At 70.4% G+C, this 57,671-nt stretch carries 39 protein-coding genes and 1 pseudogene (2 of these 40 cut by a window edge); 26 read left to right on the forward strand and 14 right to left on the reverse strand.

The genetic code is table 11. The features are described from left to right. From ACGFH8_RS13780 to ACGFH8_RS13795, 4 genes are all read left to right on the forward strand, one after another. Positions 1–670, forward strand: the 3' portion of a protein-coding gene (locus tag ACGFH8_RS13780) for an NAD(P)-binding domain-containing protein (RefSeq protein WP_393366912.1). Its footprint begins 404 nt before the window's first position; 670 of the gene's 1,074 nt are visible here — the last part of the coding sequence; its start codon lies off the left edge, out of view; it ends in the stop codon at positions 668–670. Between the two features lie 193 nt (positions 671–863). Beyond that, positions 864–1,145 carry an adhesin gene (locus tag ACGFH8_RS13785; protein WP_355032899.1) on the forward strand — a complete coding sequence of 94 codons (282 nt, stop codon included), beginning with the start codon at positions 864–866 and terminating at the stop codon, positions 1,143–1,145. A gap of 277 nt (positions 1,146–1,422) precedes the next feature. Next, positions 1,423–1,815, forward strand: a complete 393-nt coding sequence (locus ACGFH8_RS13790) for a cupin domain-containing protein (RefSeq protein WP_393366914.1) — start codon at positions 1,423–1,425, stop codon at positions 1,813–1,815. Positions 1,816–1,853: 38 nt separating this feature from the next. After that, positions 1,854–3,653 carry a glycoside hydrolase family 15 protein gene (locus tag ACGFH8_RS13795; RefSeq protein ID WP_393366915.1) on the forward strand — a complete coding sequence of 600 codons (1,800 nt, stop codon included), beginning with the start codon at positions 1,854–1,856 and terminating at the stop codon, positions 3,651–3,653. 13 nt (positions 3,654–3,666) lie between these two features. Here ACGFH8_RS13795 and ACGFH8_RS13800 read toward each other — a convergent pair whose 3' ends face one another. Then, positions 3,667–4,857, reverse strand: a complete 1,191-nt coding sequence (locus ACGFH8_RS13800; RefSeq protein WP_393366917.1) for a threonine synthase — start codon at positions 4,855–4,857, stop codon at positions 3,667–3,669. A 16-nt stretch (positions 4,858–4,873) separates the two neighbouring features. Further along, the gene (locus tag ACGFH8_RS13805) at positions 4,874–5,923 is read right to left on the reverse strand and encodes a DNA polymerase ligase N-terminal domain-containing protein (protein ID WP_393366919.1); all 1,050 of its coding nucleotides are present in this window, start codon (positions 5,921–5,923) and stop codon (positions 4,874–4,876) included. A 94-nt stretch (positions 5,924–6,017) separates the two neighbouring features. On the opposite strand from ACGFH8_RS13805, the gene ACGFH8_RS13810 reads away from it, so the two are divergent. The 10 genes and pseudogenes from ACGFH8_RS13810 to ACGFH8_RS13855 all read left to right on the forward strand — a co-directional run bounded on the left by ACGFH8_RS13810 (position 6,018) and on the right by ACGFH8_RS13855 (position 28,445). Continuing rightward, on the forward strand, positions 6,018–6,806 hold the full coding sequence (locus tag ACGFH8_RS13810; protein WP_393366920.1) for an aldo/keto reductase: 789 nt from the start codon (positions 6,018–6,020) through the stop codon (positions 6,804–6,806). 126 nt (positions 6,807–6,932) lie between these two features. After that, a complete protein-coding gene (locus ACGFH8_RS13815; protein ID WP_393366922.1) occupies positions 6,933–7,085 on the forward strand; it encodes a hypothetical protein in 153 nt (50 codons plus the stop codon). Then, the gene (locus ACGFH8_RS13820; RefSeq protein ID WP_393366924.1) at positions 7,085–8,047 is read left to right on the forward strand and encodes an N-acetylmuramoyl-L-alanine amidase; all 963 of its coding nucleotides are present in this window, start codon (positions 7,085–7,087) and stop codon (positions 8,045–8,047) included. Before ACGFH8_RS13815 ends, ACGFH8_RS13820 begins: the two co-directional genes overlap by 1 nt. A 332-nt stretch (positions 8,048–8,379) precedes the next feature. Beyond that, positions 8,380–12,798, forward strand: a complete 4,419-nt coding sequence (locus tag ACGFH8_RS13825) for a DUF6531 domain-containing protein (protein WP_393367108.1) — start codon at positions 8,380–8,382, stop codon at positions 12,796–12,798. A gap of 22 nt (positions 12,799–12,820) precedes the next feature. Continuing rightward, on the forward strand, positions 12,821–13,342 hold the full coding sequence (locus ACGFH8_RS13830; protein ID WP_393366926.1) for a hypothetical protein: 522 nt from the start codon (positions 12,821–12,823) through the stop codon (positions 13,340–13,342). Between the two features lie 26 nt (positions 13,343–13,368). Further along, positions 13,369–13,749 (forward strand): annotated as a pseudogene (locus ACGFH8_RS13835) (N-acetylmuramoyl-L-alanine amidase); the annotation flags it as partial. A 734-nt stretch (positions 13,750–14,483) separates the two neighbouring features. Next, positions 14,484–17,717, forward strand: a complete 3,234-nt coding sequence (locus ACGFH8_RS13840) for a hypothetical protein (protein WP_393366927.1) — start codon at positions 14,484–14,486, stop codon at positions 17,715–17,717. Continuing rightward, the gene (locus ACGFH8_RS13845; protein ID WP_393366929.1) at positions 17,717–21,268 is read left to right on the forward strand and encodes a LamG-like jellyroll fold domain-containing protein; all 3,552 of its coding nucleotides are present in this window, start codon (positions 17,717–17,719) and stop codon (positions 21,266–21,268) included. Before ACGFH8_RS13840 ends, ACGFH8_RS13845 begins: the two co-directional genes overlap by 1 nt. 80 nt (positions 21,269–21,348) lie before the next feature. Then, positions 21,349–28,161, forward strand: coding sequence for a polymorphic toxin-type HINT domain-containing protein (locus ACGFH8_RS13850; protein ID WP_393366930.1), 6,813 nt, complete (start codon positions 21,349–21,351; stop codon positions 28,159–28,161). Beyond that, positions 28,158–28,445, forward strand: coding sequence for a hypothetical protein (locus ACGFH8_RS13855; RefSeq protein WP_393366932.1), 288 nt, complete (start codon positions 28,158–28,160; stop codon positions 28,443–28,445). Before ACGFH8_RS13850 ends, ACGFH8_RS13855 begins: the two co-directional genes overlap by 4 nt. Before the next feature lie 1,086 nt (positions 28,446–29,531). Here ACGFH8_RS13855 and ACGFH8_RS13860 read toward each other — a convergent pair. Then, positions 29,532–30,653, reverse strand: a complete 1,122-nt coding sequence (locus ACGFH8_RS13860; protein ID WP_393366934.1) for a cellulose binding domain-containing protein — start codon at positions 30,651–30,653, stop codon at positions 29,532–29,534. Positions 30,654–30,953: 300 nt separating this feature from the next. On the opposite strand from ACGFH8_RS13860, the gene ACGFH8_RS13865 reads away from it, so the two are divergent. Together ACGFH8_RS13865 and ctaD are read left to right on the forward strand one after the other, a co-directional pair. Beyond that, positions 30,954–32,060: an FAD-dependent monooxygenase gene (locus tag ACGFH8_RS13865; protein WP_393366936.1), complete on the forward strand. Its 1,107-nt coding sequence runs from the start codon at positions 30,954–30,956 to the stop codon at positions 32,058–32,060. A gap of 130 nt (positions 32,061–32,190) precedes the next feature. Continuing rightward, positions 32,191–33,948 (forward strand): cytochrome c oxidase subunit I, encoded by a 1,758-nt coding sequence (ctaD, locus tag ACGFH8_RS13870; protein ID WP_393366938.1) that lies wholly within the window; start codon positions 32,191–32,193, stop codon positions 33,946–33,948. A 511-nt stretch (positions 33,949–34,459) separates the two neighbouring features. On the opposite strand, the gene ACGFH8_RS13875 is transcribed toward ctaD, so the two are convergent. Genes ACGFH8_RS13875 through ACGFH8_RS13890 form a run of 4 tightly spaced genes read right to left on the reverse strand, consistent with a single transcriptional unit; the run spans position 34,460 to position 40,366 of the window. Beyond that, a complete protein-coding gene (locus ACGFH8_RS13875; protein ID WP_393366940.1) occupies positions 34,460–35,713 on the reverse strand; it encodes an MFS transporter in 1,254 nt (417 codons plus the stop codon). A 40-nt stretch (positions 35,714–35,753) separates the two neighbouring features. Further along, complete coding sequence (locus ACGFH8_RS13880; RefSeq protein WP_393366941.1) at positions 35,754–36,335, reverse strand: isochorismatase family protein; 582 nt, start codon at positions 36,333–36,335, stop codon at positions 35,754–35,756. A 49-nt stretch (positions 36,336–36,384) separates the two neighbouring features. Further along, a complete protein-coding gene (locus ACGFH8_RS13885; protein ID WP_393366943.1) occupies positions 36,385–37,671 on the reverse strand; it encodes a nicotinate phosphoribosyltransferase in 1,287 nt (428 codons plus the stop codon). Between the two features lie 16 nt (positions 37,672–37,687). Then, positions 37,688–40,366 (reverse strand): LuxR C-terminal-related transcriptional regulator, encoded by a 2,679-nt coding sequence (locus ACGFH8_RS13890; RefSeq protein ID WP_393366944.1) that lies wholly within the window; start codon positions 40,364–40,366, stop codon positions 37,688–37,690. A 197-nt stretch (positions 40,367–40,563) separates the two neighbouring features. On the opposite strand from ACGFH8_RS13890, the gene ACGFH8_RS13895 reads away from it, so the two are divergent. The 9 genes from ACGFH8_RS13895 (at position 40,564) to rdgB (ending at position 47,503) form a co-directional block, all read left to right on the forward strand. Beyond that, complete coding sequence (locus tag ACGFH8_RS13895; protein ID WP_393366946.1) at positions 40,564–42,120, forward strand: hypothetical protein; 1,557 nt, start codon at positions 40,564–40,566, stop codon at positions 42,118–42,120. Positions 42,121–42,268: 148 nt separating this feature from the next. After that, positions 42,269–42,559: an ATP-dependent Clp protease adapter ClpS gene (gene clpS, locus ACGFH8_RS13900; protein ID WP_393366948.1), complete on the forward strand. Its 291-nt coding sequence runs from the start codon at positions 42,269–42,271 to the stop codon at positions 42,557–42,559. 2 nt (positions 42,560–42,561) lie between these two features. Further along, positions 42,562–43,056 carry a DUF2017 domain-containing protein gene (locus ACGFH8_RS13905; protein WP_393367110.1) on the forward strand — a complete coding sequence of 165 codons (495 nt, stop codon included), beginning with the start codon at positions 42,562–42,564 and terminating at the stop codon, positions 43,054–43,056. Between the two features lie 52 nt (positions 43,057–43,108). Next, entirely contained in the window at positions 43,109–43,597 is a 489-nt protein-coding gene (locus ACGFH8_RS13910) for a Mov34/MPN/PAD-1 family protein (protein WP_124820630.1), read from the forward strand. A 66-nt stretch (positions 43,598–43,663) separates the two neighbouring features. Further along, the gene (locus ACGFH8_RS13915) at positions 43,664–44,077 is read left to right on the forward strand and encodes a MoaD/ThiS family protein (RefSeq protein WP_393366950.1); all 414 of its coding nucleotides are present in this window, start codon (positions 43,664–43,666) and stop codon (positions 44,075–44,077) included. An 11-nt stretch (positions 44,078–44,088) separates the two neighbouring features. Then, positions 44,089–45,054 carry a pyridoxal-phosphate dependent enzyme gene (locus tag ACGFH8_RS13920; protein WP_357255992.1) on the forward strand — a complete coding sequence of 322 codons (966 nt, stop codon included), beginning with the start codon at positions 44,089–44,091 and terminating at the stop codon, positions 45,052–45,054. A gap of 223 nt (positions 45,055–45,277) precedes the next feature. Then, positions 45,278–46,021, forward strand: a complete 744-nt coding sequence (locus ACGFH8_RS13925; protein ID WP_393366952.1) for an MBL fold metallo-hydrolase — start codon at positions 45,278–45,280, stop codon at positions 46,019–46,021. A gap of 86 nt (positions 46,022–46,107) precedes the next feature. Beyond that, positions 46,108–46,833, forward strand: a complete 726-nt coding sequence (rph, locus tag ACGFH8_RS13930) for a ribonuclease PH (protein ID WP_393366954.1) — start codon at positions 46,108–46,110, stop codon at positions 46,831–46,833. A 52-nt stretch (positions 46,834–46,885) separates the two neighbouring features. Next, positions 46,886–47,503 carry an RdgB/HAM1 family non-canonical purine NTP pyrophosphatase gene (gene rdgB / locus ACGFH8_RS13935; RefSeq protein ID WP_393366956.1) on the forward strand — a complete coding sequence of 206 codons (618 nt, stop codon included), beginning with the start codon at positions 46,886–46,888 and terminating at the stop codon, positions 47,501–47,503. Between the two features lie 31 nt (positions 47,504–47,534). On the opposite strand, the gene ACGFH8_RS13940 is transcribed toward rdgB, so the two are convergent. From ACGFH8_RS13940 to ACGFH8_RS13970, 7 genes are all read right to left on the reverse strand, one after another. After that, positions 47,535–48,758: a DUF6891 domain-containing protein gene (locus tag ACGFH8_RS13940; protein WP_393366958.1), complete on the reverse strand. Its 1,224-nt coding sequence runs from the start codon at positions 48,756–48,758 to the stop codon at positions 47,535–47,537. Between the two features lie 104 nt (positions 48,759–48,862). Then, positions 48,863–50,401, reverse strand: a complete 1,539-nt coding sequence (hutH, locus tag ACGFH8_RS13945; protein ID WP_393366960.1) for a histidine ammonia-lyase — start codon at positions 50,399–50,401, stop codon at positions 48,863–48,865. Further along, on the reverse strand, positions 50,398–51,597 hold the full coding sequence (hutI, locus tag ACGFH8_RS13950) for an imidazolonepropionase (protein WP_393366962.1): 1,200 nt from the start codon (positions 51,595–51,597) through the stop codon (positions 50,398–50,400). Before hutI ends, hutH begins: the two co-directional genes overlap by 4 nt. Then, positions 51,594–52,961, reverse strand: a complete 1,368-nt coding sequence (locus ACGFH8_RS13955; protein WP_393366963.1) for a formimidoylglutamate deiminase — start codon at positions 52,959–52,961, stop codon at positions 51,594–51,596. Before ACGFH8_RS13955 ends, hutI begins: the two co-directional genes overlap by 4 nt. Further along, complete coding sequence (locus ACGFH8_RS13960) at positions 52,952–54,154, reverse strand: allantoate amidohydrolase (RefSeq protein ID WP_393366964.1); 1,203 nt, start codon at positions 54,152–54,154, stop codon at positions 52,952–52,954. Before ACGFH8_RS13960 ends, ACGFH8_RS13955 begins: the two co-directional genes overlap by 10 nt. Beyond that, entirely contained in the window at positions 54,151–55,836 is a 1,686-nt protein-coding gene (gene hutU / locus ACGFH8_RS13965) for a urocanate hydratase (RefSeq protein WP_393366965.1), read from the reverse strand. The genes ACGFH8_RS13960 and hutU overlap by 4 nt, the downstream gene beginning before the upstream one ends. Positions 55,837–55,852: 16 nt before the next feature. Further along, complete coding sequence (locus ACGFH8_RS13970) at positions 55,853–56,704, reverse strand: MurR/RpiR family transcriptional regulator (RefSeq protein WP_393366967.1); 852 nt, start codon at positions 56,702–56,704, stop codon at positions 55,853–55,855. 161 nt (positions 56,705–56,865) lie between these two features. On the opposite strand from ACGFH8_RS13970, the gene ACGFH8_RS13975 reads away from it, so the two are divergent. Next, on the forward strand, positions 56,866–57,671 hold the 5' portion of the coding sequence (locus ACGFH8_RS13975; protein WP_393366969.1) for a hypothetical protein. It continues 385 nt past the right edge of the window; the window shows 806 of its 1,191 coding nt (coding positions 1–806); it begins with the start codon at positions 56,866–56,868; the stop codon falls past the right edge of the window.

Consider the following 57,671-nt stretch of genomic DNA (forward strand, 5'->3'; position numbering starts at 1 on the left):
CACGTGGACCCGGCCGTTCTGGCCGCACTACCCGGGCCGGTCGTCGTTTCGGGGCCGGCAGTTGCACACCGCCGACTACCGGGGCCCGGCCGAGTTCGCCGGCCTGCGGGTCGTGGTCGTCGGTGGCGGGACATCCGCCGTGCAACTGCTCGGCGAGGTGTCCACCGTCGCGGCGGCCACCACCTGGGTCACCCGCCGGCCGCCGAAGTTCCGGGACGAGACGTTCGACGCGGAGCTGGGCCGTGCCGCGGTCGCCCGCGTGGACGAGGCGGTCCGGGCCGGCCGCCCGCCGGGCAGCGTGGTGGGCGTGACCGGGCTGCCGGTCACCCCGGAGGTACGCCGGCTGCGCGAGCGGGGCGTCCTGGACCGGCTACCCGTGTTCGACCGGATCACACCCGACGGGGTGGCCTGGGCGGACGGGCGATTCGTGCCGGCGGACGTGATCCTCTGGTGCACCGGATTCCGCGCCGCCATCGACCATCTCGCCCCGCTGGGCCTGCGCGCGCCGGGCGGCGGTATCACGATGGACGGCACCCGGGTGGTCGCCGACGACCGGATCCACCTGGTCGGGTACGGCCCCTCGGCCAGCACGATCGGCGCCAACCGGGCCGGCCGTGCCGCCGTCAACGAGATTCGCGCCTGGCTGGCCCCGGCCCCCGCTCTCGACTGACCTGGCTCTATTTGACGGATGACCGGCCAGCGGGCACGGTGGGAGTGACGGGGCCGTCAGCTGCCCCGATTCGATGCGACGGCGACGACCGTCCGCCCTTCTGTCGCCTCCCACGTGTGCTCGTACGCGAGCCGACCGTCCGGTCTGTGCGTCATTGCGACCGCGAGCCGAGAATCCACGAGGAGTTCCGCCCATGCTCACCATGACCGACAACGCCGTGCTCGTCATCCGTGACCTCGCCAACCAGCAGGACGTCGCCCAGGACGGCGGCGTACGCATCGCCGCCGACACCGAGGCCGGCTCGCTGACCGTCGAGTTGGTGCCCGAGCCGGTGCAGGGCGACCGTGTGGTCGACAACCAGGGTGCCCGGATCTTCCTGGACGAGGACGCCGCCGAGCTGCTCGGTGACGCCTCGGTCGACGCCACCGTCGACGACGAGGGCGTCATCCAGTTCGGCTTCACCGAGCGGCAGTAGGCGCGGCCCGGCGGGGTGCTGGGGACAGGAGCGCGCGGCGCCGCTTCGACAGTTGTCGGAACGTCGCCGCGCTCTGGCCGTCTCCCACCATCGCAGCCGTTCGGCGGTACGCCGGCAGGGACCTGGCTCGACCGACTCTTGGTGCCGGTCCGCGTACTCGATCCCCGGCCGGCGCGGATCCAAACCCGCCGACCGTGGGGAATTCCGCCATTCGCGAGTCCCGGCAACCCGTTCAGTCCCTGCGTGACGCGCCGACGAACGGGGTATGAGCGTGGTCATGGAACATTTCACGATCGCGACAGTCGCCGAGAAGAGTCCGGATTTCCGGCGGGTGCTGTGGACCGGCGAGCACAGCCAGTTGGTCATCATGACCATCCCCGAGGGCGGGGAGATCGGCGAAGAGGTGCACGAGGACGTCGACCAGATCCTGACCTTCGTCAGTGGCGTCGGCGAGGCCCGGGTTGCCGGCTCGAAGCGGAAGGTCGTCTCCGGTGACCTGGTGGTCGTGCCGGCCGGGACCAAGCACAACTTCGTCAACACCGGCCCCAACCCGCTGGTGCTGTACACGGTCTACGGGCCGGCGGAGCACGCCGACAAGGCAGTCCACCGGACCAAGGAGGAGGCCGACGCGGCCGAGGCGAAGGGCAAGGACGAGCCCCCCACCGAGTAGGGCGGTCTGATCCGGGCCGATGCGGGTACCCGCGGCGGGTGGAGCAGCAGCCGGCGATCTCCGACTACGGATTCCTCTCGGACTCCCGCTCGGGTGCCCTGGTCGGCAAGGACGGCTCGATCGACTGGTGGTGCCCGCACCGGTTCGACGGAGCCTCCGTGTTCGGGCGGCTGCTCGACCCGACCGCCGGGCACTTCCGGCTCGCTCCGGTTGGTGCCGGTGGGCCGGGGTATCGGGTGCAACGCGCGTACCGGCCGGGCACCCTCGTGCTGCGCACGGTGCACCACACACCGCACGGCAGCGTGGCGGTCACCGACGCGCTCGCCGCCGAGATCGGCGCCCGCGCCCACGAGCTGGGGATGAACTCGCCCGCCGTGCTGCTCCGGGTGGTCGAGGGGCTGTCCGGCCGCGTCCGGATGGAACTGGACTTCGCACCCCGACCGGAGTACGGCCTGCTCACGCCGTACTTGCACGAGCAGCCGGATGGCGGGGTGCTGGCCGGCGCCGGCCCGGTGGTGCTGGTGCTGCGCGCGCCCGGCCTGCGCCTGCGCGCGGGCCTCGACCGGGTAACGCACGAGTTCGAGGTGTCCGCCGGTCAGGTGGTCGGGGTGGACGTGGCGTACGGCGCCGCCTACGGCGACCCACCGGCCCGGCTGGACCCGGTGGCCGCGCTCGCCGAGACGACACAGGCCTGGGACGCGTACCGGGACGTGCACGAGTACTCCGGCCGGTACCCCGACCTTGTCCGGCACAGCGCGACGGTCCTGACCGGCCTCACGTACGCCCGCAGCGGCGCGGTCGCCGCGGCGCTGACCACGTCGCTGCCGGAGCGGATCGGCGGCGACCGTAACTACGACTACCGCTACTCCTGGCTGCGGGACTTCTCGTTGACCATCCGCGCGCTCTGGGTGGCCGCCTGTCCCGACGAGGCGTCCCGGCTGTTCGCCTGGGCGTCGCGCTCGATCGGCCGGATCGGCGACCAACCGGTGCCGGTGCTCTTCGGGCTGGAAGGCGAGCGTGACCTCTCCGAGCACCACTGCCACCACCTGCGCGGATACCGCGACAGCAGGCCCGTCCGGATCGGCAACGACGCCTGGCAACAGCGGCAGCTCGACGTGCCGGGCGAGGTGATGTCGGCCGTATGGCGGCTGCGCGACTACCTCGGCACGCCGTTCGAGGGCGAGTTGCGGGAGATGGTGCTCGGGTTGACCGAGCAGGTGGCGGCGACCTGGCACCTGCCGGACCGGGGCATGTGGGAGACCCGGGACGAGGAGCGGCACTACCTGTCGTCAAAGGTGATCTGCTGGCTGACGCTGGACCGGGCGGTGGGCCTCGCCGACCGGCTCGGCGAGAGGGCCGACCCACGCCGCTGGGCCACGGTGCGCGACGAGATCCGCGAGACCGTGCTGCGCGAGGGGTGGAACGACCGGATCGGGGCGTTCACCGGCGCCTTCGGTTCGGCGGAGCTGGACGCCTCGGCGCTGACCCTGCCGGTGGCGCACTTCCTGCCCGCGACCGATCCGCGGATGCGCTCGACGATAGCGATGGTGGAGCGGGAACTGGGCACCGACGACGGGCTGGTCCGACGGTGGTCAACCGACCCCGGCGGGTTTCTGCTCTGTTCGTTCTGGTTGGTGGAGTGCCTGGTCATGGCGGGCGAGATGCCGCGGGCCGAGGCGCTGTTCGAGCGGGTGGTGGGGTACGCCAACGACGTGGGGTTGTTCAGCGAGCAGATCGACCTGAACAGCGGGGAGCAGATCGGCAACACCCCGCAGGCGCTCTCCCACGTCGGGCTGATCAACGCGGCCTGGCGGCTGACCGCGCCGGACAGCTACTGAGCCGGCCGCCGGGTCATCCCAGCACGGGTACGCCGGACACGTCGACAGTGTCCGGATACTTCAGCCCCGCCCCGGTGTTGAGCACCACCACCCGCTCGCCGGCCCGGATCCACCCGCCGGCGCGCAGTTGCCGCGCCGCCGTCAGGCAGGCCGCCCCCTCCGGGCAGAGCAGCAACCCCTCCCGACCGGCGAAGTCCCGAAGGTCGGCCAGGAGGTCCGCGTCGTCCACGGCGACGGCCGTGCCGGAGGACTCCCGCAGCGCCGCCAGGATCAGCTCGTCGCCGAGCGGCGCCGGCACGGTGATGCCGAACGCCACCGTGTGCGCGTCCGCCCAGGGTCGCGCCCGGTCCTCACCGGCGGCGAACGCCCGCACGATCGGTGCGCAGCCGGTCGACTGCACCGCCACCAGCCGGGGCAGCTTGTCGCCGACCCAGCCCAGCTCGCGCAGCTCGTGCAGTGCCTTGTGGATGCCGATCAGCCCCACACCGCCGCCGGTCGGGTAGATGATCACGTCGGGCGTCTGCCAACCGAGCTGCTCGACGATCTCGTACCCCATCGTCTTCTTGCCCTCCAGCCGGTAGGGCTCGCGCAGCGTGCCGGCGTCGAAGATCGCCCCGTTCGACTCCGCGATCAGCTCGGCGACCCGCCGGCCGGCGTCGCTGATCAACCCGTCGATCAGGCGCAGGTCGGCGCCCGCGGCGACGCACTCGCGCCGGCAGATGCTCGGCGCCTCCAGCGGCATGACGATGGTCGCGCCCATGCCGGCCCGCGCGGCGTACGTCGCCCAGGCCGATCCGGCGTTGCCGTTCGTGGGCATCGCGATCCGCTCGACTCCCAGCTCACGGGCCCGGCTCACGCCGACCGCCGCGCCGCGCGCCTTGAACGAGCCGGTCGGGATCAACCCCTCGTCCTTGACCATCAGGTCCGCGATGCCGATCTCGGCACCGTACGCCGGGGCGCGCAGCAGCGGCGTCCAGCCCTCGCCGAGCGTCGTGACGTGCCGTGGGTCGCCGACCGGCAGCAACTCCCGGTAGCGCCACAGGTCGGCCGGGCGCAGTCCGAACCGTTCCGGGGTGACCGCCTTCGCCACCGCCGGCAGGTCGTAACGGGCCAGCAGTGGGGAGCCGCACGCGCAGAGGTTGCGTAGCTCGTCGGCGGAGTGCTCCTTGCCGCAGCGCGGGCAGTCCAGGTGGGTCAGGTACACATCGCTCCTCGCCGTTTCAGACCGCGTCGATGCTCAACCAGCGCCGGCTGCGCCGCCCCGGCTCGTACACCGAGTCGAGCCGCTTGGCGACCACACCCGGCAGGCCCTGCTCCCGCCCGGTGCGCAGGGCCTCGTCGCCCGCGCCCGGGAACCATGGCGGAGTCTGCCAGTGCACACCGGCCAAGGCCAGCCCATCGAGCAGCTCCCGGCGTTGCGCGTACGGCACGTCGACGCTGCTCACACCCTCCAGCCAGAGCAGGTCGACGATCAGGTACTGGGCGCCGGCGGGCACCCGAGTGCCGCTGGCGGGGCGGACCGGGCGGACCCGGCCGGCGCGGTCGATGCGCACCAGCACACCGTCGAGCACCGCCTCGGTGGGTGCGAGCGCCTCGGCCATCGCCCGCAACCACGGGTACCCGCCGGTGATCTCCTCGTCGGTCTCGGAGAGCAACCGCAGCCGCCCGCCGGAGACGTACGCCATCGCGCGGACACCGTCCCAGCGCAGCTCGTACCCCCAGGCGGCACGGTCGCGGGGGAGCCCGGCGGCGGCCGTGGCGTGCATCGGGCGGACCAGGTCGGGCATCGGCGTCCAACCCGGCGGCGCGGGGTCGGTCCGTCGGACCATCCAGTCCCGTCCTCCGGTGGCGAAGAGGACGTACCGGCCGGCGGTCCGGTCACCGGAGAGGGTCACGATCACCTCGTCGTCGCGCCACTTCTCACACCGGTAGGTGCCCCGGTCGTGGATCAGCATCCGGCCTCCGCCGTACTCACCCGCGGGGATCTCGCCGGCGAAGTCGAGGTATTCCATCGGGTGGTCCTCGGTGTGTACGGCGAGGTGGTTGCGACCCGGATCGCGGGGCAGGCCGCGCGGCACCGCCCAGGACGCCAGCACCCCCTGGTGCTCCAGGCGCAGGTCCCAGTGCAGGCTTCGGGCGTGGTGCTGCTGGATGACGAAGCGCGCGGTGTCGCCGTCCGGGCCGGCCGTCGCGGGGCTCCGCTCGGGCACCGGCTCGGGCGTACGGGCCGCGTCCCGTCGTCGCCGGTACTCCTCCAGCCGGTCGGTCACACAGGCATTCTGCGGCACACCGGAACGGTGCGCTGGATGCCGGAGTGTCCGGTTCGCTCGGCGGCGGAGGGCTCGGCGGGGTAGAACGGACCTCATGGACCTCACCGACCAGCCCACCGTCCTGCTCCCGGGGGACGTCCGGATGCCCCTGCTCGGCTTCGGCACCTGGCAGGCCACCGGCCAGGCCGGTTACGAGGCGGTGCTGGCCGCGCTCGACACCGGCTACCGACACGTCGACACCGCCACGGTGTACGGCAACGAGCGCGAGGTCGGCCGGGCCGTGCAGGAGAGCGGGCTGCGCCGGGAGGACCTCTTCATCACCACGAAGCTCCCGCCGAACCGGGTGGGCCAGGAGCGCGCGACCCTGGAGGCCAGCCTGGAGGCGCTCGGCGTCGACCAGGTGGACCTGTGGTTGATCCACTGGCCGCCGTCGTCGCCGTCGGACAGCATCCCGCTCTGGCGTGAGCTGCTGGCGGCCCGGGACGAGAACCTGGTCCGGGCGGTGGGTGTCAGCAACTACAGCACCGGGCAGATCGACGAGCTGATCCAGTCGACCGAGGAGAACCCGGCGGTCAACCAGATCGAGTGGAGCCCGGCGCTGTACGACCGGCAGCGGCACGCCGAGCACCGGGACCGGGGCGTGGTGCTGGAGGGTTACAGCCCGTTCAAGACCAGCGACCTCAGCGACCCGGTGTTGACCAGGATCGCTGCCGCGCACGGGGTTTCCCCGGCGCAGGTGGTGCTGCGGTGGCACATCGACCACGAGATCGTGGCGATCCCGAAGTCGGTGACCCCGGAGCGGATCACCGCCAACTTCGACGTCTTCCACTTCGCGCTGACGGCGGAGGAGATGCGCGACATCGACGCGCTCGGCGACGTCTGAGGCGGCGAATTCCTTCATTCAGCGACCCGGGGATGAAGGGTGTCGACATCGACGTACGTGACGGTATAGCGTGCCCGTCATCACGTTCGTCGATGCGTCAGTACCCGCCGTTGCTGGAGGATCGCCATGGCCCGAACCCCGTCCGTCCGTCTGCGCCGCCGTGGGGTGCTCGGCATCCCCGCCCTGGTGGTCGCCGCCCTGACAGTCGTCACCCGGCCCGCCGCGGCGAGCGCCGCGCCGAAGGCCGAGTGCCTCGCCGACCTGCTCCAGGACTCCTGATGGCCACGATTCCCTGGCTGGTCGACGTGCTGCGCGCCGCCGGAGTCCAGGTCGTCGTCGAGGGGGACTGGCTCAACCGGATGCGACCGGGCTCCTTCGACCCGATCGGGGTGCTCTGGCACCACACCGCCTCGACGTCCAGCGCCAGCAATCCGCACCCGGCGCTCGGCATCTGCATCAACGGCCGGTCCGACCTGCCGGGGCCGCTGTGCCAGGCGCTCGTCGACTACAACGGCGTCTTCCACGTCATCTCCGCCGGCCGGTGCAACCATGCCGGGGTCAGCGGCGGCAGTGGGCCGATCCCGGCCGGGGACGGCAACACCCTCATGATCGGGTGGGAGATCGACTACAACGGCGTCAGCCAGGAGATGACCGCCGCGCAGTACAACGCGTCGCTCGCCGCCACCGCCGCCGTGCTCACCCGCCTCGGCCGGGACAGCAGCTACGCCCGGGGGCACCGGGAGACAAGCACCACCGGCAAGATCGACCCGTCGTTCATCGACCTGAACGTGATGCGCGCCGACGTGGCGGCGAGGATGGCCGGCGGCACGGTGTGGTCCTCCACCGTGGACAACACGACAAGCGGCCGGTTCACCGCCAGCGCCAACTGGGGCGTGTCGTCGTACTCGAGTCAGCGCTACGGCGCCGACTACCGCTACGCGGACCCGGTCGCCGCGAGCGACGTCGCGTGGTACCGGTTCAACGTCCCGGCCACCGCCAGTTACCGGGTCGAGGCCTGGTGGCCGGCGAACTCCGGCTACAACAGCGCCGCCCCTTACCTCGTCGCCACCAGCACCGGCAACCAGACGGTACGGGTCGACCAGCGGGCCACCGGCGGGCAGTGGCGCGTCCTCGGCACGTTCGCGCTCCCGGCGGGCGACGCGAACCGGGTGGGCGTGAGCCGGTGGAGCAACGCCGCCGGCCTGGTCATCGCCGACGCCGTACGCCTCACCCGGGTCTGACCTGCGCTCCGCTTGATCGAATTGTTTCCCCTGGAGTCGGGGTATCCCCGGAGCGAATGCCCCGGCTCCACGTGGTCCGGTGAAGTCGGGGCGTAGCGATTCCGACGGTCTGCTCAGATGGTGCGAACTGCGACTGAGGTAATGGTTGAAACGTTGCATGCACATGTTCGAATGACTGCGGGGCGGCGGCCTCACCGGGCTCGTCGTGCTGCCTGACGCCGGGCGGGCAGTTGCACCTGCGCCGCGGGGCGTTGTGTGGGTTGCGGGCTTGTTGGCGTGGACACGGGGGAGGTCCTGGCGCGATGGCTGAGTTTCCGGCGCATCTGTTTCGGATGGATGGTGATCCGTCAGCGATTCGGTCGTCGGCGTCGAAGTGGTCTGGTTTTGGTTCGGCGGCGTCGCAGGCGGCGGGGCAGATCACGGGTTTGGACACAAGTCAGTTCGTGGGTCCGGAGGGGGATCTGTTCCGGGAAGGGCTGAACGCTCAGATGCCCGGTCATCTGCGGGTGACTGGTGATGCGTTCGGCAGGGTGTCGTCCGGGCTGGTGACGTTTGCGGGGTCGTTGTCGTCGTTGCAGGATCGGATGCGTCCGTTGGCGCAGCGTGCGCCGGGTTTGTGGGCGGCGTTGCAGGCGGCGCGGGGGCGGGCTGATCGGGCGAAGCAGGCCGATGAGCGTCACGAGCAGGAGGTCGCCGACCGACCACCGGAGCAGGCCACGGAGCCGGACACGTACCGGTCGGATGCGGGGGCGGCGGGTTCGGCGTTGTCGCAGGCGCAGCGCGACTGGGACGAGTGTGTGGGCCAGGCGGGTGCCTTGCGGGGTGAGTTGGCCACGGCGGTGCGTGACTGCGTGCGGGCCGTGAATGATGCGAAGGGTTTGCGGTTCAAGGAGAACCCGAAGTGGTGGGATCTGAAGGGTCAGTTCACCAACTTCGTGCGGGATAATCAGGAGTTGTTGGCGCAGCTGTCGAGTGCGTTGAAGATCGTCTCTCTGGTCGCGGGTCTGTTGTCGTTCATTCCGATTCTTGCGCCGATCATGGCGCCGATCGCGATCGGCACGGCTCTGCTCGCTTCCGCGATCGACCTGTCGATCTACGCCGCGACCGGTAAGGGCAGTCTGAAGACGATTCTGATCGACGTCGGGCTGAATCTGTTACCTGGGGTGGGCAAGCTGGCTCGGCTCGGGGCGGGTGCGTTGAAGGGCACCCGTGTGGCGTCGGCGTTTTCGTCGGTGGCGGCTCGGGGTCGCAACATGGGTTCGGTGGCGCGGTGGGGTTTGGCGAATCCGAGGGCCAATGGCATCGAGGCGGTCAAGCGGTTGGCGCGGTTGGATCCGATCGATATCGCCTGTGGTGACATGGTGCTGACCCAGGCCGACGTCGAGTTGCCCGGTGCGTTGCCGCTGCTGCTGTCCCGCACGCACCTGTCGTCGTACCGGATGGGGAGTTGGTTCGGCCGGTCGTGGGCCTCGACGCTGGATCAGCGGATCGAGGTCGACGACACCGGCGTGTATGTCGCGACCGCCGATGGGATGACCCTGATTTACCCGGTCGGTGCGGACGGTCGTCCGGACCGGCTGCCGACGGAGGGGCCGCGCTGGCCGTTGGCGCAGGACCCGGAGGGTGGCACCTACCAGGTCACCAATCCCGCGTCGGGGTGGACGTGGCACTTCGGGCCGGTGCCCGGGAGCCTGGCGGCTCAGCTTCCGCTTGTCGCGCTGACGGACCGTAATGGTCACCGGGTTGAGGTGCGCTACGACGACGGCGGGGCGCCGGTCGAGGTGGTGCATTCCGGTGGCTACCGGGTTCGGGTGCGCACGCAGGAGAACCGGATCGTCGGGTTCGACCTCGGCGGGGACGGCACCGACCCCGATGTCGAGGTGGTTCGGTTCGGCTACGACGAGGCCGGTGACCTGACCGAGGTCGTCAACTCCTCCGGGGTGCCGCTGCGTTTCGACTACGACATCGAGGGGCGGGTCACCCGGTGGGCCGATCGTAACGGCACCGAGTACCGCTACACCTATGACGAGGGGGGCCGCTGCGTCGCCACGTCCGGCACCGGTGGTTACCTGACGGGTCTGCTGCGTTATGACACCGAGGCCCGGGTCACCACGGTGGTCGACTCGCTCGGCCACGCGACCGTCTACGCGCTCAACGACCTGCGGCAGGCCGAACGGGTCACGGATCCGTTGGGCAACGTCACCACGACGGTCTGGGACCGGTTCGATCGGAAGCTGTCCGAGACCGATGCGCTCGGTCGGACGACTCGTTGGTCCTACGATGACGACGGCAACCTGGTCGAGGTCACCCGCCCGGACGACACCCGGGCGACGGTGTCGTACAACGACGCGGGTCAGCCGGTCGTGGTCACCGACGTCGACGGGGCGATCTGGCGGCGCGCGTACGACGAGCGCGGCAACCTGACCATGATCACCGACCCGGCCGGCGCGACCACCCGCTACGCCTACGACGAAGCGGGCCACCTCAGCGAGGTGACCGACGCCCTGGGCAACACCCTGCTGGTGGCCACCGACCCGACCGGGTTGGTCAGCCAGCTCACCGATCCCACCGGCGCGGTGACGACCTACTGGCGCGACTCGGCCGGACGGGTTGCCGAGGTGCGCGACCCGCTCGGCGGCACCACCCGCCTCGGCTGGACCGTCGAGGGGCGACTCGCGTGGCGGCGCACCCCGGACGGGGCGAGCGAGGAATGGACCCACGACCCGGAAGGCAACCTGCTCACCCACACCGACCAGACCGGGGCAACCACCGAGTTCGAGATCGGCCACTTCGACCTGCCCGCGGCACGCACCGGCCCGGACGGCGCCCGACTCGCCTTCGCCTACGACACCGAGCTGCGGCTCACCACGGTCACCAACCCGCAAGGACTCGTCTGGTCCTACGACTACGACCCAGGTGGGCGGCTGGTCGCCGAGACCGACTTCGACGGACGGACGCAGACCTATAACCATGATGCCGCCGGTCAGGTCGTGGCCCGCACCAACGGTGCCGGGCAGAGCAGCGAGCTGGTCCGCGACCTGTTGGGCAACATTGTGGAGAAGCGCACCGCCGGGAGCACCACTGCCTTCGGGTACGACCCGGTCGGCCGGCTCCTGCACGCCACCTCACCTGAGGTTGATCTCCGCTTCGAGCGGGATCCGTTGGGTCGGGTGCTGGCCGAGATCTGCGACGGTCAGACTGTGACGTCGTCCTACGACCCGCTTGGTCGACGGACGCACCGGCGTACCCCGTCAGGGGTGGAGAGTGTCTGGGAGTACGACGGCCAACGGCCGGTCGCCCTGCACACCGGCGGCGCGACGGTCAGCTTCACCCACGACCTGGCCGGGCGGGAGACTCAGCGGGCGGTTGGTGGTCTCGCGCTGACATCGAGTTGGGATGCCAACGGCCGGCTGCTCTCGCAGATCGTCACCGCGACTCCCGCCGCTGGCAGCGTGCCGGACTTGGTCGCGCACCGGGCGCACCGGTATCGCGCCGACGGCTACCTGACCGACATCGCCGACCAGTTCACCGGCGAGCGCCGGCTGGAGCTGGACCGGGCCGGCCGGGTCACCGCCGTGCAGGCCGCCGGGTGGACCGAGCGGTACGCCTACGACGAGGCCGGCAACGTGGCCAGCGGCACTTGGCCCGGCGCCACGCTCGGCGGCGGCACTTGGCCCGGCACCACGGTCGGCGGCGGTGCCCGGGGCGAGCGGGAGTACACCGGCACCCTGATCCGTCGGGCCGGGGACGTGCGCTACGAGCACGACGCCGCTGGCCGGATCACCTTGCGTCAGGTCAGGCAGCGCTCGACCAAGCCACTAACCTGGCGCTATATCTGGGACAGTGAAGACCGGCTGATCGCGGTCACCACGCCGGACGGCACCCGCTGGCGCTACCGGTACGACGCGCTCGGTCGCCGGGTCACCAAGCAGCGCCTCGACGCCGCGGGCGGGGTGGCCGAGCAGATCGATTTCTCCTGGGACGGCCCACGCCTGATCGAGCAGACCCACCGGGGCGAGGTCGGGGAACGCATCAGCACCTGGGAGTACGCCCCGGGCACGTTCACCCCGATCAGCCAGACCGACGCAGCGGCCAACCAAGGCGAGGTGGACCGTCGTTTTTACGCGATCGTGACCGACCTGGTCGGCACGCCCACCGAGTTGGTCAGCCCGGACGGCGAGGTCACCTGGCAGCGGCGGAGCACCATCTGGGGGATTCCGACCCACGTCAGCGCCACGGGGGCCGATTGCCCCCTGCGCTTTCCCGGCCAGATCCACGACCCAGAAACCGGCGCCTCGTACAACTACCACCGCTACTACGACCCCGACACCGCCCGGTACGGTTCTCCGGATCCACTCGGGCTGGTCCCTGGACCCAACCCGTACAACTATGTCCTCAATCCGGCCTTCGAAATTGACCCGCTTGGACTGATCCCCTATCCAAACATCACGGCGGGGAAGAACTTCAAGGATCATTACCTTCGGCATCGGTCATTGCTGGCGAAGGCGCTCGACAAGACCTACCCGAAATGGAAGGGGGATTTTGGAAAAGAATTCCTCGATGACCTGCACGGCATGGTCACGTCCGATCGACTCAACTTGGAAGGGCTCGGACGCATTCCGCGAGGCGCAGAGGACGCTCACATATTCAGGGGTGAAGGGCTTACGCTGGTGACGAAGACGGATGGTGAGTTCTGGACCCTGCTTGAGTCGGGCACGGGTATGGATCTTGGCATCACAATGCTGCCCTGACCGATCAGAGGAGAACGACGCAGTGACCGCGGTGGAGCAACTTCTCGATTCAATAGCAGGGTGGGAGCTCGAGGACGTCCTTGTTCCCGGTTATCTGGATCGGGACGACGGACCTCCTCGATTCGCACCACTCGCCGACCAGTTGTATCTGGTGTTGGACGGGAAATACCTCCTGATCGAGTCCGTTGGCAACCGTGGACAACTCAGTATGCGAATCTCGGGACGAATCGAGGTTCCGGCGGCCCTGCTCGGAGAAGATGAGGAATTCGCGGTCAGTTCGGTGGGCTCGCTTTTTTTGGACACCTCCGACGGCAATAGCCGCCTGGCGGGCGTGCGATATTCGCTCAACTTCGAATCTGACGCCACTCAGGGAACGGTTCGGTGTATCGAGTTCTGCTTCGGCGGCTTCAACGTCCTGTTCGCCGACCCTATGTGGCACCTGGGTATCCGGCTCGGGGGTGCCGGTGCGTATGACGACTGGTCCGCACACGATCGCGATCCCATGAATTCGGTACGAGGATTTCGGTGGACCCCGGCGAAATAGTGACCCGACTCGTCGAGCTGGGCAACACCGGTCGGTTCACCGCCAGCGCCAACTGGGGCGTGTCGTCGTACTCGAGTCAGCGCTACGGCGCCGACTACCGCTACGCGGACCCGGTCGCCGCGAGCGACGTCGCGTGGTACCGGTTCAACGTCCCGGCCACCGCCAGTTACCGGGTCGAGGCCTGGTGGCCGGCGAACTCCGGCTACAACAGCGCCGCCCCTTACATCGTCGCCACCAGCACCGGCAACCAGACGGTGCGGGTCGACCAGCGGGCCACCGGCGGGCAGTGGCGCGTCCTCGGCACGTTCGCGCTCCCGGCGGGCGACGCGAACCGGGTGGGCGTGAGCCGGTGGAGCAACGCCGCCGGCCTGGTCATCGCCGACGCCGTACGCCTCACCCGCGTCTGACCTCGGCCGCCCGCGCTTGACCTCCGCGGTCCGGGTCCGACCGCGGCCGTCCGGGCTTGATCGACTCGACTTTCCGGAAGTCGGGGTGTCCCGGGCGCGATGATGCCCCGACTTCACGTCACCCGAGTGAATCATGACGGTGGCTGATGCCCAGTACGGGGATTTGTCCGATGAGAAGCCGAGGTGGGGCGCTGTCCCTTCTGATGCGGCCGGTGACCGCGTCGGTCGACCCCGCCGGGTAGCGTTCTCCGCTGGCCTAGGAAATGGCGACGGGGCGTCCAGTATTCGGGATTAGCGTCGGTCGGCCTGTCATCGATACGGGCGTTTTCGCAGGTGGGAGGCGTGTCGACTCGTCAATTCGTAGACCTGTGAGTAGCCGAGTGACCCGAGGTCCGATCGGTGGGGGCTGCTTTCGCCGCCGACGCCACTGGGGACCGCACGAGGCCATGCGACCCGAATGGAGTTACGGACGTGGTCCACTGTGGTGGTTAAAATTCCACCGGCCGGGCAAATGTTTTCGGCCTTCGATTGTCGGGCAAATGCTGGTTGACCGGGGTTGGCCGAGGGCTGCCGGCCAACCCGCTCTGAGCAGGGAAGACTCCACTGTGTTACCGCCGTCGGCGAAAACGGTGGATTGTCGCCTTCGTCCTCACCGTTTGTGACGCTACTTGTGCGTAGAGCGGGCTTCTCCCTACAGTCCCGATCGATATCAGGGACACACGGGGGAGGGGTTCGTGGCAGGTCGAAAGACTGCCACCGTTCGTTCATGCCTTGCGGCAGGTGTTGCCGTGCTGACGGCGGTCGCATTGGCTGGCATATCGGGCGAACCGGCGGAGTACCTCGCCGCCGGGCCCGATGGCGTAACGGGTGGCGTACAAAACAAGTCCGACGAGGCGGTTTCCGCACGGACGGCGCGTAAGACCGGCAAGCCGGTGCAGGTCAAGAGCCTCACCTCCGAGACCACCGAGGTGTTCGCCCTGCCCGACGGGCAGTTCCGGGCGGAGCTGTCCCTCGGGCCGACCCGGGTCCGCCGTGGTGACGACTGGGTTCCGGTCGATCTCACTCTCCGTCGCGACGCCGACGGCACCGTCCGTCCCGCGGCACACCCCTTCGACCTCACGATCTCCGGCCCGCGACCGGAAGGCACCCACGAGCTGGCAGTGGTCGGCAAGGGTGACGATCGGGTGGCGGTCAACTGGGTCGGCGCGTTGCCCGAGCCGCAACTGCGCGAGGACCGTGCCACCTATGTGGACGCGCTTCCCGGCGTCGACCTCGTCGTCCGGGCGAGCCGGATCGGCCAGGAGACGCTGTTCGTGGTGAAGACCCGCGACGCCCTGAGTCGGGTCGCGACGCTCTCGCTGCCGGTGACCGGCCCGAACGTGGCGGACATCCACCGCGGCGTGGGCGGCGACCTCGCCATCAAGGACGCGACGGGCCGCACCATCGCGACGACCCCGGCGCTGAAGATGTGGGACGCGTGGGTCGACGCGCAGGGTGAGCCCGTCAGCAAGACGCCTGTCACCTCCGCCGTTGCCAAGGTCGCCGGAGCCGCCACGAGGGGTGGCCTCGCGCTGACCCTCACGCCGGACCAGAAGTGGCTCGCGGCACCGGAGCGGAAGTATCCGATCACGATCGACCCGCAGATCAACCCCCTGTCCACCACCTTCGACACCTTCGTGCAGGCCAACGAGAGCACGGACCGGGGCGGCGAGGCGGACCTGCGGCTCGGCAAGCTCGGCACGACCGGCCCGATCACCAGGTCGTTCGCGCGCTGGGACACGACCGCACTGGTCGGCAAGCAGATCAACACGGCGACCATCTCGCTGTGGAACTGGTGGGGGGTGCAGTGCGCCGCACGCTCCTGGCAGCTGTGGACGACCGGCTCGATCTCCGACGGCATCGTGTGGAGCAACCAGCCGGCCTGGAGCCAGTTGGAGAGCACCTCCACGGCGTCGGCCGGCTACGACGAGTCGTGCGACGACAACTGGGTCGGCGTCACCGCCACCAGCTTCTTCCAGCGGGCGGCCAACGCCGGCGACACCCGCGCGGACATGGGCCTGCGCGCGACCGACGAGACCGACTCCACGGCCTTCAAGCAGTTCCGGTCCCGCAACTACTCCGGCACCACGAGCGTGCCGAAGGCCAGCGTCACGTACAACTCGTACCCGGCGGTGACCGCGAGGTCGACAGTGCCGGCCACCAGTTGCGTGACCGGCTCCGGTCGCCCCACCGTCAACACGGTGACCCCGCAGCTCAAGGCCACCGTCTCCGACGCGGAGGGGACCGCCATGACGGTCTCCTTCGAGTGGTGGGCGATGAACGCCGACACGCCGATCGGTTCGGCCGTCTATGCCAACGTCGCCAACGGGGCCACCGCCGCGGCCACGGTCCCGGCCGGCGCCTTCGCCGACGGCGGCATCTACCGCTGGCGGGTCAAGGCGTCCGACGGCGTGACGGGCAGCGACTCCTGGTCGTCGTTCTGCGAGATGCAGGTCTACACCACGGTTGCACCCGTGGCCGGCTGCGCCAACGGCACGGAGAGTGACTTCAACGGCGACGGCGTCGCCGATGTCGCGATCGCCGACCCCGAGGCCACGGCGAACAGCCAGATCCGCGCCGGGCAGGTGCACGTCAGCTACGGCGGCGGCTCGACCGTGCAGACCCTGCAGGAGGGCGTCGACAAGGTGCCCGGAGCGCCCGAGCCGGGTGACCGCTTCGGCACCTCGATCTCCTCGTACGACGCCAACAACGACGGCTGCACCGACCTCGCGGTGGGCGTCCCGTTCCAGGATGTCTCCGGCCTGCAGGACGCCGGCGTCGTGCTCGTCCTGCTCGGCTCGCCGGCAGGGCTGGCCAAGGGGCCGGCCTCGCTGACCTACCACCAGGACGTCGCGAACGTGCCGGACGCGGCCGAGGCCCACGACTGGTTCGGCTACGCGGTGGCCGGCAGCCAGACCGCCAGTGGCCAGCCGTACCTGGTCATCGGCGCGCCCGGTGAAGGCCTCGCGGCCCCGGTCACCGGCATCGTCCACTACATCCGGGGCAACGTGAACGTGGCGCTCAGCCAGGGCGCCGGCCTCCCCGGCGTGGCCGAGATCGACGACCGCACCGGCTACGCGGTGGCCGCGTCCAAGTACCACTGGGCCGTCAGTTCGCCGGGTGAGGCGATCGAGACCGAGGTGTTCGCCGGCACGGTGAACGTCCTCAGCCACGTGCTGACCGGAAGCCTGCCCACACCCGCCGCCGAGCTCAACCAGGGTTGGGTGGGTCGGAACGCCGCCGAGGCGAACGACAACTTCGGTAAGTCGATCGCCATCGCGCCCTATCGGCCGGTCGGTTCACCGCAGGGCACCCAGGATTCGCTCGTGGCTGTCGGCGTGCCGGGTGAGGACGACGAGGTGGCTCGGCCGGCCCGAACGTATGCGGACGTCGGCCAGGCAGAGGTCTACCACGTCACCGCCGCCAACACCTCTGAGCGGGTCGAGTTGATCACGTCCGAACCACTGACACCAACCCAGCTGAGCCCCGGCGACTACCTGGGCGAGAAGGTCGTGGTGGTCAACACGAACCCGGCGGTCGAGAGCACCAGTTCGACGATGTTCCTCGCGATAGGCATTCCGGGCAAGGACGGTTACGCCCCCACCGAGGACGGGTCCGGCAACACCACACGTGACTCCGGTCAGGTATGGGTTCTGCCCGCGGTGGACAGCTGGCCCCACGAGCCGGTGCGAATCTCGCGAAACGGGGTGAGCCCGCCGAGCTACCCGCGGCCGGCCGAGATCATCGGCACCTCGCTCGGGGCCACCTCGAAGCGGCTCCTGGTGGCGACCCCGTACGGCACCGACGCCGTCTACGGCTTCAGTTGGTCGAGCCTGGCCAGCGGGTCGGCGGCGTCCACCGAGACCTGGCAGCCCGGCGTGAACGGGTTCCCGGCCAACGTGAGCACGTTCGGGGCGGCGGTCAACTGATGAAGAACATGAATGTGCGCAGTTCAACGGGGGAGGACCTGACGGTGAGCCGTCGTACGAGAAAGCGGGGTCGGCTCTTCACGCTCGGCCTCACGGCCGGTCTCGCCGGCCTGCTGGCCGGGACCGCCTTCGTGGCCGCTCCCGAGCCGGCCCCACCGACCGCGCCGGTGGCCGCCCTCGAGACCGACCCGGTGCGCGACACCGAAGCCGAGGCACTTGTCGCGGCGGCGGACCTCAACCAGCCCGTCGAGGTGCTCGCGCAGCGCGGCGAGTATCGGGACGTCTTCGCCCAGCCGGACGGGACGCTCATCGCCAACGAGTACAACCAGGCGGTGCGGGTCATCCGGGGTGACACCTGGGTGCCGGCCAGCGCGGCGCTCGTGGCTCAGCCGGACGGGACGATCACCCCGTCCGCGGCGTTGGTCGACATGCGTCTGTCCGGCGGTGGCACCACGCCCCTCATGGTGGTCCAGCGCGACTTCCGGGTCATGACCCTCACCTGGCCCAACTCCCTGCCCACCCCGACCATCTCGGGAGACCAGGCCACCTACCCGGAGGTCTTCCCCGACGTCGACCTGGTGGCCAACGTTACGGTCGAAGGCTTCTCCCACGTCCTGGTGCTGAAGACCCCCGAGGCGGCGAACCTGCCCGAGCTGCGGGACCTCCGGCTGGGGGTGACCGGCGAAGGGCTCGACATCGAGGAGACCGCCGAAGGTGGCGTGGTCGCTCTCGATCCCGCCACCGGCAACCCCGTGATGGAGGCCGACGCCCCGACGATGTGGGACAGCGGCAACCAGGAGGGCGGCGGTGCGGCCCAACGCGGTGCCGCCGCGACCACCGAGCCCGCGGACCCGGACGACGCTTCGGCCCGGGGTCCCGGGGAGGACTCGCGGGTGGCGAAGGTCGGTCTCGACTACACCCAGGGCACGCTGCGCCTTGCCCCGGACGCCGCGATGCTCGCCAACCCGGACACCACCTACCCGGTGTACGTGGACCCGGTGTGGCAGAGCAGCACCAACAGCGCCTGGGCCATGGTCGACAGCGGATATCCGTCCGAGGAGTACTGGAAGTTCGACGCCAAGCGACACGAGCGGATCGGTCTCTGCCCGAGCTCCTGCAACAGCTCCAAGGTCAAGCGCATCTTCTACCAGTTGGCCACGCCGTACGCCGGCAAGACCATCCTGGAGGCCAAGTTCCGGGTGACCCTGCAGCACGTGTACAACACCACCGCCCACGCGGCGGCGCTCTACCTCATGCCCTCCGGGATCAAGTCCAGCACGAACTGGAGCAACCAGCCCGGCGGGTCGGGGTGGTCGGGTGCCACGCACCTGGCCAACAACTCGCCGACAAAGGTGCAGTCGTCGTGCACCGCGACGAACCAGAACACCGAGTGGGAGGCCAAGACCGCGGTCCAAACGGCGGTGAGCAAGGGCTGGAGCAGTGTCACGCTCGGCCTCCGGTCGGTCAGCGAGAGCGACTCCACGCACACGAAGCGGTTCTGCGACAACGGCGTGCTCTCCGTGCGCTACAACCGGGCGCCGGTGATCGCGAACGAGTCCGAGCTGACGATGTCGCCCGGCGGTGGCTGCGTGTACGGCTCGGCCGCGCCCTACTCGGACGTTCCGCCGCGGCTCAACGCCGTCCTGCGGGACCCGGACCACTCGTCCGCGCACACCGAGCAGGTCAAGGCCGAGTTCAAGGTCACCTGGACGCCGGCCGGTGGGAGCCTGCAGACCCGCAGCTACACCACACCGTTGAAGGCCAGCGGCTCGGTGTTCAGCTACTACGTGCCGTCCGACATCGCGCAGAACGTGCCGATCTCCTGGGAGGTCCGGGCGAGTGACGGTGTGAGTTGGGGGCCCTGGAGTTCCGACGGCGCGCGTAACGTCTGCCAGTTCTGGTACGACATCACCAGCCCGAGCGCTCCGGACGTGGACTCGCCGGAGTATCTGCCCGATGACGCGATCGACACGACGGCCGACTGTCTCGACGACGACCAGTGGCGCGGCTCCATCGGGGTCCAGGGCAGCTTCACCTTCGACTCGGCTGCCACCGACGTCGTGGAGTACCAGTACAACTTCAACGACAGCGCCACCGTGTCGGTCAAGCCGGCGACGAGCGGCGGCCCGGTGACGATCAAGTGGACGCCCGACAAGGAAGGGCCACGGCAGCTCTTCGTGAAGGCGATCGACGTGGCGAAACGATCCAGCACGATCGCCACCTGCACCTTCCGGGTGGGCAAGCGTCCACCGATCGCGCAGTGGCCACTGTCGGACATCGCCACCGCCAAGGTGGCGAGCGACCAACTCGGCTCCAACGATGCCAAGATCGGTAGTGGCGTCACGTTCGGCGCAGCGGGGTCGCTCGGCCCGTGGGACACCGCCGCCACCTTCGACGGCACGTCCAACGCGTACCTCGTCACCGAGAACTCGGTGGTGGGCACCACCCGCAGCTTCTCGCTCACCGGCTGGTTCCGGGTGGACGACCCCAACCGGCGCCAGGTGGCGGTCAGTCAGGACGCCACCGGCGAGCCGGGCTTCAGCCTGGGCGTCGACCAGGGCAGCTGGTTCTTCCGGATGCCGACGAACGATGTCATCAACCTGGGTGAGTGGAGGGTGAACGCGGGCCCGGCGACCACCGCCTGGACCTTCGTCACGGCTGTCTTCGACGGCACGAACAGCAAGATCTCCCTCCAGGTCGGTACGGGTGCCCCCGTGGTCAAGGACCGACGTTCGCTTGTCGAGTCCCGTGGGGCCCTCCAGTTCGGCCGCCAGACCTACAAGGGCGGGGGCTACTCCGACTTCTGGAAGGGCGCGATGGCGGACGTCTCCGTCTTCGACCGACCGGTCGTCAGCGAGGACACGGTCGGCCTGGAGAAGCACAAGCTCGACCGTAAGGGCTACTGGCAGCTGAGCACCGAGACCTCGGGATCGAGCCCGAACTACGACGCCGGCGGTGAGGCGCTCCGACTCGGAAAGCCGAGCACTCTCGTTCGGACCACCAATCCGTTCAACTCCATGCTGGGTGCGGGATACCTGCAGTTCACCGGCAAGGCCGGTGAGTACGCCGAGACGGCCACCCCGATCGTCGACCCGGCGGGAAGTTTCACCATCTCCGCTCGGGTGCGGTTCACCAGCAGCTCGCAGGGCCACGCGATGACGGCACTCTCCATCAAGGACGCCAGCAACAACAGCATCGTGACCCTTCGGGGCAACGTCGCGGGGCGTTGGGAGATGGCCGCTGCTGGTGTCGACCAGCCCGCCCAGTTCGACAATGCCACGTCCATAAACGGCAAGGGCGACCACGTCGCGCTCGTCTACAACGGGTACAGCCGTGAGCTGCTGTTCTATCTCAATGGCCGGCCCCTGGGCCTCCAGTTGGACAAGCCGTTGCCCACCCTCGGCAACGTCCAGATCGGCCGGTCCGTCGTGAACGGCGCCGAGAAGGACAACCTGTCCGGGGCGATCGACGACATCCGGATCTACAACGGCATCGCCGACAAGGTCAAGGTCGATCGGCTCAGCATTCCCGCCGAGCAGCCCAACCTCTGACACCACAAGCGTTGGGGCCGTCCTTGCGAGGGCGGCCCCGATGCCTCATGCCTTCTGTCCGACAACCCTGGGGAGGGTGGATGTTCTCCCGACTACTGGGCACGTCCGGCGCGGTGCGGCGCCGGGCAGTGCGACAGGTGTCCTGGGCGATGACCATCGTGATGTGCGCGAGCGCCATCCAGGTCGTCAACGCCCCCGCATCGGCTGCCGCCGAGCGCAAACGTCCGACGGCAACCGACGTCGGCAAGACCGTTCCGAACCGTCCGCCGCTCGGCGTGAAGCCGCGTAAGGCCAACCCGGCCGCGGCGCCCGCCACGACCACGCCCGTCAAGGTCACCTGGCCGGCGGCGGGAGCCACCGAGATCGCGGTGCCCGCCCCGTCCGCCGGCACATCCGAGCAGGCCGGCACGCGTACCGCTGCTGGGTCGACGGCACGCGGCCCGGCCGCGACCGGCAAGGCCGGCGGCCTCGCGGTCTCGGTGTCGGCCGCTGCCAACCCGGCGAAGAAGGCCGGCACGTCGCCGGCTTCCGCACCGGCGAAGGTACGCGTCGAGGTGCTCGACCGCGCGGCCTCCGAGCGGGCTCGGGTCGACGGCCCGCTGGTACGGGTGAATCGCGCCGACGGCCAGCAGGGTGCCGGCGACATCCAGCTCGGCGTCGGCTACGACGGCCTGACCGGTGCTTTCGGCGGCGACTTCGGGTCGCGCCTGAAGCTGGTGAGGCTGCCGGACTGTGCGTTGACCACCCCGGAGAAGACCGGCTGCGCGCCGGAACCGGTGCCGACCGTCAACGACGGCGAGTCGCGCACGGTCTTCGCCACGGTGAGCGCGGCCGCGACGGGCGCGACCTTCGCGTTGGCCGCGAGCGAGTCCTCCTCGCAGGGCGACTACGGGGCGACGAAGCTCGCCCCGTCGTCGAAGTGGTCGGTGGCGCCGTCCACCGGCGGATTCTCCTGGAGCTACCCGCTGCGGACGCCCCCGGTTCCCGGTGGCGGCGCTCCGGGCATCACCCTCGCGTACTCGTCGCAGTCGGTCGACGGCCGCACCGCCACGACGAACAACCAGGGCTCCTGGTTGGGTGAGGGCTTCAACTACGAGCCCGGGCACATCGAGCGTCGGTACAAGTCCTGCGCCGAGGACGGCCAGGACCAGTACGCCGACCAGTGCTGGGCGTACGACAACGCCACCATCCTGCTCAACGGCAAGTCCACCGAGCTGGTCAAGAGCGGCGACACCTGGAGGTTCGCCACCGATGACGGCTCGAAGGTGGAGCGGTCCACCGGTGCCGACAACGGCGACGACGACGGTGAGTACTGGAAGGTCACCACGACCGACGGCACGCAGTACTTCTTCGGCCTGAACAAGCTGCCGGGCTGGACCGCCAACAAGGAGGTCACCGGGTCGACCTGGACGTTGCCGGTCTACGGTGACGACGCCAAGGAACCGTGCAACAGCCCGACGGGCGGCTTCACGGCCTCGTACTGCAACCAGGCGTGGCGGTGGAGCCTCGACTACGTCAAGGACCGCTACGGCAACGTCAGCTCGTACTACTACACGCCCGAGACGAACTACTACGCCCGAGGCAAGCGCACCGACGTCAACGGGGTGCCCTACCACCGCGGCGGCTACCTCAAGCGGATCGACTACGGCCAGCGGGACAACGCGGTCTACACCACTAACGCTCCGGCCCGGGTGCGGTTCGACGTCAAGGAGCGGTGCCTGGCGACCGGCTCCGTCGACTGCGACCCGCAGGACCTGAACACGACCACCGCGCCGTACTGGCCGGACGTGCCCTTCGACCGCAACTGCAACAAAGACACCAAGTGCAAGCTGGACCAGATCACCCCGACCTTCTGGACCCGGGCCCGGCTGACCGACATCACCACCGAGATCCGTGAGGGCAGCGGCTGGGCCCCCGTCGACACCTGGAAGCTCGACCACCAGCTCCTCGACAACGGTGACGCCTCCCGCACACTCTGGCTGCACAAGATCACCCACACCGGCCTGTACGGCACCGACATCGCCATGCCGTCGGTGGAACTGGGCAATCTCCAGCTGCCGAACCGGGTCGACCGGGACAACGACAACATCGGCCCGCTGGTGCGGCCCCGTCTCGCGACCGTCTGGACGGACACCGGTGGCCAGATCGACGTCAACTACGCGGACCCCGACTGCACCAAGAGCACGCTGCCGACCGAGGGCAACAGCACGCAGCGCTGCTACCCGGTCAAGTGGAACCCGTACGGCAGTGGCGACCCGATCACCGACTGGTTCTTCAAGTACGTGGTCTCCGCGGTCGTCGAGACCGACCGCACCGGTGGCGCACCGGACATGGTCACCAAGTACGACTACAAGGACGGCGCCGCCTGGCGGAAGGCCGAACCCGACGGGATCTCCGACCCGAAGGACCTGACCTGGAGCGAGTGGCGGGGCTACGGCAAGGTCATCGTCACCGTCGGCAACGGCCAGACCCAGACCACAAAGACCGAGTACCGCTATCTGCGCGGCATGCACGGCGACAAGATCCCCGACAGCACCGACACCCGGGACGTCCGGGTGGAGGACTCCGCCGGCGTCAAGCACATCGACTACGACGAGTTCTCCGGCCACCAGTTGGAGAGCACCGTCTACGACGGCGCCTCCGTGGTCAGCCGCAGCATCGCCACCCCGTGGCGGCACAACACCGCCACCGAGTCGCACACCTGGGGCGCCAAGAAGGCCTGGTTCACCAACACCTCGGTGACCCAGAACTTCGTCGCGCTCGCCGCCGGCGGCTGGCGGCAGACCAAGAACATCTCGTCCTTCGAGACGACTTTTGGTCGGGTCACCACGACCGAGAACCTCGGCGACGTCGATGTCACGGGTGACGAGGCGTGCAACACCACCACCTACGCCGACAACTCCAGCCTCCACCTGTACAGCCTGGTGGCGCGGACCGAGTCGTTGTCGGTGGCCTGTGGCACCTCGCCGGTGGACCGGAAGACCCAGGTCATCTCCGACACCCGGACCCTCTACGACGGCAAGGCCTTCGGGGTGGCGCCGACGCTGGGCAACCCCACGTCCTCGGAACGGCTGGAGAGCCACAACGGCACCACGCCGACCTACATCACGGCCGCGTCGGGGACCTTCGACGCGTACGGTCGACCGCTCACCGCGACCGACGCGTTGGGCAACACCACGACCACCGCGTACACCGAGACGAACGGTCTCACCACGAAGGTGGACGAGACCAGCCCGCTCGGTCACGTCACCACCACCGAGTACGCCCCGGCCTGGGGCAGCCCGATCAAGCAGACCGACCCGAACAAGCTGGTCAGCCTGTTGGAGTACGACGCGCTCGGTCGAATGGTCAAGGTGTGGATGCCGGACCGTACCGGCGCGACGGGGCTGAGCCCGAGCCTCAAGTACAGCTACCTGATCCGCACCGACAAGCCGGTCGCGGTCAAGACCGAGAAGCGGCAGAACGACGGTTCGTACAGCGTCGAGTACAAGCTGCACGACGGTCTGCTGCGGCCGCGCCAGGTGCAGACCGAGGGGCCGAACGGCACCCGGATGATCGCGGACACCTTCTACACCGCGACCGGAAATCTGGACAAGACGTACGCGACCTACAACGCGGCCGGTGCTCCGACCGACGCCATCTTCCCTGCCCGTAACGGCGAGGTCGACGGTCAGACGCTCTATGTCTACGACGGGGCCGACCGGGTCAAGGCGGAGATCTTCGCGGTAGCGGGCAACGAGAAGTGGCGCACCAGCACCACGTACGGCGGCGACCGGGTGTCGGTCGACCCGCCGGAGGGTGGCACCCCCACCACGACGATCTCCAACGCCATCGGCCAGAAGACCCAGTTGCTCCAGTACAAGGGCGCCGGGCCGTCGGGGGCCTTCGACAAGACGGACTACACCTACAACCGCTCCGGCCAGCTCGCGTCGGTCACCGATCCCGCCGGCAACGTCTGGAAGCACGAGTACGACCAGCTCGGCCGCAAGGTCAAGTCGATCGACCCGGATGCGGGCACGTCGACGATGACCTACGACAAGCTGGACCGCCTGACCAGCACCACGAATGGTGTGCAGCAGACGATCAGCACCACGTACGACGCGATCGGCCGGACGACCGCCACCTACAAGGGGACCGCCGAGACCGGCACGCTCCTCAGTAGCTGGATGTACGACATCCAGAAGCTCGGGACGCTGTCCATGACGAGCCGGTGGATCGACGGGGCCGAGTACGCCACGTACTACACCGGCTACGACGAGTTCTACCGGCCGCACAACACCGATTACCAGGTGCCCGAGCACGCCGGCACCGAACTCGCCGCGATGTACAGCTTCGCCACCGAGTACAACCTGGACGGCACCGTGCGAGCGACGGGCATGTCCGGCGGTGGAGGCCTGCCGATCGAGAGCATCGCCTACACGTACGACGGCATGGAACGGTTGATCGCGACCGAGGGCGACGTGCCGTACCTGCTCGACGTCGACTACTCGGCCACAAGTGAGGTCATCCAGACCGAGGCGAAGCTCGGCGCCAACAAGGTCTGGTCGACCTACGGGTACGAGCAGGGCTCCAAGCGCCTGACCAACCAGCGGTTGGACCGCAGCGGCGCGCCGGTCATCGACATCGACGCCCGCTACAGCTACGACGCTTCGGGCAACATCACCCAGATCGCCGACACTCCGTCGGGCACCCGGGACGTGCAGTGCTTCACCTACGACTACCTGCGCCGGATGGACCGGGCGTGGACGTCGGCGAGCACCGCCACCGACCCGTGCGCCGGAGGCCCGTCGACGACGGGCGTGGGTGGGGTGGCGCCGTACCACCACGCCTACACGTACGACGTGGTCGGCAACCGCAAGACCGAGTCGCAGTTCGCCGCCAACGGCACCTCGATCAAGGAGCGCGCCTACACCTACCCGGCCGCGGGCCAACCGCAGCCGCACACCCTGCGCTCGATGACCGAGACGACGTCGGCGGGGTCGAAGCTCCACGAGTACGGCTACGACACCGCGGGCAACACGACGCGGCGAACGAAGGTCGGCGAGGACCAGACCCTGAAGTGGGACGCCGAGGGCAATCTGGAGTCCGTCACCGACGCCGGGGGCAAGAAGACCAGCTTCCTGTACGACGTCGACGGCTCCCGGATGCTTCGCAAGGAGCCGACGGCGACGACTCTCTACCTGCCGGGCATGGAGATCCGGCTCGACCACACCACAAAGGCGACCGACGGCACCCGCTACTACTCCCTGCCGGGCGGCGGCACGATCGTCCGAAAGATCAACGGCCTGCACTACGTCGCGTCGGACCACCACGGCACGGGCCAGGCGACGGTCGACGAGAACGGCGCCATCGTGCACCGGCGGACCACGCCGTTCGGTGAGGCCCGTGGCGGGTCCCCGGCACCGGGGCAATGGCCGACGGAGAAGGGTTTCGTCAACGGCAACCAGGACTCGACCACGGGCCTGGTGAACATCGGCGCCCGCGAGTACGACACGGTCACCGGTCGGTTCATCTCCGTCGACCCGATCATCGACATCGGCGACCCGCAGCAGATGCACGGGTACGCGTACGCCAACAACAACCCGATCTCGTTCTCCGACCCCGACGGTCTCAAGGCGTGCTCCGACGACGCCTGCGGTCCCGGTGCCGACTACGAGGACATGTACGGCAACTACCACGCCGTCAAGGGACACAACGACGGCTGTGGTGGGTGCTCGGGCGCGTACGACCCGGACGAGCCGACCAAGAACGCCTGGAACAACCCTCGGGCCAGCGACGAGGACCGCCGGGCGGCGGCGGCAGCCGCAGCCGAGAAGGAGCGCCAGGCACGGATCGCGCGAGCGAAGCAGAAGCTCCTGAACGCAGCCAAGGCTCTCGCCAAGATCATGATGGACGAGCTGGGCATCACTGACGCCCTGGACTGCTTCATGAAGGGAGACATGGGTGGCTGCCTCAACACCGCCATCAACGTCGCCACCTCGGCCGTCGGCGGAGCACTCGGCAAGCTAGCCGCGAGATACGGCGCTCCATGGAAGTGGAAGAAGTTCGCCAACCTCGCCACTAGGACCAAGGGCCTTCTCGGAGACCTGATAGGTGGAGTAAAGGACTTTTTCAAGGCAAAGAAATCTTGTAACAGCTTCGTCCCGGGCACTTTGGTGCTTATGGCGGATGGTTCACGGAAGTCGATCGACAAAATCAAAGTCGGCGATCGTGTGATGGCCTCTGACCCAGAAGAAGGGTCGACATCCTCAAGGACGGTTGTCGCAACCATCGTCGGGCAAGGTTCCAAGGACCTTGTAGAGATATCAGTCGGGAGGGGAGAGAGTGGCGCCTCAAGGGCCTCTGTTATCGCCACCGATGGCCACCTGTTCTGGTTGCCGAAAACCGCAAGGTGGGTGAAGGCGGAAGATCTGCGGCCGGGCGACTTACTGCAGTCAGCGGCCGGTAAGTGGATCACGGTTTCGGCGGTGAGGCAGTGGACGCAATCGGCCAAGGTTTACAACCTGACGGTTGACGACGTTCACACCTACTACGTCCACGTTAATTCGATGCCGGTTCTCGTCCACAACGAGACCTTGAACCCGGACATGCCGATCTACCGTTTCGGTGCAGGGCCGGAAACCACGGCTGGGCTTGCAGCAGACGCGGCCAAGGCTGAGGCTCATCCGTCGGGTAGGTTCCCTCATGGTGTGTCAACATCGAGCCACTTGCCTTCGAAGATCAAGGCGAGAGGCGACTATCGTGCGACGACCGTCGGGAAGTTGAACGATGCAGGGTTCGACGTCATGCAGACGGGAGAACGCAAAGCGCACCACACTGTTATCCTGCCCAAGCCCGTTACCGACGAGACGACGGACGCGCTCAATAATGTCTTCGGATCCTGCCCGTTATGATGGATGAATTTTTCGAACTCGCGCTGGTCGTGACAGACAAGTCAGGTGTTGTTTCGGAAAGATGCAACGCCATTTCACGGATGGCTGAGCTTGACCCAGTCAGGGCGAAAGAAATTCTAATTGGTGTCGCGTCAACCGGGGATGAGCCGGGCGATCTTCTGCGGCAAGCGGGAAAGTCGCTTGGGCTGCTCGCCGCTAAGGCGGGCTACTTATCCGAATGGGACCTGCGGGACGTGACAGAGAGTGCGTACGAGACGTACTGCGAATGGTTGACCTTGGAATGATTCGATAGTTGATTGGTGGTCGAGGGGCGGTGCGACCGAACTGCGGGTCGTATCGCCCCTCACCTCTTGAGCGAGGGGTGCCTCGCCATCGCCAAGTGCGAACGCCTCCTGGTGCCTTGGTCGCAAATCATGTCGTTCGGTAGGCACAAAAGAGGGTCGGATGTTCCGGAAAATCGAACACAACTGATAGCGAATTTCGACATCGATTCAACGATCGAAGAGCTTGCCATGTTGGTAGCGGCATCAGCATTGGGTGACCGCGGTTCAAGCCAGCGCGGCCGGAGCGCCGTTGCGGTGCTGTTAACGAGCTCGACGACGCCGTCGGCGAGGCGGAGCGCTTTCTCGGCTTCTACGAAACGACGCTCTCGGAGCGAGGGATCCGGCGCCCGTACTGAGGCGGCGGCCACCGGCGGCAGAGACGTCGAAGACCATCGCCGGTCGGCCCAACACGGCGGCGAGTGGCACCTCGCCGTCGTCGAACTACGAAGGCGCACCTCAGCAGTGCGGAGCGAGGGCCTGGCAATTGAGCACAACTGATGGAAAGCTTCGATCTTGACTCGACAGTCGAAGAGCTTGCTCTTTCTGTCGAGTCGCTTCCGATGCGCTCGAAGGCAGCCCTGTTCGGGGCATGTGCCGAGGTGTTGGCCCCCTGCTGAACGAGGTCGTGCGGCGGACGTCGGGTAGATGGACCTTTCCTTCGGCTCGGAGAGCCCTCGATCTGGTGTCGGGGTTCGTCGAGGGCGAGCCCTCCCGGGGCGATCACCGTGAGCTCCGGCAGCGCATCCTTGCGGCTGGGCCGAATGGGCACGAACTCGATTCACCCTGGAGCCCCTACGCGCAGGAGGCGCTCACCTGTGTCGACGCCGCGTTGGTTGCGGCATCAACACTGGGCGACCCCGATTTCAAACCGATCTGGATTCAGTAGGTGATCAACCCACTGGTGGTTGCGCTGGACGTCCAGGAGGAGGCTGAGGTTATCCGGCCGACGGTCCTGGGATAGGCGCGGTGAGGAGAGCGCGGGTGGCGGGCACAACGCGAGGGGCGTGACCATCTGGTCACGCCCCTCGTTGTCGGTTGGGTTACTGCTCAGGAACGGGAGCAGGACGTCCCGTTGAGCGAGAAGCTGGTCGGGGACGAGTACGACCCGCTCAGCGTGCCCTGGTAGCCGAAGCTGGCCGTGCCACCCGGTGCGATGGACCCGTTGTGGCTGATGTTGCGGGCGGTCACCGCGGACCCGCTCTGGCTCACCGTGGCGTTCCAGGCGTTGGTGACCTGCTGCCCGCCGGGCAGGCTGTAGTTAAGCGTCCAACCGTTGATCGCGCTGGATCCGGTGTTGCTGATCTGCACGTCGGCCGTGAAGCCGTTGTTCCACGCGTTCGCCGTGTACTTCACCGCGCACCTGGCGCCACCGCCCGGCGGCGGGGTCGTCGGGTTGGTCGGCGGCTGGCCGCCACCGTTGACGTTCGCCGAGAACGAGGTCACCGCGAGACCGACGCCGCCCTGCCACGGCTCGAAGCCGGCCTGGATGCTGGTCAGGTACCAGGAGTTGCTGATCGCGCCCCGGTTGCGGGTGTCGTTGATGAAGTCCAGCACGCTGAAGTTCAGGCTGGAGACCGCCGACGACGCGACGTAGGAGATGACGTTGTTGGAGCCGTTGCTGCCCCGCCAGACCTCCCAGTTGCGGCCGGCCAGGTTCGTGTTCCCGACGACCGAGCCGATGGGCTGGATCGGACCCTGCCGGTTGAGCCAGATCATGATCTCCATCTGGTTCACCCCGTCCCGCTTGGGCGACGGGTCCAGCCAGATGTCGTACGAGGCGTTGTAGGTCGCCCCGCTGACGTAGCGGTAGGAGATGCTGCTGGTGGCGCTGCTGATCTGGCTCACCTGGATCGGCAGGTTCGTGCCGGGGGAGCAGTTGGTGTAGTGACAACCGAAGAAGATCGAGGGGTACGCCGTGGGCGCGCCGTTGGTCGGGCTGCTCCCGTTGAGGGTGGTGATCTCGAAGCCGTTGCTGGTGGCGTTGATGCACTGCTGGGCGGTGGTGCCCCAGCGGTTGTTCTGCACCACGTACCGACCCTGGATGACCGTCGAGCCGTACTGTTCGCAGATCTGGGTGTCGGCGGATGCGCTGCCGCCGAAGGCCACCGCTACCAGCGAGCCGGCGAGCAGCACACTGGCGGCGGCCAGGGCCCGAAGTTGACGTTTCATGACGCTCCTTGACTCGGCGCATGCCGGGCGCCGCATGTGGTGGGGTGGTGCGGGAGCGCTCCCACGCTCAACGACACATTTACATGCCTGAAACTGCTGCGCAACCGTACGCGCCAAACTGATGAATCGGGCGGATTGCCGGGCACCCACCGGACGGCTGTCGACTGCCGACCAGCCAAGGGGTACGGGCGCACCGAGGAGTGGAGCCGGGCGACCGATCGGGCCTGGCGTGCACCGATCGCTCCGAGTAGCGTGTTGCCTCCAACGCGTTCCGCTCCCCCTCCGGAGGCGTACACCACAATGGGTGGCTCCCCCCTGCGCATCCTCGTCGTCGGCGCGGGCATCGCCGGCCTGGCCGTGGCCCGGGCGCTGCGCCTCGCGGGCTTCCGGCCCGACGTCACGGACAAACTGCCACCGGGGGAGTCCACCGAAGCCGGCCTCTACCTGCCCGGCAACGCCGCCCGCGCGCTGCACCGGCTCGATCTGCACCACCCGGTCCGCCCGCTCGGGCAGGTGATCCACCGGCAGCGGTTCTTCGACGCCACCGGCGCGCGACTCTGCGAGGTCGACCTCGACACCCTCTGGGCCGGCGTCGGCGAATGCCGGGCCCTGCCCCGGGCCGACCTGCACCGGGTGCTGCTCAGCGGCGCCGGCGGCGCCGTCCGGCACGGTGCCGAGGTCCGCACCCTGGAGCTGCTGCCGGGCGCGGTCGGGGTCACCTTCACCGACGGCACCACCACCGAGTACGACCTGGTCATCGGCGCCGACGGGCCACGCTCCTCGGTCCGCGCGCTGGCCGCGCTGGGCGGCCCGCCCCGCCCGGTCGGTCAGGTGGTCTACCGGGCCGTGCTGCGCGACGGGCCACCCGTCACCGAGTGGACCGCCCTGCTCGGCCAGCGCTCCGGGTTCCTGATGGTGCCGATGGGCGCCGGGCGGCTGCACCTCTACGCCGACGAGGCCGGCACGGAGGCGCCCGCCGACCCGCTGCGCCGCCTGCGCGAGCTCTTCGCCGACTACCGGGGCCCGGTGCCGGAGGTGCTGGCGGCACTCGACGGGGTGCACGTCGGGATCACCGACGAGGTGGAGTTGGGCCGCTGGTACCGGGGGCGGGTGCTCCTGGTCGGCGACGCCGCGCACGCCACCGCGCCCACGCTCTCCCAGGGGGCGGCCATGGCACTTGAAGACGCGGTGGTGCTTGCGGAATCGTTGCGCGCCGCCGGGAGCGTGGAGGCAGCCCTGGTGGCGTACGAGAGTCGTCGCCGTCCGCGTACCCGATGGGTGCGGGACCGGACCCGGGACCGCAACCGGACCAGGGACGTCCCGCCGGCGCTGCGCGACCCGCTGCTGCGCGGGCGCGGCGGCCGGATCTTCGGGGAGCACTACCGGTTACTGCTCGGCCCGCTGTAGGCCCGTAGTAGATCGTGTCACGCCACCCCACGCGGCGCTGCGACCTGCCGGGGACTATCCTCCTTGCGGATGACGGCCCGCCGATAAACAGCGTGTGCCGAGCGGGACAACCGAGAACCGGAGGCCACTCGTGACCACCGTCGCACCCAAGCCGGTCGTGACCCGGCCCTGGCCGGTCCGGGAGCCGGTCAAGGGGTCGGCCATCGCGCGGCTGCTGCGAACCACGGACGCGAAGCAAATCGGGATCATGTACATGGTCACCGCGTTCGCGTTCTTCATGATCGGTGGCCTGATGGCCCTGATCATGCGTGCTGAGCTGGCCCGACCCGGGCTGCAGATCCTGTCGCCGGAGCAGTACAACCAGCTCTTCACGATGCACGGCACGATCATGTTGCTGTTCTTCGCGACGCCGATCGTGTTCGCCTTCGCGAACTACATCGTGCCGATCCAGATCGGCGCGCCCGACGTCTCCTTCCCCCGCCTGAACAGCTTCGCCTACTGGCTGTACCTGTTCGGCGGCACGATCGCGACCGCCGGTTTCCTCACCCCGGGTGGCGCCGCCGACTTCGGCTGGTTCGCGTACGCGCCGCTGAGCAGCGTCGAGCACTCGCCCGGCGTCGGCGCCAACATGTGGATCATGGGTCTGGCCATCTCCGGTCTGGGCACCATCCTCGGCGCGGTGAACATGATCACCACGGTGCTCACCCTGCGTGCGCCCGGCATGACCATGTTCCGGATGCCGATCTTCACGTGGAACATCCTGGTCACCAGCCTTCTGGTGATCCTGGTCTTCCCGCTGCTGGCCGCCGCGCTCTTCGCGCTCGCCGCGGACCGCATCCTCGGCGCCCACGTGTACGACCCCGCCACCGGTGGGCCGATGCTCTGGCAGCACCTGTTCTGGTTCTTCGGGCACCCCGAGGTCTACATCGTGGCGCTGCCGTTCTTCGGCATCATCAGCGAGATCATCCCGGTCTTCTCCCGCAAGCCGATCTTCGGCTACAAGGGCCTGGTCGCCGCGACCATCTCCATCGCCGCGCTCTCCATGAGCGTCTGGGCGCACCACATGTTCGCCACCGGCCAGGTGCTGCTGCCGTTCTTCAGCTTCCTGAGCTACCTGATCGCCGTGCCGACCGGTATGAAGTTCTTCAACTGGATCGGCACCATGTGGCGGGGGCAGGTCAGCTTCGAGACGCCCATGCTCTGGGCGATCGGCTTCCTGGTCACGTTCCTCTTCGGTGGTCTCACCGGTGTGCTGCTGGCCAGCCCGCCGATCGACTTCCACGTGTCGGACTCGTACTTCGTGGTGGCGCACTTCCACTACGTGCTCTTCGGCACGATCGTGTTCGCGGTCTTCGCCGGCATCTACTTCTGGTTCCCGAAGATGTTCGGCCGGATGCTCGACGAGCGCCTGGGCAAGGTGCACTTCTGGCTCACCATGATCGGTTTCCACACCACGTTCCTGGTGCAGCACTGGCTCGGCAACGAGGGCATGCCCCGCCGCTACGCCGACTATCTGCCCAGCGACGGCTTCACCACGCTGAACACGATCTCCACGATCGGCGCGTTCGTCACCGGTATCTCCACGCTGCCGTTCATCTACAACTGCTGGAAGTCGTACAAGACCGGCCCGGTGGTCGAGGTCAACGACCCCTGGGGTCACGGCAACTCGCTGGAGTGGGCGACCAGCAGCCCGCCGCCGCTGCGTAACTTCGACCGGATGCCCCGCATCCGTTCCGAGCGCCCCGCGTTCGACGCGAAGTTCCCGGAGCTGGCTGCCGGCCAGACCCTTGCCGGCCCGCCGGAGGGTGGCTCGAAGCCGCTCACCAGCGAGTCGGACGGCGGCGCCAGCTACCGCGAGGACACCGCAAGCGACATCGACAGGCACTAAGGCTCAAACCGAGCTGTACGACGGGCGCCGCCCTCCGGGACACCGGGAGCGGCGCCCGTCGCCATGTCCGCCCCGCCCCGCCCCGCCCCGCCCCGCCCCGCCCCGCGCCGCCCCGCGCCGCCCCGCGCCGCCCCGCGCCGCCCCGCGCCGCCCCGCGCCGCCCCGCGCCGCCCCGCGCCGCCCCGCGCCGCCCCGCGCCCCGCCCCGCCGGCCCCGCGATCTTGCACTTTCTGTCGCCGAATCACGGCGTATGCACCTTTCGCCGGGACAGAAACTGCAAGATCGCGGGGCCGGGGCCGGGGCTGGGGCTGGGGCTGGGGTTGGGGTTGGGGCTGGGGTTGGGCGGCGCGGGCCGGGGCGCGGGGCGGGGCGGGGGTGGGGCGTGGTGGGGGTGGAACGGGGCCGGAGCATGACCTGTTCGCCGTCGGCGTCAGGTTGACCTGCTACCTCGCGGGCACGGCCTCCGCGCGCCCCCTGCCGCGAGTGGGTGGGGCGGCAGGGGGGGTGTTCGTCAGCGGCTGGCGGCGGTGAGGCTGGCCTCGTTCGGCTGCGCGGGGGTGGCCGCGTCGTCGGTGTGGCGGCGACCGCGCAGCTCGATCATGAGCACGACAAGTGTGACAAGTGCGCCGAGGGCGCCGGTGACCACGAAGCCCCAGAGTGGCGCGCTGGCGTCGATGACCGCACCGGCGAGCGGCGCGCCGATCGCGATGCCGACGGTGACGGCGGAACCGTGCAGGCCCATCGCCTCACCGCGTACCTCGGCCGGAACCAGGCGGCTGACCGCGTCCGAGCCGGCCGCGATCGTCGGCGCGCAGAGCGCGCCGGCGGGGATCAGCGCCAGGCACAGCAGCCACCAGTGCGCACCGCCCAGCCCGACCGGGATTGTGCACAGGGCGAGGGCGGCGGTCAGGGTCAGCGGCGAGAACGAACGGTGGACGGCCCCGTAGGCGAAGCCGCCGACCAGCGAGGCGACCGCCCAGATGGCCAGCACCGCGCCGGTCCAGCCGACCTCGCCGCTGGCCCGTAGGACGGCGACCACCGCCACGTCGGTGCCGCCGAGCACAAGGGTCGCGGCGGCGCTGAGCGCCAGCACGGCGAGCAGCCGAGGGGTCAGCCACTCCCGGCGAGGCGTCCGGCGCTGCGGGCCGGTGGCCTCGGCGGCGCCACGGATCGGTGGGTTGACCAGCCACAGGGCGATCCCGGCGGCGACGATGCCGCCGCCGACCAGGTACATGGTGGTCTGTGCGGAGATCGCGGTGACCAGTGCCACAGCCAACGCCGGGCCGATCATGAAGGACAGCTCCACCGACATCGAGTCCAGCGCGTACGCGGGGCGACGTTGGTCCTCCGGGGCCAGCGCCGCGATCGACTGACGGACCACGGAGAAGATGGGCAGGGCCAGGGAGCCGGCCACGAAGGCGGCCGGCAGCAGCAGGGGGTACGGCAGTCCGGGCGCGGTGGACCAGAAGATCGCCTCGGCGATGGCGGTGAGCACCAGGACCGGGCGCAGGCCACGCCGGTCCACCAGTCGGCCCAGTAGCGGCCCACCGATAGCCGCTCCCACGGTCACGGCCGCGCCCACCAGGCCGGCGGCCCCGTAGCCTCGATCGAGGTCGAGCACCACGTGGAAGGTGAGCGTCACCCCGGTCGCGGTGAGCGGGATGCGGGCAAGGACGGCGACCAGCAGGAGCGACCGCAGGCCGGGCAGAGCGAGCGCCTGCCGGTAAGGCTTCATGTTCACGTGGGTCCGTACCTCCGGCGACATCCTCGACCGGCGGCGTCCCGATGGCCAACCAATTACGGTCTTATGCGGCCCTGATCACAGGCTGCCCGTGCAGGGTCACCCCGGCGCCGTCCATGGCACGCAGCGCCACGTCGGTGGTCGCCGGAGCGACGGCGGCGGTCAGTTCGAGCAGGACGGTGGTGGCGAACCCCTCCCGGGCGGCGTCCAGCGCGGTAGCCCGGATGCAGTGGTCGGTGGCGATGCCGACCACATCCACCCGGTCCACGTCGTGCCGGCGCAGCCAGTCGGCCAGGCACTCGCCGTCGTCGGCGTGCCCCTCGAACCCGGAGTACGCCGCCGCGTGCTCGCCCTTGTGGAAGATCGCCTCGACGCGGCCGGTGTCCAACTCGGGGTGGAACTCCGACCCGCTGGTGCCGACCACGCAGTGCCTCGGCCAGGACTCCACGAAATCCGGCGGATCGCCGAAGTGCGCACCCGGGTCGACGTGGTAGTCCTTGGTGGCGACCACGTGCGACCAGCGGTCTGGCTCGGCGGCGAGCAGCCGGGAGATGCCGGCGGCCACCCCCGCGCCGCCCTCGACGGCCAGCGAGCCACCCTCGCAGAAGTCGTTCTGCACGTCCACGATGATCAGAGCGTTGGCCATTCGAGTCCCTCTCCTCACGGTCGGTCTGCGGCGGCGGTGCTCGACGAACTCAGTCGGCGGGTACGACGGAGACGGGCACCGCCGGGTCGCCGGCCGAGAGCTTCAGCCCCTCCCACGGGATGGAGATCAGGCACTCGCGCAGGTGCTCTCGCGACTCGTCGAGGGTGGGCAGCCACACCGGCTCACCGGCGACCACGTACGAGTGTTGGAGCATGCGGTCGTTGGGCTGCCGGTCCGGTACGCCCTGCGGCACGATGATCTCCTCGGTGGCGGTGCCGGTCGGCTTGTGCCGGCGGACCGCGACCTTCCGGCCGCCGATTGTCGCCTTGTGCTCGGAGCGCTTCACCACCGGCCGCCCCTCGACCTCCACCAGCTTGTAGACCAGCCCGGCGGTCGGCGCACCGGAGCCGGTGACCACGGCCGTGCCGGCGCCGTACATGTCCACCGGTTCGGCGGCCAGCGCGGCGATCGAGTACTCGTCCAGGTCGCCGGAAACGATGATCTTGGTTTCGGTGGCGCCCAACGAGTCGAGCAGCTCCCGGGACTGCTGGGCGATCACCGCCAGGTCGCCCGAGTCGATCCGTACCGCCCGCAGTTCCGGACCGGCCACCGCGATCGCGTTGCGGATGCCCTGGCTGATGTCGTAGGTGTCGACGAGCAGCGTCGTGTCCTTGCCCAGCGTGGCGACCTGCGAGGCGAACGCCGCCCGCTCGTCGTCGTGCAACAGCGTGAAGGCGTGCGCGGCCGTGCCCGCCGTCGGGATGCCGTAGCGCGCGCCGGCGGCGAGGTTCGACGTGAACCGGAAGCCGGCCAGGTACGCGGCCCGCGCCGCGGCCACCGCCGCCTCCTCGTGGGCTCGACGCGACCCCATCTCGATGAGCGCTCGACCCCGCGCCGCCGTGACCATCCGTGCCGCCGCCGCGGCCACCGCGCAGTCGTGGTTGAGCACCGAGAGCGCCACCGTCTCCAGCACCACACACTCGGCGAAACCGCCGGAGACGGTGAGGATCGGTGAACCGGGGAAGAACAGCTCGCCCTCGGCGTACCCGTCGATGTCGCCGGTGAAGCGGTAGTCGGTGAGCCAGGCCGCGGCCGCGTCGTCGACCACGCCGGTCCGCCGGAGGAAGTCGACCTCGGTGGGGTCGAACCGGAAGTCGCGGATCAGGTCGATCAGTCGGGCCGTGCCGGCGACGACGCCATAGCGGCGGCCGCTCGGCAGCCGGCGGCTGAACACCTCGAAGACACACCTGCGGTCGGCGGTGCCGTCCTTCAGTGCCGCGCTGACCATTGTCAGCTCGTAGTGGTCGGTCAGCAGCGCGGGGCGGTTGATGCTCACCGCCCCAGCCTAAGGTTCAGTCCGTGTCGCCGTCGTCGTGGCCCGGGATCGCCCGTAGCGCGGCCCACAGCTCGGCCCGTCCGGTCACGCCGAGCTTGCTGTAGATCCGCTGAAGGTGATTCTCGACCGTGCGCGCCGAGAGGTAGAGCCGTTCCGCGATGGCCCGGCTCGGCGCGCCGTGCGCCGCGAGCCGGGCGACCTGCCACTCCCGCTCGGTCAACACCGGCGCGCCCGCGTGCAGCGCCGGCGTCCGGATCAGGTCACAGCGCCCGAGCAGCCCGGCCAGTCGTTCCCGAGCGCCGTTGGTCGCCGTCGAGTGCTGCCGGCGCAACCGCTGCACCGCCTGGGAGGTGGCCTCGGCGGCGTACACGGTCAACTCCAGCGCAGCGTAGTCGTCGGCGACCGCGAGCAGATCCGTGGTGGAGTCGGTCACCGCCGCACGGGCGTGCCGGGCCAGCAGCGGCGGGAGCACCCCGTCGACCCGCTCGGAGAGCTCGGCCAGGCGCTGCGCCACCGTGCGTCGACCACCGTCGGAGCAGGTGGGCCCGACCGGCATGCCAGCCTGATCCAGCCGGACGAGATCGTGCAGGACGTGCACCTCGTGCCCGGCAAAGCCGTCCGAACGCAGCCGGTCCACCAGGTCGGCGAGGTGCTTGACCGCACCCGGCAGGTCGCCCGACGCGGCGAGCGTGGCGCCCCGGGCCTGCTCCAACCACGGGTAGAGCACCGCCATGCCCGGTGCGTGGGTGCGGTCGGCTTCGGCCATCGCCGCGGCGGCCTGGGCGGCGTCACCGCGCAGCGCGGCCGACTGGGCTCGCTCGGCCTGGGCCAGACCGGCGTAGACCCGGCTGGTGGCCAACACCGCGCAGGCGCCCAGCGAGGCGCGGGTGGCGGCGTCGCTCTGCCCGCGCAACCGGGCCGCGTACGCCTGCAGGATGGCCAGGTAGCCGGTGCCGAGCCGGAAGTCGCCGGCATCAGCGAGGTCGGCGAACTCGTCGGCCACTATCGCGTCGATCCCGGCGAGGTCCCCGGTCAGCATGAGCCGGGTGCCCCGGGCCAGCTCCAGGGCCAGTTGCAGGTACGGCATGTCGGTGCGCCAGTTGGCGACGGCGGAGTGCACCTGGGCGATCGCCGTACCGCTGCGGGCCAGTTGGCCCTGCGCGGCCTGGACGTACGCGATGGTGCAGCGGGCCAACTCGCGGGCCGCGACGCCGGCCGCCGGCCGGTCCAGCACCTGTTGACTGAGCCGTACGGCGGTGGTCGTGTCCATCCGGTGCAGGCGCATGATCGCCTCGAAGGCGTGCACCCGGGACCGGTCCGCGGAGTCGCTGAGCTGCTCGACGCGGCCGGCGATCTCCTCCACGGTGGACTGCTGGCTCAGCCCCCAGTAACTGACCATCCCGCGGACGGTCAGCCAGCGGCAGTATCGCCGTTCGTCGCCGGGCTCGGGCGTCACCGCGTCGAGGACGTCGATGGCCTCCTCGGGCCGGTCGGCGAACATCAGAATGGTGGCCAGCAGCTCCGCCGCGTCGGAACCCCCACCGGCGTGCAAAGCGGCCCGCGCCAGGCGCGTCGCCAGCGGCACGTCGTAGCGGGTGAACGCCTGGACCGCCGCGTCCACGAGCAGGGCCGGATCCTGTGCGGTGCCCGAGTCGAGGCGCCACACCGCGACCCGCAGCAGGTCGTCGCGACGGCGCTTGCCGACCTGTTCGAGAAGCTCGGCGAGGTGCGCCTGAAGTCGGCGGGTGCGGCTGACCGGGCAGCGACGGCGCATCACCTCGCCGTACAGCGGGTGGGCCAGCCGGACGTTCGTCCGACGGTCGTTCTGGACCACGCTGATCAGCCCGCGTTCCTCGGCGGTCTCCACGTCCACCTGGTCGGCTGCCTGCCGGAGCAGGTGCAGGCCGAGTGGTTCGCCGAAGGCGACAAGCTCGACGACCGCGCGGACGCCGTCGGTGAGTTTGCCGACCCGGGTGTCGATCAGGTCGGTCAGGTTGGGCGCCAACTCCAGTCGCCCGGTCCACTTCCAGATCCCGTAGGTCCGTTTCAGCTCCGAGCTGCCGTTGGCGGCATGCACCAACTCCCGCAGCAGCAGCGGATTTCCGGCCGACAGTCGGCCCAGCCGGTCGGCGGAGTTGGCGTCGACCGGGCCGCCCAGGATCTCTGCCAGCAGGCCGGCGGTCTCCGCGTGCGGCATCGGGGTCAGCTCGACGTGCTCGACCAGGTCGTCGGTCCAGAGTGCGCGGATCGGCAGCGGGATCTGCTCGCCGTCGCGCAGGGTGCCGACCACAGTGGCGTTCTCCGCGCGGGCGACCAGGTGGACGAGTGCCGCCGAGGGTGGGTCGAGCAGATGGGCGTCGTCGATGGCGAGCACGATCCGTCGGCCCGCCGCCTGCTGTTGCAGCACGTTGAGGGCCCAGCGCAGGATGCCGGCGGGGGAGAGGCCCTGGGGCTGCTCGGCGGGAAGGACCTGGACCAGCCCGCCGAAGGGCAGGGCCGCGGTGGTGGCGCTTGCCGCGATGGACCAGATCGCGAAGCGTTCGGTGGGCAACGTGCTCACGCCTTCGCGCAGCAGTCGACTCTTGCCGATCCCGGCGCTGCCGCTGAAGAAGAGCCCACGACCAGCCTCGCCGGTCACCGCCGCCAGCAGGCGGTTGAGCTCATCGGTCCGGCCGACGAACTTCCATCGACTCATCCGCGCAGCATATCGACCGGAATCCGTCCGCGCCCGCACCGTCACTCAACGAAGTTGAGTAGTCGCACAATTACCGCTGAGTATCCGAGGTGTTCCACCTGGTTGCCGCCCCGCCCGTAGTCTTCCGGCATCCGGGTTTTTCGACCGGATTTCCCACCTGACCGGGCATCCGGTCACCTGCCACGGGAGGCCACCTGATGAAGCAGGGCCCTCTCCCCTCGGTCGACTCCTCGGATGACGTGGTCGGCCCGTCCGATCTGCCCAGCTGCGGTCCGCTGCCCTCCCGGCTCGGCGTGACCGGCCCGGGCCCGGAGGAGCCACTCGGCGTGGTCGCGGTAGGTCCGGCCGGCGCCGAACGACGCGCCGTGCTCGCCACGCTGCTCGGGCTCGACCCGGTCATGCTCACCGTGCCGTCGGGCAGCTGGTTGCTGGTGCGCAACGCCACGGTGCCCACCCGGGCGGCGTTCGTGCCCGGCTACCGCCAGCCCCACTCGTACGGCGCCGACCGGAACGCCGCCGGCCCGGCGTTGGCCCGTCCACCCCGGCGCGTCGAGCTGAGCGTGCCCGAGCCGCTGCTGCGGCACTTCACGCTCATCGACGTACCGGACACCGCGACGCTCGGCGTGCCCGGCAGGCAGGTGCTGCTCGACGCGGTGGGCCGGGCCGGCGCGCTGCTCTTCGTGATCGCCGCCGACCAGGCGTTCACGGCCGCCGAGTTGAACCTGCTCGCCGAGGTCGCCCCGACCCCGGTGGAGGTCGTCTTCGCGGTGACCCCTGGCGCGGCCGGGTGGGCACCGCTGGCCGACGGCGCGGCGACGACGGAGGACGCGGGGGCGTCCGTCTCGTCGGTCGGAGGTCGGGCGACCGAGATGGACGCGGCCGCGGTGACCGTGGCGGCGCACCGCGCGGCGCTGCTGGCCGCGGTGCCGGCGTTGGCCGACGCGCGGTGGTTCCCGGTCGACGCCCACTCCGCCGACTCCGCCGCCGACCTGCGGCGGGCGTTGGTGGGTTGGTCGTCGGAGGAGGGGTTGCGGCGGTCCAGCGTCGAGTCGCCGGTGCTGCCGGGGCAACACGACCGGGTGGCCGTGGCCGCCGATCCGGGTGGCTGGTCGGAGCAGCTCGACAGGCAGACCCGGACGTGTGCGCAACGGATCCGTCAGCACCTCGCACTGGAACTGGCGAACATCCACCTGCGGGCGGTCCAGGAGATCGTGTTCGGGGTCGGCTGCGCGGGCCTACCCGACCTCCTGGATCGGGAGATGGCGGCGCTGTCGCTGTTGGCCACCGCGCAGTGCGACCAGGCGGTGCGCGGCATCGTGACCGACGCCGCGACCCGGGTGCTCGGCGCGCCGCCGGTCGAAGGAGTGCGGCGGCGGATCGCCACCGCCGTGCGGTACGGCCTGGACGATGACCGGCCGGGCCACGAGCTGGACAAGGTTCTCTTGATCACCAGCACGGCCGGAGTGGCCGGGTTGACCGGCCCGGAGGCGATCGACGCCCTCGCCACCTATCCGGCGGCGACTCGCGACGAGGTTCTTCCGCCGGTCGCGGTGGCGCTCTCCGGCGGCTGCTGGCAGCAGTGGCGTACGCCCGGCAGCGACGACCACAGCGCGGCGCGGGCCTGGTCCCAGCGCGCGGTGCGGGAGGTCGAGCTGGGGTTGTCCCGGGAGATATCCCGACGGTTCGAGGTGATCCGCCTCTCGCTGGGCGCGGTGCTCTCCGATGCAGTCGATCACGGCATTCTGCTGGCCTGAAGGCGTGCCCGCCCCCGGGTCCGGGTCCGCGCCGCGCCACGGGTCCGACGGCGCCGGGGGCGGGTCGGAGGCGTCCCGGGTGGGCGATCCGCGCCGGGCCGGCGTTCCGGTTCCTCGGTTCCGGGAAACCGGTGGCACGATGGGGGGCATGGCGGCTCCACAGGTTGCACCGGTCGAGACGCCGGACACTGACGAGGTGCCGGCGCCTGACCGGCAATGGGTGACGATCGTGTGGGACGACCCGGTCAATCTGATGACGTACGTGACCTGGGTCTTCCAGAAGCTTTTCGGCTACAGCCGGGAGAGGGCCGAGCAGCTGATGTTGGATGTGCACCACAAGGGCCGGGCCGTGGTCTCCACGGGTGTCCGGGAGCGGATGGAGCACGACGCGTCGCAGCTGCACGCGTACGGGCTGTGGGCGACGGTGGATCGGTCGTGAGCATGTTCCGTCGCCAGGCCGGCCGCTACGTCGCCACCTTCGCGGTCGACGAGGTGCGGGTGCTGCGCAAGGTTGCCTCCGAGGTGGTCGGCCTGCTCACCGACGGTTTCGACCACACCGACCCGGTCGTGGGTCGGCTCTTTCCGGCGGTCTACCCCCAGGACGCGCCGGGGACGGCCGAGTTCCGCCGGTACACCGAGGGCGATCTGAAGACCGCCAAGATCGATCAGGCCGGTGCGATCCTGGCCGCGCTGCCCGACGACGCCGGTGGCGAGGTGCGGCTCGACGCCGAGGCGGCCGAGGCGTGGCTGCGGGCGTTGAACGACGCCCGGCTCGCGATGGGCGTCCGTCTGGAGATCAAGGACGGCACGGATCTGGGCGAGGAGTTGGACGACGCGGTCGCCGAGGACGCGGGTTCCAGCAGGGTGTTCCAGCTTTCGGTCTACGCGTATCTCGGGTATCTGCAGGAGTCGCTGCTCAACGCCTTGATCGACTAGGCGTGACCGGCACCACTTCGGCCCACGCGCGTTAGGCGTTAGGCTGGTCCTCGTGCTGAGCATCGACCGGTCGATCATCGACGCGATCGTCGCCCACGCGCGCCGGGATCACCCCGACGAGGCGTGCGGCGTGGTCGCCGGTCCCGTCGGCAGCGACACCCCGACGCGGCACATCCCGATGGACAACGCGGCCCGGTCGATGACCTTCTACGAGTTCGACTCGATGGAGCATCTGCGCGTGTGGCGGGAGATGGACGACCGGGACGAGGAGCCCGTGGTCATCTACCACTCGCACACCGCCACCGAGGCGTACCCGTCGCGGACGGATGTCTCCTTCGCCGGTGAGCCGGGCGCGCACTACCTGCTCGTCTCGACCCGCGAACCCGACTCGGAGGAGATCCGCTCGTTCCGGATCGTCGACGGCGTGGTCGCCGAGGAGCCGGTCCGGGTCGTGGAGGCCGGGGTCGACCCGCATGCCGTCCAGTCCTACATGTTCGGGCAGAGCCCGGCGACTGTCGACTACGAGTGTTCCGGTCGCTGATCCGTCAGCGTTCGCACTCGTCTTGTCCCGTCACCGCAGGCACACCCGATCGAGGAGTTCCCCATCATGGCCATTGAGGTTCGCATCCCCACCATCCTGCGCAGCTACACCGGCGGCGCCAAGGTCGTCGACGGCGCCGGCGACACCCTCGCCGATCTGCTCACCGACCTGGATTCCCGGCACGGCGGCCTGCGCGGTCGGCTGATCACCGACGCGGGCACGCTGCACCGCTTCGTCAACGTCTACGTCAACGACGAGGACGTCCGTTTCCTCGGCGCCCTGGACGCCAAGCTCTCCGACGGTGACAGCGTCACCATCCTGCCCGCCGTGGCCGGCGGCGCGTTCGGCTTCGCCGCGGCGGCGGCGATCAGCTCGCACAGCGCCGCGGCGGCGGCGATCAGCTCGCACAGCGCCGCGGCGGCGGCGATCAGCTCGCACAGCGCCGCGGCGGTGGCCCGCGGCGCCGTCGCGGCTGGCTGAGGTCGGCCGCCATGGCGCGGTACGACAGCCTGCTCGACGCGTGCGGGGGCACGCCGCTTGTCGGCCTGCCCCGGCTCTCCCCGACGGTGTCTGACGGGGCCCCACCGGTGCGGCTCTGGGCCAAGCTGGAGGACCGGAACCCGACCGGCAGCATCAAGGACCGCGCGGCGCTGTTCATGGTCCGGGCGGCGGAGGAGGCCGGCCGGCTCCGGCCGGGTGACACGATCCTCGAACCGACGAGTGGCAACACCGGCATCTCGTTGGCGATGGTGGCCAAGTTGCGCGGCTACCGGCTGGTCTGCGTGATGCCGGAGAACGTCTCCACCGAGCGGGTCCAGTTGCTCCGGATGTACGGGGCCGAGATCATCTTCTCGCCGGCGGCGGGTGGTTCCAACCAGGCGGTCGCCACCGCCAAGCTGATCGCCGCCGAGCACCCGGACTGGGTGATGCTCTACCAGTACGGCAACGAGGCCAACGCGCGGGCGCACTACGAGACGACCGGGCCGGAGCTGCTGCACGACCTGCCCAGCATCACGCACTTCGTGGCCGGGCTCGGCACCACCGGCACGTTGATGGGCACCGGGCGTTACCTGCGGGAGAAGGTCGACGGCATTCAGGTCGTGGCGGCCGAGCCGCGCTACGGCGAGCTGGTCTACGGCCTGCGCAACATCGACGAGGGGTACGTGCCGGAGCTCTACGACGCCTCGGTGCTCTCCCGGCGCTTCTCGGTCGGCACCCGGGACGCGGTGCTGCGTACCCGCCAACTCGTGGAGGTGGAGGGCATCTTCGCCGGCTTCTCCACGGGCGCCATCCTGCACGCCGCGCTCGCGGTGGCGCACGAGGCGGTCCGCGACGGTCGGCGTGCCGACGTGGCCTTCGTGGTCTGCGACGGTGGATGGAAATACCTGTCCACCGGGGCGTACGGCGGCACACTCGCCGATGCCGAGGACGCTCTGGAGGGGCAGCTCTGGGCCTGACCGGACTGGTCTTCCCGGTACGGGCCGTCGACGTGTGTCGGCGGCCCGTACGCCGTCCGGCGCGCCGTGAGCAGGTGTCACGTTCGTGACAACTTCCGGCGGATGATTCTTGCCTTCGGGTACCCCAGCGTAGGCTGCGCAGCGTGACGTACGCGTCGGTAGAGATCATGGCTGAGGCGATTGCCCGCACGGATGCTACTGACAGTGACAGCGAGACAACTCGATGCGACTGACCGTGCTTGGTAGCGCCGGTAGCTTTCCCGGCCCCGAGTCGCCCTGCTCGGCCTATCTCGTCGAAGCCGACGGCTTCCGGCTCCTTGTCGACTTCGGTTCCGGGTCGTTGTCCAGCCTCCAGCGGTACGCGGGTCTGCACGCGCCGGACGCGATCCTGCTGACCCACCTGCACTGCGACCACATGTTCGACGCCGTCCTGTACGTGGTCGTGCGCCGGTACGCCCCGGACGGCCCCTATCCGGCGCTGCCGGTGTACGCGCCCGCCGGCGCACCGGACCGGCTCAGCGCCGCCTACGGCGACGACGGTTCGGTGGAGGACGTCTACCAGTTCTACGCCCTGCAGCCGGGCACCTTTCCGATCGGCCCGTTCGCCGTCACCGTGGACCGGGTCAACCACCCGGTCGAGACGTACGGCGTGCGGCTCGAGCACGACGGCCGCTCGCTGTGCTACTCGTCGGACACCGCGCCCTGCGCGTCGCTGCTGCGGCTGGCGCAGGACGTCGATGTCTTCCTCTGCGAGGCCAGCTACCTCGATGGCATGGACAACCCGCCGGATCTGCACCTGACCGGCCGGGAGGCCGGCGAGGCGGCGACCAAGGCCGCGGTGGGCCGGCTCCTGCTGACCCACCTGGTGCCCGCCTGGGGGAGCGAGGCACACACCCTGGAGTCGGCCGCGTCCGCGTACACCGGGCCGATCGACGTGGTGCGACCCGGCGCGAGTTACGACGTCTGACCTGCCACGTCCTGATCGGGGCCGACGCGAGCACCGGTCGGGGCACCCCGGCTGAGGTGGATCAGCGCACCGCATAGGGTGCAGGCATGGCGCGACCTGACGGGCGAGGGCCCAATCAACTTCGACCGGTGACCCTGACCCGAGGCTGGAGCACCCATCCGGAGGGCTCGGTGCTCGTCGAGTTCGGCGGCACCCGGGTGCTCTGCACGGCGAGCGTCACCGAGGGGGTGCCCCGCTGGCGCAAGGGTTCCGGGCTCGGCTGGGTGACCGCCGAGTACGCGATGCTGCCCCGGGCCACGAACACCCGCTCCGACCGGGAGAGCGTCAAGGGTCGGGTCGGTGGCCGTACCCACGAGATCTCCCGGCTGATCGGCCGCAGCCTGCGGGCCAGCATCGACCTCAAGGCGCTCGGCGAGAACTCGGTGGTGCTCGACTGCGACGTGCTCCAGGCCGACGGCGGCACCCGGACGGCCGCGATCACCGGCGCGTACGTCGCGTTGCACGACGCGGTCAACTGGCTCGCCGCCCGCAAGGCGTTGGCCGGCAAGCCGGAGAAGGTGATGCACCGGTCGGTGGCAGCCGTCAGCGTGGGGATCATCGCCGGCGAGGCGCGGCTGGACCTGTGCTACACCGAGGACGTCGCCGCCGAGGTGGACATGAACGTGGTCTGCACAGGTGCGGGTGACTTCGTCGAGGTGCAGGGCACCGGCGAGGCGGGCGTGTTCGCCCGCGACCAGCTCGACAGCCTGCTCGACCTGGCCGTGGCCGGGTGCGCGGATCTGGCCGAAGCCCAGCGGAAGGCACTCGCGTGAGCGCGAGGAGTGAGCTTGCGAGCCCCGCAGTCGTGAACAGAGGTGTTTCAGCATGAACAAGGTCCTGCTCGCCACCCGTAACCGTAAGAAGCTTGTGGAACTCCAGCGGATCCTGGACGGCGCCCTCGGCGCGCAGCGGATCGCCCTGCTCGGGCTGGACGACGTCGAGCAGTACGCGGAGCTGCCGGAGACCGGCCTGACCTTCGGCGAGAACGCGCTGATCAAGGCGCGGGAGGGGTGCCGGCAGAGCGGGTTGCCGACCATCGCCGACGATTCCGGCCTCGCGGTGGACGCGCTCAACGGGATGCCGGGGGTGTTCAGCGCCCGCTGGTCCGGCCGGCACGGCGATGACCGGGCCAACCTTCAGCTTGTGCTGGACCAGATCGGCGACGTGCCCGACGAGCAGCGGGCGGCCTCGTTCGTCTGCACGGTGGCGCTGGTGCTGCCCGGCGGCAAGGAGCACCTCGTCGACGGTCGGCAGTCCGGTCGGGTGCTGCGTGCTCCGCGCGGTGACGGCGGGTTCGGCTACGACCCGATCTTCCTGGGCGACGGACAGGACCGGACGAACGCCGAGCTGACCCCGGCGGAGAAGGACGCGATCAGCCACCGGGGCAAGGCGCTGCGCGAGCTGGCCAAGCTGGTCGCCAAGGTGCTGCCGCCCGCCGCCTGAGCAGCACCGGGTGCGGTGGCGCGGTCGACTGTCACCAGTGCTTCGTGACGAGGTCGCCGCCCAGCTCGTCGATCGGGACGCGGTCCTCCGTGGCGAGGACGGTGAGCATCCGTTCGGCCTCGGCTACGGTGGCGATCCGGCCGGTCGACGTGGCCTGGGCCGTGTCCAGTTCCTCCAACCACAGCCCGTCGCGCTCCCAGGTGGCCTGCACGCAGCCGCCGGAGCGGCCGAACGCGGTCAGGAAGTCCCTGCTGAGCGGGCGCATCGCGCGCAGCAGAAGGCAGGCCTCGGCGGCGTCCAGCGGCACGTCCTTCTGGGCGTCGTCCCGATACTGGTAGGTCGCCTCGAGGAAATCGGGCGGGGCCGGTCGGGCGACCGCCCCCGCTGGTCCGTCGGTCAACCGGCGGACCAGCTCCGTGCCGTCGAACCGGCCGACGGTCAGCTCCCGCCCGCCCTGCTCCGGGTACGCGCCCACCAGGGCGTCCCCCTCCCGTCGTACGACGACGGCGGTGTCCCGGTGGGTCAGCCGGATCCGCACGCCGACAGGTAACCACGGCAGGTGCAGGCCGGCGAGCCGGGCGGCCGACGACAGCCCCTCGGTCGGGGCGTACCTCCCGGTCCACGGGGAGAGCAGCTCCACGTCGAGATCCACGTCGTCGTCGACAGTGACGGGCAGCGCGGCCAGTCGACCCACCCGGCGTCGCTGCCAGGTCAGCGGGACCCCGATCCGGGTGCCGGTGCTGCCGTCCCAGTGCACCGTCAGGCCCTCGGCACGCAGCGCCGCCGCCACCTCCGTGCCGATGTCGGCCGTCGTCGGCTGGCCGAACAGGCCGTACGCGACGTGGAGTCCCGAGCCGTCGACGGCGTTCTCGGCATCCTGCTGGTGGTAGAAGGCGTAACCCCGAACGGTCTGCCCCTGCGGCACCTCGTCGCCGATCTCGGCGGTGCCGCAGTTCTGGCAGCAGCTGAAGCTCTCCCGGGCCACCAGTCCAGCGGCCGAGAGCGTCCGGAAGGCCGCGGTGAGCCGATCGTTGTCGGTGACCTCCGGCCAGTGTGTCTGGGCCGCGAGGTGCGCGCCCACCTCCTCGGTCACCACCGGCCAGGCGCGGGCCTCGATCTCCGCCGGGTCCGTCTCGTCGGACAGGTATTCCATCGTCTGGGAGACGATCGCGGCGGCCGGCAACTCGCCGAGTGCCACCTGCCGGCGGACGAAGTCCCGGATCTGTTCGGTGAGTGCAGGCTCCTCGATCTCCACGACGGCGAACGCTAGCAGTGCCCGCCGACAGGACGAGCCGAGGTGAGAGCGGGTGCTGCCGTCCGCCGCCTGACCCGCGGCGGACGACAGCGACCCGACGGAGGTCAGCCCAGCGGGCCGAGCTCCCGTTCGATGGCGGCCCGCAGCTCCGGCCCGGCGACGACCGCTCGGGCCGCCTCCATCACCGGGGCGAGGAACACGTCCGGGCCGGGCTCACCAGCCGCCGGGCCGAGCGCGGTGACGGCCGCCCGACCGGCCGGGGACGGCTCCAGCGGGGCGCGCAGTTGCAGGCCGCGTACGCCGGCCAGCAGCTCGACCGCCAGCAGACTTGTGAGGTTGTCCAGCACGGTGCGCAGCTTCTTGGCCGCCGCCCAGCCCATCGAGACGTGATCCTCCTGCATCCCGCTCGTGGGAAGGGAGTCCACCGACGCCGGAGCGGCCAGCCGACGGTTCTCGGCGACGATCCCGGCGGCCGTGTACTGGGCGATCATCAGCCCGGAGTTGACCCCGGCGTCGGGGGAGAGAAACGCCGGCAGTTCCCGGGAGCGGGTGACGTCGAGCAGCCGGTCCACCCGCCGCTCGGCGATCGCGCCCACCTCGGCGGCGGCGATGGCGAGGAAGTCCGCGGCGAAGCCGAGCGGCGCGCCGTGGAAGTTGCCCGTCGACTCGACCCGCCCGTCCGGCAGCACCACCGGGTTGTCCACCACGGACACCAACTCCCGGCCCGCGACCGTACGGACGAAGTCCAGGGTGTCGCGGGCCGCGCCGGCCACCTGCGGGGCGCAGCGCATCGAGTACGCGTCCTGCACGGCGTGCGCCAGGTCGTCGCGGTGCGAGTCCATCACCCGGGAGTCCTGCAACAGCCGGTGGATGTTCGCCGCCGACGCCGCCTGACCGGGGTGCGGCCGGATGGCGTGCAGCTCGGGCAGGAACGGCCGCTCGGAGCCGAGCATCGCCTCGATGGCGAGCGCGGCCGTCACGTCGGCCATGGCGAACAGGTGCGCCGCGTCGTGGATGGCCAGCAGCAGCATGCCGAGCATGCCGTCGGTGCCGTTGATCAGCGCCAGCCCCTCCTTGGCGGCCAGCTCGATCGGCGTGAGCCCGGCGGCGGTCAGCGCGTCCGCCGCGTCCTGGCGTTCGCCGCCGGGCCCGAGGACCCAGCCCTCGCCGAGCAGCACCAGCGCGCAGTGCGCCAGCGGCGCCAGGTCACCGGAGGCGCCCAGCGAGCCGTGCTCCGGCACCCACGGGGTGATGTCGTGGTTGAGCAGGTCGACAAGGGCCTCCGCGACAAGCGGCCGGACCCCGGAGCGGCCCAGCGCGAGGGACCGGACCCGCAGCAGCATCATGGCCCGGACCACCTCGCGCGGCATCGGGGCGCCCACCCCGGCGGCGTGCGAGCGGATCAGCGCGTGTTGCAGCTCGGCCCGCCGCTGCGGGGCGATGAAGGTGTTGGCCAGCGCCCCGAAACCGGTGGAGACCCCGTAGACGGGGCGGCCCGACGACTCGATGCCGTCCACGATGGCCCGACTGGTCGCCATGGCCTCGATGGTGGCCGGGGCGAGGACGACAGTGGCGGTGCCGCGGGCCACCGCGAGCACGTCCTCGGCGGCGATCCCGGTGGGTTGGATGGTCACGTTCGTCATTGCGGAACTCCGTTGCGTATTACCTGGCGGATCAGTGGGACACCGGGCCGGTAGGCCAGGTGCAGGTAGGACGGCGCGTCCAAGATCATGAGGTCGGCCCGCGCGCCGGGGACGAGCACGCCGATGTCGTCGCGGCGCAGGGCCCGCGCGCCGCCGGCGGTCGCGGCCCAGACCGCCTCCGCCGGGGTCATCCGCATCTCACGGACCGCCAGGGCCACGCAGAACGCCATCGACGAGGTGTACGACGAGCCGGGGTTGCAGTCCGTCGCCAGCGCCACCGTGACACCGGCGTCGAGCAGCCGCCGGGCGTCCGGGTACGGCGAGCGGGTGGAGAACTCCGCGCCGGGCAGCAGGGTCGCGACAGTGCTGCTGTGCGGGCCCTCGTGGCACATGCAGTCGACCAGAGACGACGCGAGCGCGTCGACGTCGGCGTCGGACAGGTAGGTGCAGTGGTCCACGCTGGCCGCGCCCAGCTCCACGCCGAGCTGCACGCCCGGCCCGGGGCCGAGCTGGTTGGCGTGCACCCGCACACCGAGCCCGACGGCCTGCCCGCAGGCCAGGATGGCCCGCGAATGGTCCACGTCGAAGGCGCCCCGCTCGCAGAACACGTCGATCCACTTCGCGTGCGGGGCGGCGGCGGCCAACATCGGCCCGCAGACCAGCCCGACGTAGTCGTCCGGGCGGTCGGCGTACTCGGCGGGGACCACGTGCGCGCCGAGGAACGTGGTGTCCTCGGTGACCTCGGCGGCGATCCGCAGGGAGCGGGCCTCGTCGGCGACGGTCAGCCCGTACCCACTCTTGATCTCCATGGTCGTGGTGCCCTGGCGCAGCGCCTCCCCGCGCAGCCGGCGCACGGTGGCCCGCAGCTCGTCGTCGGTGGCGGCCCGGGTCGCGCCGACGGTGGTGCGGATGCCGCCGCCGGTGTAGGGCTCACCGGCCATCCGGGCGGCGAACTCGGCCGCCCGGTCCCCGGCGAAGACCAGGTGGGCGTGGCTGTCCACGAAGCCGGGCAGCACGGCGGCCCCACCGACGTCGAGTCGCCGGTCGGCGGCCGGCGCGGTCGCGGACGGCCCGACCCAGGCCACCCGGCCCTCCTCGACGAGCACCGCGGCATCCCGACGGATGCCCAGCGGGCGCGTGCCGGGGCCGTTGGTCACCAACTCCCCGATGTTGTCGACGAGCAGACTGCCGCTCATTGGCGTGTCACCGCCTCGATAGCGGCGGCCAACTCGGCGGGCACGTCCACGCTCAGGTGCTGGCCCTCGGCCACCACCACGCGGCCGTCGACGAGCACCTGCGCGACGTCACCGGCGGTGGCCGCGAAGAACAGACCCACCGGCGGCACACCGGCGGTACGGGGGCCGTCCAGCCGTACCGTCACCAGGTCGGCGCGGGCACCGACGGCGATCCGGCCGGCGTCGGCCCAGCCCAGGGCGGCGTGCCCGGTGACGCTTGCCGCCGTCAGCAGGTCGGCGGGTGCGAAGTGGCCACGGCGGCGGGTTCGCAGCCGTTCGTCCAGCTCCACCGCGCGGGCCTCCTCGAACAGGTCGATGACGGCATGGCTGTCGCTGCCCAGGCTCAACCGGATTCCCGCGTCGGTCATCCGGCGGGCCGGGCCGATCCCGTCGGCGAGGTCCCGCTCGGTGGTCGGGCAGAGGCACACCCCGGTCCGGCTGTCCCCGAGCACTGTCAGGTCGGCGCTCGTCGGGTGCGTGGCGTGCACGGCGGTGGTGTCCGGCCCGAGCACGCCGTGCTCGGCCAGCAACGCGGTGGGCGTACGCCCGTGCACCGCCCGGCACTCGTCGTTCTCGGCGGGCTGCTCGGAGAGGTGCACGTGCAGCGGCGCCCGCCGGTCCCGGGCCCAGTCGGCGACCGTGCGGAGCTGGTCGGCCGGAACCGCCCGCACCGAGTGCACCGCCGCGCCGACCCGCACGTGCGAGTCCGCCGGCTGGAACGCCGTCACCCGCTCGGCCCAGCGGGCCGCGTCGCCGTCACCGAAGCGGCGCTGCGGCCCGGCGAGGGACTGACCGTCCACGCTGGAGGTCAGGTAACAGGCGTCCAGCAGTGTGAGCCGGATCCCGGCGTGCGCGGCCGCCTCCACAAGCGCCGCGCCCATCGCGTTCGGGTCGTCGTAGGCGCCACCGTCGGGCCGGTGGTGCAGATAGTGGAACTCGCCCACACACGTGATCCCGGCGAGCGCCATCTCGGCGTAGACCGCGCGGGCCAGGGCGAGGTAGGTGTCCGGGTCCAGCCGGTCCGCCACCGCGTACATCTGGTCCCGCCAGGTCCAGAAGTCGCCCCGACCGCCGTGGGTACGCCCGCGCAGCGCCCGATGGAAGGCGTGCGAGTGAACGTTTGCCAGGCCGGGCAGGGTCAGGCCGGGCAGCGGCACGGCGTCGGCGTACACGTCGACCCCGGCCGGTGGCCTGCTGCCGGGGGTCAGCGGCGTCACCGCCGTGATCCGGCCGTCCTCGACCTCGATCAGCACGTCGGGAGTCGGTTCGGCGTGCTCGGGCAGCCAGGCGTACTCGGCGAGCCAGCGGGCGGGTGTCACAGGCATGTCAGCTCCTCCAGCACCCGGGCCAGCGCGCGTACCCCGGCGGCGCAGTCGTCGTCGGTCGCGGCTTCGGCGGGGGAGTGCGACACCCCGGTCGGGTTACGGACGAACAGCATCGCCGTGGGCAGGTGCGCGGCGAGCACCCCGGCGTCGTGCCCGGCACCGGTCGGCAGCACCGGCGCGTCCAGCAGCGTGGCCAGCCGTCCGGCCAGACCGCCGTCGAACGCGACAAGCGGCGTCGCCGACTCCTCGGTGACAGTCACCGCCGTACCGTCGCGACGGGCGCGCTCGGTGAGCTTGCCCCACACCGCCTCGACAAGCCCGGACAGCGTCTGCGCGTCGGCCGCCCGCGCGTCCAGCCAACCGGTCACCTTCGACGGGATCGCGTTCGTGGCGTTGGGCTCGACGGCGACCCGGCCCACGGTGGCGTGCGCGTCGCGCAGCCGGGCCTCCTTGTTGGCCGCCAGCACCGTGAACGCGTACGTGAGCATCGGGTCGCGGCGGTCGGCCATCCGGGTCGTACCCGCGTGGTTGCCCTCGCCGACGACCTCGAAGCGCCACCGGCCGTGCGGCCAGATCGCGCTCGCCACCGCGACCGGCGCGTCCGTCCCGACAAGCGCGCGGCCCTGCTCGACGTGCAGCTCCACGAACGCGCCGATCCGGCCCAACAGCTCCGGGCGGGCGCCCGCCGGCCGCCCGCCGAGCGCCTCGGCGAAGCTCACCCCGGCCGCGTCGCGCAGGCCGGCCGCGCGTTCGGCCGACAGCGCCCCGGTGAGCAGCCGCGACCCCAGACACGGTACGCCGAAGCGCGCGCCCTCCTCCTCCACGAACGCCGCGAGCACCAGCGGGCGATTCGGGGTGACACCGCGGGCGCGTAGCTCGTCCACGGCGAGGAACGCGCTGACGATGCCGAGCGGCCCGTCGTACGCCCCGCCGTGCGGCACGGAGTCGAAGTGGCTGCCGGTGAGCACCGCGTCGGATGCCCGCGGGTCACCCCAGTGGGCGAAGAGGTTGCCGTTGCCGTCCTCGCTGACGGGCATGCCGCGGCGCTCGGCCTGTGCCCGGAACCAGGCGCGCAGCTCCCGCTCCGGCTCGGTCAACGCGTACCGCAGGTAGCCGCCGCTGTCGGCGTCCCGCCCGACCGGCGCGATCTCGTCCCACAACGCCCGGAACCGGCCGGGCAGGTCGTCGCTCACGCGGATCCCTCGGCCATGGGCGTGCGCAGGCCGGTGCGGGCCGCCACGTCGCGGGCGATGTCGTAGCCGGCGTCGACGTGCCGGATCACGCCCATCGCCGGGTCGTTGGTGAGCACCCGCTCGATCTTCTGCCCGGCGAGGGCGGTGCCGTCGGCGACGCAGACCTGCCCGGCGTGGATCGACCGGCCGATGCCCACCCCGCCGCCGTGGTGGATGGACACCCAGGAGGCGCCGCTGGCCGTGTTGACAAGGGCGTTGAGCAGCGGCCAGTCGGCGATCGCGTCGGAGCCGTCGGCCATCGCCTCGGTCTCCCGGTACGGGCTGGCCACGCTGCCGGCGTCCAGGTGGTCCCGACCGATGACGACCGGGGCGGAGAGTTCACCGGAGGCGACCATCTCGTTGAACCGCACACCCGCCCGGTCCCGCTCGCCGTAGCCGAGCCAGCAGATCCGGGCCGGCAGGCCCTGGAAGGCGACCCGCTCGCCGGCCAGCCTGATCCACCGGGCCAACGGCTCGTTGTCCGGGAACAACTCCAGGATGGCCCGGTCGGTGGCCGCGATGTCGGCCGGGTCGCCGGAGAGCGCCGCCCACCGGAACGGGCCCCTGCCCTCGGAGAACAACGGCCGGATGTACGCGGGCACGAAACCGGGGAAGTCGAAGGCGCGCTGGTATCCGGCGAGCTGTGCCTCGCCGCGGATCGAGTTGCCGTAGTCGAAGACCTCGGCGCCGGCGTCCAGGAAGCCGACCATGGCCTCGACGTGCGTCGCCATCGACGCGCGGGCCCGGTCGGTGAACTCGGCCGGCTTCGCCCGCGCGTAGTCCCGGGCGTCGGCCAGCTCCACCCCCACCGGCAGGTACGACAGCGGGTCGTGGGCGCTTGTCTGGTCGGTCACGACGTCGACCTCGACACCGCGACGCAGCAACTCGGGGAACACCTCGGCGGCGTTGCCGACCACGCCGACGGAGAGCGCGCGTCGGTCCCGCTTCGCGTCGAGCACCCGTCGGACCGCGTCGTCGAGCGAGTCGGCGACCTCGTCCAGGTAGCGGTCGTGCACCCGCCGGTCGAGCCGGGTGCGGTCCACGTCGACGATCAGGCAGACGCCGCCGTTCATGGTGACCGCGAGCGGCTGCGCGCCGCCCATCCCACCGCAGCCGGCGGTCAGTGTGAGCGTGCCCGCGAGGTCGCCCCCGCTGAGCCCCGGCCCGTCGCCGCGGGCGCCGGCGATCTTCGCGGCCACCGCCGCGAACGTCTCGTAGGTGCCCTGGAGGATGCCCTGGGTGCCGATGTAGATCCACGAACCGGCGGTCATCTGCCCGTACATGGTCAGGCCGAGCTGCTCCAACCGGCGAAACTCCGGCCAGGTCGCCCAGTCGCCGACCAGGTTGGAGTTGGCCAGCAGCACCCGGGGCGCCCACTCGTGGGTCCGCAGCACGCCCACCGGGCGGCCGGACTGCACGAGCATCGTCTCGTCCTCGCGCAGGTCGGTGAGCGTGCGGACCAACGCGTGGTACGACGGCCAGTCCCGGGCCGCCTTCCCGGTGCCGCCGTAGACCACCAGGTCGTCGGGGCGCTCGGCCACCGCCGGGTCGAGGTTGTTCATCAACATCCGCAGGGCGGCCTCCTGCTGCCACCCGCGGGCGGTGAGCTGGTTGCCCCGTGCGGCACGGACGGGCTGGGTCATCTCGGGTCTCCTCCGGTCATCCGCGGAACAACTGACGGCGGGCCGCGGAGGCCTCGAACGCCTCCAGTCGGCGTTGGGTGTCGGCCGGTGCGGCGTCGCAGATCGCCTGTAACAACACCATGGCCAGGGTCATCGGGGCGGTGTGCAGGTCGAAGACGAGCTGCGCGCCGACCGCCGCCGACAGCACCACGTCGGCGTGCTCGGTGGCGGGGCTGACCGGTGAGTCGGTGATCGCCACCACGGTCAACCCGGCGTCACGGGCGTCGCGGAGCGCGTCCATGGTCTCCCGGGGGTAGCGGGGCAGGACGAAGGCGAGCAGGGCCGACGCCCCGGCCTCGGCGGCCTGCTCCAGGCGGTCGGTGAGCAGGCTGCCGCCGTCGTCGAGCACCCGCACGTCCGGGTGCACCTTCGCCGCGAAGTAGGCGAAGTACGCGGCCAGCGGCGCGGCGGCGCGCAGGCCGAGCACCGGCAGCGGGCGGCTCCGGGCGAGTAACCGCCCGGTCTCGGCGATCCGTTCGGTGTCGGCGAGCTGGCCGGCCAGCCGGTCCAGGTTTCCCATCTCCGCGCGTACCGCCTGCTGTAGCTCGTTGCCGGCGTCGTCCGATCCGGCCGGCGCCGCGACGGTCAGGTCCCGCAGCCGGCGGCGCAGCGCCGGGTATCCGTCGTGGCCGAGCGCGACGGCGAACCGGGTGACCGACGGCTGGCTGACCCCGGCCAGCTCGGCGACCTCGGCGGCGGACAGGTACGCCACGGCGGGAGCGTGCTGCACGAGGCAGTGCGCGATCCGGCGCTGGGTGGGAGTCAGCCGCACCCCGTCGAACAGGTCGAGCACCTGCTCGACCGACACCCCGACAGCTCCTTCATTCACGCCGTGACTCTATGCATGAAAACTTTCAACGGGCAACACCGGTGCGGCGTACGAGCGGCTTCCGCCGGCCGTCGTACCGCCACGGGCGCGCGGTGAAGGCGGCCCGCCGTGCTCGGTGCGGATCGGTACTATCCCGACGGCAGTTCGACAGAGGAGTGCGCATGCAGCCGGAAAGTCCCTACAGATTCACCCACGCGCTCGGCGCGTCTCCGGTGGGGAAGGCGTGGGCCGCTGTCGACGAGCAGGGACGACCCAGGACTGTCGTCCTGCTGGACAGACCCGCCGCGGCGGACCCGCGCTGGCGCGACGCCTTCGCCTACGCCGTCCGGATGTTGGCTGACGCGCCCGGCGGCTCCCCCTACGAGGAGGCCGACCTGACCGCGGCGAACCCGTGGGTTGCCTACGGCGACGACCAGGGTGACGCCCCGCAGCGCCTGTTCGGGCTGCTGCAGCAGGACTACCGGATCGAGAACCTCAACGCGCCGGTCAGTGCTCCGGCCGCGCCGGTCAGTGGCACTCCCGTGTCTGCCGGCGGCCCGACCGAAGACCTGCCGCGTGGCACGCAGGACGCGCTTGTGGGGTCGACACAGCAGTTGGCACTGTATCCGCAGGTGCCGTGGAGGGCCGAGCCGTCCCCACCGATCTCGGCGGTGCCCTCCTCCGGAGGGCTGACCCCGTACGACCGTGAGCCAGCGATGTCCGGTCGGCGGATCGCACCGGTCCGGGTCGTCCGGAAAGGCCTGAGCTGGACGTGGATCGCCGGTGGGCTGGCGCTCGCGCTCGTCGCCGGCGTCGCGGGTTACGCCCTGCGCGGGAGCGCCGACGAGAGTGCCTCCCCCTCGCCGTCCGGGACCGCCTCCCTCTCGCCCTTCAAGGCGACCCAGCTCTCGATCAACAAGGCGAAGTTCGTCGGCGATCTGGCCCCGCTGGGCGAGCCGTGGCTGGCCGACATCGGCGGCTGCACGGT

Source organism: Micromonospora sp. NPDC049175 (assembly GCF_043197345.1).
Taxonomy (GTDB): domain Bacteria; phylum Actinomycetota; class Actinomycetes; order Mycobacteriales; family Micromonosporaceae; genus Micromonospora.

What these genes read in the sequence shown, in the direction of transcription:
- ACGFH8_RS13825 (WP_393367108.1), top strand. Translation starts at nt 8,380, where the DNA reads ATGGATGGTGATCCGTCAGCGATTCGGTCGTCGGCGTCGAAGTGGTCT.
- ACGFH8_RS13845 (WP_393366929.1), top strand. Translation starts at nt 17,717, where the DNA reads ATGAAGAACATGAATGTGCGCAGTTCAACGGGGGAGGACCTGACGGTG.
- ACGFH8_RS13790 (WP_393366914.1), top strand. Translation starts at nt 1,423, where the DNA reads ATGGAACATTTCACGATCGCGACAGTCGCCGAGAAGAGTCCGGATTTC.
- ACGFH8_RS13905 (WP_393367110.1), top strand. Translation starts at nt 42,562, where the DNA reads ATGTTCCGTCGCCAGGCCGGCCGCTACGTCGCCACCTTCGCGGTCGAC.
- ACGFH8_RS13860 (WP_393366934.1), bottom strand. Translation starts at nt 30,653, where the DNA reads ATGAAACGTCAACTTCGGGCCCTGGCCGCCGCCAGTGTGCTGCTCGCC.
- ACGFH8_RS13895 (WP_393366946.1), top strand. Translation starts at nt 40,564, where the DNA reads ATGAAGCAGGGCCCTCTCCCCTCGGTCGACTCCTCGGATGACGTGGTC.
- hutI (WP_393366962.1), bottom strand. Translation starts at nt 51,597, where the DNA reads ATGAGCGGCAGTCTGCTCGTCGACAACATCGGGGAGTTGGTGACCAAC.
- ACGFH8_RS13815 (WP_393366922.1), top strand. Translation starts at nt 6,933, where the DNA reads ATGGCCCGAACCCCGTCCGTCCGTCTGCGCCGCCGTGGGGTGCTCGGC.
- rdgB (WP_393366956.1), top strand. Translation starts at nt 46,886, where the DNA reads ATGAACAAGGTCCTGCTCGCCACCCGTAACCGTAAGAAGCTTGTGGAA.
- hutH (WP_393366960.1), bottom strand. Translation starts at nt 50,401, where the DNA reads ATGACGAACGTGACCATCCAACCCACCGGGATCGCCGCCGAGGACGTG.
- ACGFH8_RS13785 (WP_355032899.1), top strand. Translation starts at nt 864, where the DNA reads ATGCTCACCATGACCGACAACGCCGTGCTCGTCATCCGTGACCTCGCC.
- ACGFH8_RS13855 (WP_393366932.1), top strand. Translation starts at nt 28,158, where the DNA reads ATGATGGATGAATTTTTCGAACTCGCGCTGGTCGTGACAGACAAGTCA.
- ACGFH8_RS13810 (WP_393366920.1), top strand. Translation starts at nt 6,018, where the DNA reads ATGGACCTCACCGACCAGCCCACCGTCCTGCTCCCGGGGGACGTCCGG.
- ACGFH8_RS13880 (WP_393366941.1), bottom strand. Translation starts at nt 36,335, where the DNA reads ATGGCCAACGCTCTGATCATCGTGGACGTGCAGAACGACTTCTGCGAG.
- rph (WP_393366954.1), top strand. Translation starts at nt 46,108, where the DNA reads ATGGCGCGACCTGACGGGCGAGGGCCCAATCAACTTCGACCGGTGACC.
- hutU (WP_393366965.1), bottom strand. Translation starts at nt 55,836, where the DNA reads ATGACCCAGCCCGTCCGTGCCGCACGGGGCAACCAGCTCACCGCCCGC.
- ACGFH8_RS13915 (WP_393366950.1), top strand. Translation starts at nt 43,664, where the DNA reads ATGGCCATTGAGGTTCGCATCCCCACCATCCTGCGCAGCTACACCGGC.
- ACGFH8_RS13850 (WP_393366930.1), top strand. Translation starts at nt 21,349, where the DNA reads ATGTTCTCCCGACTACTGGGCACGTCCGGCGCGGTGCGGCGCCGGGCA.
- ACGFH8_RS13820 (WP_393366924.1), top strand. Translation starts at nt 7,085, where the DNA reads ATGGCCACGATTCCCTGGCTGGTCGACGTGCTGCGCGCCGCCGGAGTC.
- clpS (WP_393366948.1), top strand. Translation starts at nt 42,269, where the DNA reads ATGGCGGCTCCACAGGTTGCACCGGTCGAGACGCCGGACACTGACGAG.
- ACGFH8_RS13920 (WP_357255992.1), top strand. Translation starts at nt 44,089, where the DNA reads ATGGCGCGGTACGACAGCCTGCTCGACGCGTGCGGGGGCACGCCGCTT.
- ACGFH8_RS13865 (WP_393366936.1), top strand. Translation starts at nt 30,954, where the DNA reads ATGGGTGGCTCCCCCCTGCGCATCCTCGTCGTCGGCGCGGGCATCGCC.
- ACGFH8_RS13890 (WP_393366944.1), bottom strand. Translation starts at nt 40,366, where the DNA reads ATGAGTCGATGGAAGTTCGTCGGCCGGACCGATGAGCTCAACCGCCTG.
- ACGFH8_RS13955 (WP_393366963.1), bottom strand. Translation starts at nt 52,961, where the DNA reads ATGCCTGTGACACCCGCCCGCTGGCTCGCCGAGTACGCCTGGCTGCCC.
- ACGFH8_RS13875 (WP_393366940.1), bottom strand. Translation starts at nt 35,713, where the DNA reads ATGTCGCCGGAGGTACGGACCCACGTGAACATGAAGCCTTACCGGCAG.
- ACGFH8_RS13925 (WP_393366952.1), top strand. Translation starts at nt 45,278, where the DNA reads ATGCGACTGACCGTGCTTGGTAGCGCCGGTAGCTTTCCCGGCCCCGAG.